This is a genomic window from Jongsikchunia kroppenstedtii DSM 45133 (assembly GCF_000380485.1).
Lineage (GTDB): Bacteria > Actinomycetota > Actinomycetes > Mycobacteriales > Mycobacteriaceae > Jongsikchunia > Jongsikchunia kroppenstedtii.
The window spans coordinates 112,323-165,602 of the sequence record NZ_AQYG01000043.1; the positions used below are offsets into that span (position 1 = coordinate 112,323).

General features: G+C 66.7%; 59 protein-coding genes and 1 tRNA gene (1 of these 60 cut by a window edge). 33 read left to right on the top strand and 27 right to left on the bottom strand.

The window, feature by feature from the left end; genetic code table 11:
• Positions 1-181 carry the 3' portion of a hypothetical protein gene (locus tag G341_RS0107400; protein WP_018178484.1) on the top strand. 11 nt of this gene lie to the left of the window's left edge, so the window shows 181 of its 192 coding nt (coding positions 12-192); its start codon lies off the left edge, out of view; its stop codon occupies positions 179-181.
• 213 nt (positions 182-394) lie between these two features.
• Positions 395-904, top strand: a complete 510-nt coding sequence (locus G341_RS0107405) for a hypothetical protein (RefSeq protein ID WP_043450932.1) — start codon at positions 395-397, stop codon at positions 902-904.
• Positions 905-982: 78 nt separating this feature from the next.
• On the opposite strand, the gene G341_RS0107410 is transcribed toward G341_RS0107405, so the two are convergent.
• The 5 genes from G341_RS0107410 to G341_RS21390 form a co-directional block, all read right to left on the bottom strand.
• A complete protein-coding gene (locus G341_RS0107410; RefSeq protein ID WP_155826836.1) occupies positions 983-1,795 on the bottom strand; it encodes a DUF8020 domain-containing protein in 813 nt (270 codons plus the stop codon).
• A 384-nt stretch (positions 1,796-2,179) separates the two neighbouring features.
• Positions 2,180-3,460 carry a large-conductance mechanosensitive channel protein MscL gene (mscL, locus tag G341_RS22995; RefSeq protein WP_018178487.1) on the bottom strand — a complete coding sequence of 427 codons (1,281 nt, stop codon included), beginning with the start codon at positions 3,458-3,460 and terminating at the stop codon, positions 2,180-2,182.
• Between the two features lie 90 nt (positions 3,461-3,550).
• Positions 3,551-4,219, bottom strand: a complete 669-nt coding sequence (locus G341_RS0107420) for an SAF domain-containing protein (protein WP_018178488.1) — start codon at positions 4,217-4,219, stop codon at positions 3,551-3,553.
• 88 nt (positions 4,220-4,307) lie between these two features.
• The gene (locus tag G341_RS23455) at positions 4,308-4,601 is read right to left on the bottom strand and encodes an FmdB family zinc ribbon protein (RefSeq protein WP_081622462.1); all 294 of its coding nucleotides are present in this window, start codon (positions 4,599-4,601) and stop codon (positions 4,308-4,310) included.
• A gap of 88 nt (positions 4,602-4,689) precedes the next feature.
• Positions 4,690-5,316: a 5-formyltetrahydrofolate cyclo-ligase gene (locus G341_RS21390; protein ID WP_018178490.1), complete on the bottom strand. Its 627-nt coding sequence runs from the start codon at positions 5,314-5,316 to the stop codon at positions 4,690-4,692.
• An 87-nt stretch (positions 5,317-5,403) separates the two neighbouring features.
• Between G341_RS21390 and G341_RS0107435 the strand changes: the two genes are divergently transcribed.
• The 3 genes from G341_RS0107435 (at position 5,404) to G341_RS0107445 (ending at position 8,400) form a co-directional block, all read left to right on the top strand.
• Positions 5,404-6,327, top strand: a complete 924-nt coding sequence (locus G341_RS0107435) for a UTP--glucose-1-phosphate uridylyltransferase (RefSeq protein WP_018178491.1) — start codon at positions 5,404-5,406, stop codon at positions 6,325-6,327.
• Between the two features lie 140 nt (positions 6,328-6,467).
• Positions 6,468-7,736, top strand: coding sequence for a molybdotransferase-like divisome protein Glp (glp, locus tag G341_RS0107440; RefSeq protein WP_026303375.1), 1,269 nt, complete (start codon positions 6,468-6,470; stop codon positions 7,734-7,736).
• A gap of 7 nt (positions 7,737-7,743) precedes the next feature.
• Positions 7,744-8,400 carry a GNAT family N-acetyltransferase gene (locus tag G341_RS0107445; RefSeq protein ID WP_018178493.1) on the top strand — a complete coding sequence of 219 codons (657 nt, stop codon included), beginning with the start codon at positions 7,744-7,746 and terminating at the stop codon, positions 8,398-8,400.
• A gap of 14 nt (positions 8,401-8,414) precedes the next feature.
• Here the strand turns inward: G341_RS0107445 and G341_RS0107450 are convergent, their stop codons facing one another.
• A complete protein-coding gene (locus G341_RS0107450) occupies positions 8,415-9,062 on the bottom strand; it encodes an NAD(P)-dependent oxidoreductase (protein WP_018178494.1) in 648 nt (215 codons plus the stop codon).
• 202 nt (positions 9,063-9,264) lie between these two features.
• On the opposite strand from G341_RS0107450, the gene sepX reads away from it, so the two are divergent.
• Positions 9,265-10,281 carry a divisome protein SepX/GlpR gene (sepX, locus tag G341_RS0107455; protein WP_018178495.1) on the top strand — a complete coding sequence of 339 codons (1,017 nt, stop codon included), beginning with the start codon at positions 9,265-9,267 and terminating at the stop codon, positions 10,279-10,281.
• Between the two features lie 15 nt (positions 10,282-10,296).
• Here the strand turns inward: sepX and G341_RS0107460 are convergent, their stop codons facing one another.
• Positions 10,297-11,034: a hypothetical protein gene (locus G341_RS0107460; protein ID WP_018178496.1), complete on the bottom strand. Its 738-nt coding sequence runs from the start codon at positions 11,032-11,034 to the stop codon at positions 10,297-10,299.
• Between the two features lie 82 nt (positions 11,035-11,116).
• Here G341_RS0107460 and G341_RS0107465 point away from each other — a divergent pair.
• Positions 11,117-11,189: transfer RNA gene (locus G341_RS0107465), tRNA-Ala, on the top strand.
• Positions 11,190-11,252: 63 nt separating this feature from the next.
• On the opposite strand, the gene G341_RS0107470 is transcribed toward G341_RS0107465, so the two are convergent.
• The 3 genes from G341_RS0107470 to G341_RS21400 form a co-directional block, all read right to left on the bottom strand.
• Entirely contained in the window at positions 11,253-12,464 is a 1,212-nt protein-coding gene (locus tag G341_RS0107470; protein ID WP_018178497.1) for a tyrosine-type recombinase/integrase, read from the bottom strand.
• 76 nt (positions 12,465-12,540) lie between these two features.
• The gene (locus G341_RS23960) at positions 12,541-13,173 is read right to left on the bottom strand and encodes a helix-turn-helix domain-containing protein (RefSeq protein WP_018178498.1); all 633 of its coding nucleotides are present in this window, start codon (positions 13,171-13,173) and stop codon (positions 12,541-12,543) included.
• Positions 13,173-13,616 (bottom strand): hypothetical protein, encoded by a 444-nt coding sequence (locus tag G341_RS21400; RefSeq protein WP_018178499.1) that lies wholly within the window; start codon positions 13,614-13,616, stop codon positions 13,173-13,175. Before G341_RS21400 ends, G341_RS23960 begins: the two co-directional genes overlap by 1 nt.
• A gap of 148 nt (positions 13,617-13,764) precedes the next feature.
• On the opposite strand from G341_RS21400, the gene G341_RS0107485 reads away from it, so the two are divergent.
• The 5 genes from G341_RS0107485 to G341_RS0107510 all read left to right on the top strand — a co-directional run bounded on the left by G341_RS0107485 (position 13,765) and on the right by G341_RS0107510 (position 17,827).
• Positions 13,765-13,980: a helix-turn-helix transcriptional regulator gene (locus tag G341_RS0107485; protein ID WP_018178500.1), complete on the top strand. Its 216-nt coding sequence runs from the start codon at positions 13,765-13,767 to the stop codon at positions 13,978-13,980.
• Positions 13,981-14,079: 99 nt separating this feature from the next.
• The gene (locus G341_RS0107495) at positions 14,080-14,646 is read left to right on the top strand and encodes a hypothetical protein (RefSeq protein WP_018178502.1); all 567 of its coding nucleotides are present in this window, start codon (positions 14,080-14,082) and stop codon (positions 14,644-14,646) included.
• Positions 14,647-14,735: 89 nt separating this feature from the next.
• The gene (locus tag G341_RS0107500; RefSeq protein ID WP_081622463.1) at positions 14,736-15,554 is read left to right on the top strand and encodes a bifunctional DNA primase/polymerase; all 819 of its coding nucleotides are present in this window, start codon (positions 14,736-14,738) and stop codon (positions 15,552-15,554) included.
• The gene (locus G341_RS23000; protein ID WP_018178504.1) at positions 15,551-17,065 is read left to right on the top strand and encodes a DNA primase family protein; all 1,515 of its coding nucleotides are present in this window, start codon (positions 15,551-15,553) and stop codon (positions 17,063-17,065) included. Before G341_RS0107500 ends, G341_RS23000 begins: the two co-directional genes overlap by 4 nt.
• Positions 17,066-17,320: 255 nt before the next feature.
• On the top strand, positions 17,321-17,827 hold the full coding sequence (locus G341_RS0107510; RefSeq protein ID WP_018178505.1) for a hypothetical protein: 507 nt from the start codon (positions 17,321-17,323) through the stop codon (positions 17,825-17,827).
• 500 nt (positions 17,828-18,327) lie between these two features.
• Here the strand turns inward: G341_RS0107510 and G341_RS0107515 are convergent, their stop codons facing one another.
• Complete coding sequence (locus tag G341_RS0107515; RefSeq protein WP_018178506.1) at positions 18,328-19,299, bottom strand: hypothetical protein; 972 nt, start codon at positions 19,297-19,299, stop codon at positions 18,328-18,330.
• 310 nt (positions 19,300-19,609) lie between these two features.
• Here G341_RS0107515 and G341_RS0107520 point away from each other — a divergent pair, with 310 nt between their 5' ends.
• Positions 19,610-20,761, top strand: a complete 1,152-nt coding sequence (locus G341_RS0107520) for a phage major capsid protein (protein WP_018178507.1) — start codon at positions 19,610-19,612, stop codon at positions 20,759-20,761.
• Between the two features lie 350 nt (positions 20,762-21,111).
• Here the strand turns inward: G341_RS0107520 and G341_RS0107530 are convergent, their stop codons facing one another.
• The 3 genes from G341_RS0107530 to G341_RS0107540 all read right to left on the bottom strand — a co-directional run bounded on the left by G341_RS0107530 (position 21,112) and on the right by G341_RS0107540 (position 22,414).
• Positions 21,112-21,408 (bottom strand): hypothetical protein, encoded by a 297-nt coding sequence (locus G341_RS0107530; RefSeq protein WP_018178508.1) that lies wholly within the window; start codon positions 21,406-21,408, stop codon positions 21,112-21,114.
• A gap of 34 nt (positions 21,409-21,442) precedes the next feature.
• Entirely contained in the window at positions 21,443-21,829 is a 387-nt protein-coding gene (locus tag G341_RS0107535) for a DUF1304 domain-containing protein (protein ID WP_018178509.1), read from the bottom strand.
• A 132-nt stretch (positions 21,830-21,961) separates the two neighbouring features.
• On the bottom strand, positions 21,962-22,414 hold the full coding sequence (locus G341_RS0107540; RefSeq protein ID WP_026303378.1) for a MarR family winged helix-turn-helix transcriptional regulator: 453 nt from the start codon (positions 22,412-22,414) through the stop codon (positions 21,962-21,964).
• A 72-nt stretch (positions 22,415-22,486) separates the two neighbouring features.
• On the opposite strand from G341_RS0107540, the gene G341_RS0107545 reads away from it, so the two are divergent.
• The gene (locus G341_RS0107545) at positions 22,487-22,891 is read left to right on the top strand and encodes a hypothetical protein (protein WP_018178511.1); all 405 of its coding nucleotides are present in this window, start codon (positions 22,487-22,489) and stop codon (positions 22,889-22,891) included.
• Positions 22,892-22,903: 12 nt separating this feature from the next.
• On the opposite strand, the gene G341_RS0107550 is transcribed toward G341_RS0107545, so the two are convergent.
• Genes G341_RS0107550 through G341_RS0107560 form a run of 3 tightly spaced genes read right to left on the bottom strand, consistent with a single transcriptional unit; the run spans position 22,904 to position 25,248 of the window.
• A complete protein-coding gene (locus G341_RS0107550; protein ID WP_018178512.1) occupies positions 22,904-23,680 on the bottom strand; it encodes a MerR family transcriptional regulator in 777 nt (258 codons plus the stop codon).
• A gap of 27 nt (positions 23,681-23,707) precedes the next feature.
• On the bottom strand, positions 23,708-24,469 hold the full coding sequence (locus tag G341_RS0107555) for an ABC transporter permease (protein ID WP_018178513.1): 762 nt from the start codon (positions 24,467-24,469) through the stop codon (positions 23,708-23,710).
• Positions 24,466-25,248 (bottom strand): ABC transporter ATP-binding protein, encoded by a 783-nt coding sequence (locus tag G341_RS0107560; RefSeq protein WP_018178514.1) that lies wholly within the window; start codon positions 25,246-25,248, stop codon positions 24,466-24,468. The genes G341_RS0107555 and G341_RS0107560 overlap by 4 nt, the downstream gene beginning before the upstream one ends.
• A 95-nt stretch (positions 25,249-25,343) precedes the next feature.
• Here G341_RS0107560 and G341_RS0107565 point away from each other — a divergent pair, with 95 nt between their 5' ends.
• From G341_RS0107565 to G341_RS0107580, 4 genes are all read left to right on the top strand, one after another.
• Entirely contained in the window at positions 25,344-25,673 is a 330-nt protein-coding gene (locus G341_RS0107565; RefSeq protein WP_018178515.1) for an antibiotic biosynthesis monooxygenase family protein, read from the top strand.
• Positions 25,670-26,860 carry a multidrug effflux MFS transporter gene (locus G341_RS0107570; RefSeq protein WP_018178516.1) on the top strand — a complete coding sequence of 397 codons (1,191 nt, stop codon included), beginning with the start codon at positions 25,670-25,672 and terminating at the stop codon, positions 26,858-26,860. The genes G341_RS0107565 and G341_RS0107570 overlap by 4 nt, the downstream gene beginning before the upstream one ends.
• A 125-nt stretch (positions 26,861-26,985) precedes the next feature.
• Complete coding sequence (locus G341_RS0107575; protein ID WP_018178517.1) at positions 26,986-27,327, top strand: ArsR/SmtB family transcription factor; 342 nt, start codon at positions 26,986-26,988, stop codon at positions 27,325-27,327.
• Positions 27,328-27,331: 4 nt separating this feature from the next.
• On the top strand, positions 27,332-27,817 hold the full coding sequence (locus G341_RS0107580; RefSeq protein WP_018178518.1) for an SRPBCC family protein: 486 nt from the start codon (positions 27,332-27,334) through the stop codon (positions 27,815-27,817).
• 25 nt (positions 27,818-27,842) lie between these two features.
• Here G341_RS0107580 and G341_RS0107585 read toward each other — a convergent pair whose 3' ends face one another.
• Genes G341_RS0107585 through G341_RS0107595 form a run of 3 tightly spaced genes read right to left on the bottom strand, consistent with a single transcriptional unit; the run spans position 27,843 to position 30,621 of the window.
• Entirely contained in the window at positions 27,843-28,673 is an 831-nt protein-coding gene (locus G341_RS0107585) for a MerR family transcriptional regulator (protein WP_043450875.1), read from the bottom strand.
• Positions 28,670-30,097 carry an MFS transporter gene (locus G341_RS21410; protein ID WP_018178520.1) on the bottom strand — a complete coding sequence of 476 codons (1,428 nt, stop codon included), beginning with the start codon at positions 30,095-30,097 and terminating at the stop codon, positions 28,670-28,672. Before G341_RS21410 ends, G341_RS0107585 begins: the two co-directional genes overlap by 4 nt.
• 59 nt (positions 30,098-30,156) lie before the next feature.
• Positions 30,157-30,621, bottom strand: coding sequence for an SRPBCC domain-containing protein (locus G341_RS0107595; protein ID WP_026303381.1), 465 nt, complete (start codon positions 30,619-30,621; stop codon positions 30,157-30,159).
• A gap of 221 nt (positions 30,622-30,842) precedes the next feature.
• Here G341_RS0107595 and G341_RS0107600 point away from each other — a divergent pair, with 221 nt between their 5' ends.
• The gene (locus G341_RS0107600; protein WP_026303382.1) at positions 30,843-31,466 is read left to right on the top strand and encodes a L,D-transpeptidase; all 624 of its coding nucleotides are present in this window, start codon (positions 30,843-30,845) and stop codon (positions 31,464-31,466) included.
• 69 nt (positions 31,467-31,535) lie between these two features.
• Here G341_RS0107600 and G341_RS0107605 read toward each other — a convergent pair whose 3' ends face one another.
• The gene (locus G341_RS0107605) at positions 31,536-31,835 is read right to left on the bottom strand and encodes a hypothetical protein (RefSeq protein WP_018178523.1); all 300 of its coding nucleotides are present in this window, start codon (positions 31,833-31,835) and stop codon (positions 31,536-31,538) included.
• A 105-nt stretch (positions 31,836-31,940) separates the two neighbouring features.
• Between G341_RS0107605 and G341_RS0107610 the strand changes: the two genes are divergently transcribed.
• The gene (locus tag G341_RS0107610; RefSeq protein WP_018178524.1) at positions 31,941-32,801 is read left to right on the top strand and encodes a universal stress protein; all 861 of its coding nucleotides are present in this window, start codon (positions 31,941-31,943) and stop codon (positions 32,799-32,801) included.
• Between the two features lie 4 nt (positions 32,802-32,805).
• Here G341_RS0107610 and G341_RS0107615 read toward each other — a convergent pair whose 3' ends face one another.
• Positions 32,806-34,329 carry a dolichyl-phosphate-mannose--protein mannosyltransferase gene (locus G341_RS0107615; RefSeq protein ID WP_018178525.1) on the bottom strand — a complete coding sequence of 508 codons (1,524 nt, stop codon included), beginning with the start codon at positions 34,327-34,329 and terminating at the stop codon, positions 32,806-32,808.
• A gap of 164 nt (positions 34,330-34,493) precedes the next feature.
• Here G341_RS0107615 and rsmI point away from each other — a divergent pair, with 164 nt between their 5' ends.
• On the top strand, positions 34,494-35,324 hold the full coding sequence (gene rsmI, locus G341_RS0107620; protein WP_026303383.1) for a 16S rRNA (cytidine(1402)-2'-O)-methyltransferase: 831 nt from the start codon (positions 34,494-34,496) through the stop codon (positions 35,322-35,324).
• Between the two features lie 22 nt (positions 35,325-35,346).
• Here the strand turns inward: rsmI and G341_RS0107625 are convergent, their stop codons facing one another.
• Together G341_RS0107625 and G341_RS0107630 are read right to left on the bottom strand one after the other, a co-directional pair.
• On the bottom strand, positions 35,347-35,784 hold the full coding sequence (locus G341_RS0107625; RefSeq protein WP_018178527.1) for an acyl-CoA thioesterase: 438 nt from the start codon (positions 35,782-35,784) through the stop codon (positions 35,347-35,349).
• Between the two features lie 35 nt (positions 35,785-35,819).
• Entirely contained in the window at positions 35,820-36,407 is a 588-nt protein-coding gene (locus tag G341_RS0107630; RefSeq protein WP_018178528.1) for a TetR/AcrR family transcriptional regulator, read from the bottom strand.
• 149 nt (positions 36,408-36,556) lie between these two features.
• On the opposite strand from G341_RS0107630, the gene G341_RS0107635 reads away from it, so the two are divergent.
• Positions 36,557-37,717 carry an acyl-CoA dehydrogenase family protein gene (locus tag G341_RS0107635; protein WP_018178529.1) on the top strand — a complete coding sequence of 387 codons (1,161 nt, stop codon included), beginning with the start codon at positions 36,557-36,559 and terminating at the stop codon, positions 37,715-37,717.
• Positions 37,718-37,723: 6 nt separating this feature from the next.
• On the opposite strand, the gene G341_RS0107640 is transcribed toward G341_RS0107635, so the two are convergent.
• Positions 37,724-38,896 (bottom strand): aminodeoxychorismate synthase component I, encoded by a 1,173-nt coding sequence (locus G341_RS0107640; protein ID WP_018178530.1) that lies wholly within the window; start codon positions 38,894-38,896, stop codon positions 37,724-37,726.
• A 6-nt stretch (positions 38,897-38,902) separates the two neighbouring features.
• The gene (metG, locus tag G341_RS0107645) at positions 38,903-40,486 is read right to left on the bottom strand and encodes a methionine--tRNA ligase (protein ID WP_018178531.1); all 1,584 of its coding nucleotides are present in this window, start codon (positions 40,484-40,486) and stop codon (positions 38,903-38,905) included.
• Between the two features lie 57 nt (positions 40,487-40,543).
• On the opposite strand from metG, the gene G341_RS0107650 reads away from it, so the two are divergent.
• From G341_RS0107650 to G341_RS0107675, 6 genes are all read left to right on the top strand, one after another.
• Positions 40,544-41,386 (top strand): PhzF family phenazine biosynthesis protein, encoded by an 843-nt coding sequence (locus tag G341_RS0107650; RefSeq protein WP_018178532.1) that lies wholly within the window; start codon positions 40,544-40,546, stop codon positions 41,384-41,386.
• Positions 41,387-41,408: 22 nt separating this feature from the next.
• The gene (locus G341_RS0107655) at positions 41,409-42,266 is read left to right on the top strand and encodes a TatD family hydrolase (protein WP_018178533.1); all 858 of its coding nucleotides are present in this window, start codon (positions 41,409-41,411) and stop codon (positions 42,264-42,266) included.
• 161 nt (positions 42,267-42,427) lie between these two features.
• The gene (locus tag G341_RS23760; protein WP_018178534.1) at positions 42,428-43,549 is read left to right on the top strand and encodes a resuscitation-promoting factor; all 1,122 of its coding nucleotides are present in this window, start codon (positions 42,428-42,430) and stop codon (positions 43,547-43,549) included.
• Positions 43,513-44,463 carry a 16S rRNA (adenine(1518)-N(6)/adenine(1519)-N(6))-dimethyltransferase RsmA gene (gene rsmA, locus G341_RS0107665; protein ID WP_018178535.1) on the top strand — a complete coding sequence of 317 codons (951 nt, stop codon included), beginning with the start codon at positions 43,513-43,515 and terminating at the stop codon, positions 44,461-44,463. Before G341_RS23760 ends, rsmA begins: the two co-directional genes overlap by 37 nt.
• Before the next feature lie 11 nt (positions 44,464-44,474).
• Entirely contained in the window at positions 44,475-45,389 is a 915-nt protein-coding gene (locus G341_RS0107670) for a 4-(cytidine 5'-diphospho)-2-C-methyl-D-erythritol kinase (RefSeq protein ID WP_018178536.1), read from the top strand.
• A gap of 75 nt (positions 45,390-45,464) precedes the next feature.
• Positions 45,465-47,264, top strand: a complete 1,800-nt coding sequence (locus G341_RS0107675; protein ID WP_018178537.1) for an ABC-F family ATP-binding cassette domain-containing protein — start codon at positions 45,465-45,467, stop codon at positions 47,262-47,264.
• 3 nt (positions 47,265-47,267) lie between these two features.
• Here the strand turns inward: G341_RS0107675 and G341_RS0107680 are convergent, their stop codons facing one another.
• On the bottom strand, positions 47,268-48,269 hold the full coding sequence (locus G341_RS0107680; protein ID WP_026303385.1) for an enoyl-CoA hydratase/isomerase family protein: 1,002 nt from the start codon (positions 48,267-48,269) through the stop codon (positions 47,268-47,270).
• 115 nt (positions 48,270-48,384) lie between these two features.
• Here G341_RS0107680 and G341_RS0107685 point away from each other — a divergent pair, with 115 nt between their 5' ends.
• The 5 genes from G341_RS0107685 to G341_RS23470 form a co-directional block, all read left to right on the top strand.
• Positions 48,385-49,014 (top strand): TetR/AcrR family transcriptional regulator, encoded by a 630-nt coding sequence (locus G341_RS0107685; RefSeq protein ID WP_026303386.1) that lies wholly within the window; start codon positions 48,385-48,387, stop codon positions 49,012-49,014.
• Between the two features lie 13 nt (positions 49,015-49,027).
• The gene (locus G341_RS0107690; protein ID WP_018178540.1) at positions 49,028-50,290 is read left to right on the top strand and encodes an MFS transporter; all 1,263 of its coding nucleotides are present in this window, start codon (positions 49,028-49,030) and stop codon (positions 50,288-50,290) included.
• Between the two features lie 5 nt (positions 50,291-50,295).
• A complete protein-coding gene (locus tag G341_RS0107695; protein ID WP_155826841.1) occupies positions 50,296-51,573 on the top strand; it encodes a type III PLP-dependent enzyme domain-containing protein in 1,278 nt (425 codons plus the stop codon).
• Complete coding sequence (locus G341_RS0107700) at positions 51,570-52,853, top strand: D-arabinono-1,4-lactone oxidase (protein WP_018178542.1); 1,284 nt, start codon at positions 51,570-51,572, stop codon at positions 52,851-52,853. Before G341_RS0107695 ends, G341_RS0107700 begins: the two co-directional genes overlap by 4 nt.
• A 154-nt stretch (positions 52,854-53,007) precedes the next feature.
• Positions 53,008-53,280 (top strand): transposase (locus G341_RS23470; RefSeq protein ID WP_018178543.1); only part of this gene is annotated, 273 nt, incomplete at its 3' end.

Here is a 53,280-nt window from a genome sequence, read left to right on the forward strand (position 1 = left end):
GCCCGAGGGTTCCACCGACGGCAGCCGTCGGCGGCGCAGCCGCGCCGAGATCGATGCGATCTTCGGCGATGACCTGCCGGCGACGACACGGGACGAGCGTGACGAGAGTGGGCGTGATCCACGTGGCCCGACGACCTCTGATCAGTGGCATCTGAATAACGTTCCGCCGCATCACGGGTAGCTGTCGTCCGAATCTTGTTGTGCGGAGCTGAGACTCGTACCGGTGTCCTGCGTATTCGTTTGCGTGACATCGACATCTTCGCTGGCTGATATCGGACAAGCCGAATCTCGTTGTCGTGGCTAATGTTTCGCACTGATCTGCTGGGGGTTCCCACGCCGCAACGTCGGGTATAGCCTGAATTGTGGTCGGCATCACACCCAGTTGGAGGCGATCATGATTCGAGCTGCCGGAAAGGCCCTTGCCGCAATAACTTCAATCGCCGCAGTAGCGACCGGCGTCACCGCTGTCGCATCAGCCAGCCCGCCGCCCCCGCAGCCGGCATGGTTGAAGATCGACGGCATCGCGCAGATGGGCGGGATGAACTTCCTGCACATCGTGGCCAACGGACAACGGAATATGGCGGGAGCCACCACCGGCGACTACGCGGCGACGGTGCTGCTGGCCGGGATGCCGACCGGGATACAGGTGGTCGGGCCGGTGACATGCATCAGCGTGCACAAGGACACGGCGTCGTTGATCTATCCGATCAGCGGTGTCCGGCCGCTCGGTGATTTCCCGGCTGGGCTGAAAGACGCTCAGGCGATACAGGTGTCGGTGCGCAGGGCCATGCCGGGGCATCCGGCGCAGGTCGGCCTCAACGGCCCGATGGCGACGGGCAGCTTCCACGGCTGTGAGCCCGGGCCGACCCCCATGGCGTTCACCGGGACGATAGACGCCGGCTGATCGTCCGCCGATTCGAGAAAGACGAATCCCCTTGTGGCGCCAGGCGCCACAAGGGGATTCGTTTCAGTTATGCCGGACTCAGTGCGCGGGCTTCGGGGCCGGCTTGGGAGCGGGCTTCGGAGCCGGGCTGGCCGACTTCTTCTCCGGAGGCAGCGGGGTGTTGACGGTCGTGAAGTACTGAACCGCCGCACCGATCATCAGCGGGGCGCCGATGAAGATCAGGCCGAACAGGGTGCCGACCGGCGCGAGTGCGACGGCGCCGACGAGGCAGCCGGCGATCGGAGCCGGAAGCAGCACGCCGAGCGTGCCGAGGGCGAGAGCGCTACCTGCGGCGAGACCCAGGGCGCAACCGAGGCCGCCGGCCAGGATCGCACCACCGATGGCGCTGAGCAGCGACGACAGGGTGGCCGCCGAACCGAACTGCGAGAACGCGGTCTGGTTACGGGTGGTGGTCGCGTCCGCGGCGTTGATCTTGCCCGGCAGCGCCAGGCCCGCAGCGGTCTGGCCGTTGGTGAAGTGCTGGACGGCGCTGACCGGCGCGTCCGGGATGGCGACGGCGCGAGCCTGGTCCTTCGAGTAGGTCAGGGTCGCGGTGCGGCCGTTGACCTGGGCGTCGATGGGGAACTGCTGGCCCTTGACCCGGTAGGCGAGCGGGTAGCTGGCTGCTTCCTTGCCGGCGTTGTCGAGGAACTCGATGATGCCGTTGTTCACCTTGAACGAACCGCCGTTGGCGTCGATGACGGCCGAGTTGCCGACCTGCTTGACGTGATAGGTGACCGGGCTGTTGATCGGGGCCGGCGCAGCGTTCGCGGTTCCGGAGGCGATGCCCACAGCTGCGATCGTCAGCGACGATGCGGCGACGAGCGTCCGCATTCTGGTACTTGCCTTCATTGTTCTTGGGGTCCTCTCCCGCATTGTGAAGTGGGCCCGGCCCGTCGCCGTCCCCACCAAGTCTTCGACCGAAGGGGACCTTGCCGGGTCTAAGCGAACAACAGGCAAACGGAAGGGGGGTGATCGGTGTCAACTGTCGGACTGAACGAACAACTCTCGAATCGATTTGGATACGAAACAAATACGTTGGCGCCCAAGGGGATATGCATCGGTGTAAGCGCTTGTATTGTGCGCGGCCGCACGATCTGCTAATCCGTGTGGCATCCACCACCGCGCGAACTCACGTATCGGCTGGTTCGGTGTCCGGATCGCGATGTTTGCCGCAAACGACAACGGTCCGGATCGCGCGTGCGGATCCGGACCGTTGTCTCTGAACTGGTGCGGCTACTGCTGGTGCCGTCCGTGCTGCCCACCGGGGGGCGGCCCCTGCGGCGGACCTTGCTGGCCCTGCGGGGGACCTTGCGGACCCTCGGGGCCGAAGCCCTCGGCGGTCTCGCGGCCGTACTGGTCGCGGGCCGGGCCGCGAGGATCGGGCCGCGGGCCGCCGGCTGCCGGATCGATATTGCCCATCCGGGTGGTACCGAACGGGTCGGCGTTGCCGGGTCCGGGCGGCGGGCCCTGCGGCGGTTGCGGTGGCTGCTGCGGGTTCCACTCGCTCGGCCGCGGCGGAGGGGGTGGCGTTCCGGGTCCACCGGGCCCGCCGGGTCCGGGCGGCGGCACGATCGTCGGACCGCTCGACGGCTGAGCCGGGAACGAGCCGGACGGCGGTTGTGCCTGGAACGATCCCGACGGCGGCCCTGACGGGGGCTGCGACGACGGAGGCTGGGCGGGGAACGAGCCGGACGGAGGTCCACTCGGGCGCGGTGCGTCGAACCGCTCGGGCGGCGGGCCGAACCGGTCGGGCGAACCACCGAAGGGCTGTGGTCCGGTGCCGGTCAGTGGTTCGGACGGGCCGCCGAACGGTTGCGGTCCGGTACCGGTGAGTGAGTCGGATCCGCGGCCGCCGAAGGGCTGTGGTCCGGTGCCGGTCAGTGGTTCGGACGGGCTGCCGAACGGTTCCGCGGAAGCGCGCGGCGGTTCGGCGGTTGCTGTCGGCGCGCCGCCGTACGTCTCCGAGGTGCCGAACGGCTCGGGGGTATTGAAACCGCCGGGGGCGGAGAAATGCTGCGTGACCGGCGGCGCAGCCAGTGGGTCGTCCGACCCGGTCGGCTGATTCAGGTTGCCGTCCGTGTCCGACAGCACGCCAGCGGCTTTCGCCTGATCGAGGGCCTTTGCGGCGCTCGGATCCTTGCCCGACAACAGATCTCGGATCTCGGCGAGGAGTTCCTGCTCGGTCTGGGTCTCTTCGCCCTCCGCCGCGCGAAGGCTCTTCAGCTTCTCGTACGGCATCACGATGATGAAGTAGACGACCGCGGCGATGATCACGAAGTTGATCGCCGCGGTGACCACCGTGCCGATATTGACGAAGGTTTCCGCGTTACCGGAGTCGCCGATCTGGAAGCCCAGGCCGAGTTCGCCTTTGCCTCCGATGCGGGCGATAAGGGGATTGACGATTCCGTCGGTGAAGGCTTTGACGATCGCTGTGAAGGCTGCGCCGATGACGACCGCTACTGCCAGGTCGACGACGTTGCCCTTCATCAGGAATTCCTTGAATCCCTTGAGCATGACTCGGGGGTGCCTTTCTGCTTGGGGGTATTCACCCAGTGAAAGTGGATTCACCAAGTGCAATGATCGTAGACGAGTTCAAACCGCTTTTCAGTGAAAGACAAGCGTTATCGGCGCAGTAAGCGTTGTGCCCGCGACGATATGTGCGTCATGTTCGGGCATTGCTAGCAAGAGCACGCGGCCGCCGTCGCCCCGGTTCTGACCGGCCGCGGTCGAGATCAGGGCGACCACCGCGGACCGGGCCAGCACCGCCGTCGCCCGCGGATCATCGCGGAGATCGGCTGTGTCGCTGCGATTTTCGGATAGAACATCGACGACGTCGCCGACCCTCAGCAGGCCGATGACGGCGGATCCGGCGGGCTCGACCGGTACCAGTCGAGCGTCGTCCCGATGCAGAAGTGATTGCGGCAGACGGCTATTGAGGAGACGTGTCGCCGTTAATATCTCGCCGGCACGAATTGGTCCGGTTACGGTGTGTCCCGATATCTCGTCGATGTGAGACGCCGTCCCGGCCGGTAACGAGTCCGATGCGATTTGTCGGGTTGTGAGGTCGGTGGCTGCGAGCGTGGTACCGGGTGTCAGATCGTGTGCGGCGACGTAGACGAGTTGTTGCGTCGGCTCGCGTCCTGCGACGACCGCGGAGGTGACGCCGATCGCGGCGAGCACGGCCGCCGCGACGCGGCGGATCAGCAGGCTGCGGGCCCAGGCCGGTCGCGATGATCCGCGGAGCCGGTCGAGCAGGGTCGGTTCCAGGCGCATGACGCCAAACTAGGCGCTGGCCGCGCCATCAACGGCTCGTCAGCGGCTGCCTGTGGATGGCCGGCGGAACTGTGGATAAACCAGGCGGTCAGGAGGCCTTGACGGTGTCCGACGACGAACTGCTCGAGCTGGAGGTCGACTCGGACGAGGAGCTCGACGAGCTGTCAGAGCCGCTCGGAGCTGCGGATTCGCTCGCGCTCGACTTCGATCGGCTGTCCGTGCGGTAGAAACCGCTGCCCTTGAAAACGATGCCGACACTGTTGAACAACTTGCGCAGCCGACCGTTGCACTGCGGGCAGACGGTCAGGGCGTCATCACTGAACGACTGGGTGATGTCGAACTTGTTGTCACACTCTGTGCAGGCATATGAGTAGGTGGGCACTGGTTACCTCCGGGTCGCGGTCATCCTACCGGCAAATTGGCACTCAACCAATTGGACTGCTAGACGAACCGTTAGAGACAACCATCGATCAGGCGGCGGAATTCCCCAGGGGGAGCCGCTGCAGGCCCAGCTCAGGGGTGATCGTGGCGTGCACGGGGATGTCGTGGGCGTCCATCGGGAGCGGTCCCGGGACGAATTCGTGGTCGTAGTGCAGCGTGACCAGCAGGCCGGACGCCATCGGCAGGGATCGGTCGTAGTAGCCCGCGCCCCGTCCCAGTCGTATGCCGTGGTGATCGGTGGCCAGGGCCGGAATCAGGATCAGCGACGCGTCGGCGATGGCGTCGGGGGGCAGTCGCGGCCCGGTGGGCTCGCAGATCCCGTAGCGGCCGACCGCGACGTCATCGCGGGTGCGATAGATGGCCCAGCTCAGCGCCGTCGCGTCGCCGGACGCGACCACCGGCAGCAGTACCTGCGCGCCGCCCGCAGCGAGGGTATCCAGCAGCTGCCACGAGCCGGGCTCGTTACCGGCCGGTGCATAGGCGGCGATGGTGGCGGCCGGGTCGCTCGCTACGGCAAGCGCCGCGACGTGGACGGTGAGGCTGCGGTTGGCCGCCTCGCGGGCATCGTCGGTGAGCGTCGCGCGGGCGGCGGTCAGCTGTGCGCGCCAGTTGCGTTTGCTGCGGATCGCATTCGGGTCGACATGCGGCGGCTGCATACCGGCTAGGTTATCGGGGAAGACCGAACCGTGGACGTCGCTGAATTGCCGGTGGGCACGGGTGTAGTGCGTAGTGAAAGGGAACCGATGACGATCGACCAGGAGCTGGTGCCGGCAACGCCGCCGATTCCGCGTACCGCCATCGTCCCCGCGGCCGGTCTGGGGACCCGCTTTCTGCCGGCCACCAAGACCGTTCCGAAGGAACTGCTGCCCGTGGTCGACACCCCGGGCATCGAGCTCGTCGCTGAAGAGGCGAAATCCGCCGGCGCCGAACGACTGTTGATCATCACCTCGCCCGGCAAGGACGGCGTGGTCGCGCATTTCGTGAGTGACCTGGTCCTGGAGAACACGCTGCGCAAGCGCGGCAAGGACGCGATGCTGGCCAAGGTGCGCAAGGCGCCGGCGCTTATGGAAGTCGCGTCGGTGATCCAGGAAAAGCCACTGGGCCTCGGGCACGCCGTTGCCTGCGTCGAGAGCGAGCTGGCGGACGACGAGGACGCCATCGCGGTGCTGCTGCCCGACGACCTGGTGCTCCCCGGCGGCGTCCTGGAGGTCATGGCCCGGACCCGGGCGCGGCGCGGGGGCACGGTGCTCTGCGCCATCGAGGTGCCGACCGAAAAGATCAGCGCCTACGGCGTTTTCGACGTCGAGACGTTGCCCGATGCGGCCAACCCGAATGTCCTGCGGGTCAAGGGGATGGTCGAGAAGCCGGACGCCGACAAGGCGCCGTCGAATCTGGCGGCGGCCGGCCGCTACATCCTCGACCGCGCGATCTTCGATGCGCTGCGGCGGATCGAGCCCGGCGCCGGCGGCGAACTACAGCTCACCGACGCCATTGCATTGTTGATCGACGAAGGTCATCCGGTGCATGTCGTGGTGCACCGGGGCAGCCGGCACGATCTCGGCAATCCGGGTGGATATCTCAAGGCGGCAGTCGATTTCGCCCTGGACCGGGACGACTATGGCCCGGAACTCCGCGAATGGCTGATTGAGCGGCTGGCCGCGGACTAGGCAGGTCGCGGACACACCGCGCGGGGAGCGCCCACCGGGGGCTCTGCACCGACTAACGTTCTACATCAGTTCCGGGTCGAGCGACTCTGGAGCAACGGAGACGTCGGACGAGCGCGTGAGGGAGGTGGGCCGTGGCGAAGATGCGCTCTGTCGAGGAGCAGCTGAGCGTGGTCACCGCCGCTGCCGTGGCGCCGCGACCGGTTCGGGTCGCGATCTCGGAGGCGCAGGGTCTGCTGTGCGCCGAGGAAGTGGTGACGGAGCGTCCACTGCCCGGATTCGATCAGGCCGCCATCGACGGCTACGCGGTCCGCAGTGTCGACGTCGCCGATGCCGGGGAGCTGGTGACGCCAGAGGGTGGCGGCGATCCCGAACACACGATCCTGGTGCTGCCCGTGGTCGGCGAGGTGTCTGCCGGCTCGCGAAACCCGCTGCGGTTGCAGCCGGGCCAGGCGGTCCGCGTCGAAACCGGTGCTCCGCTACCGACTTTGGCCGACGCCGTGCTCCCGCTGCGCTGGACCGACGGTGGCGTGTCGAAGGTGCGCGTCGGGCATGCGGTGCGATCAGGCGATTACGTGCGGCGGGTGGGCGACGATGTCCAGCCTGGCGACGTCGCGGTGCGCACGGGCGCTGTCATCGGGCCCGCGCAGGTCGGCCTGCTGGCGGCGGTCGGTCGCGAACGCGTGATGGTTCATCCCAAGCCGCGGATCTCGATCATCTCGGTCGGCGCCGAGCTGGTCGACATCGACCGCCAGCCCGGAGCCGGTCAGGTGTACGACGTCAACAGCTACGCGCTCGCCGCGGCCGCTCGCGATGCCGGTGCCGACGTGAACCGGGTCGGCATCGTCTCGCCCGAGCCCGCGGTGATCCGGGAAATCGTTGAAGGACAGCTGATTCGGGCCGAGGTGGTGGTCATCACCGGTGCGGTCGGCGGGCACATGTCGGAGACGATCAGCGATGCGCTCAGCGAACTCGGCAGCCTCGACGTGCACCGGATCGCGATGCACCCGGGGTCGGTGCAGGGGTTCGGCCGGCTCGGTCGTGACGAGGTTCCAACCTTCCTGCTGCCGGCCAATCCGGTTGGCGCACTGGTGACTTTCGAGATCATGGTGCGGCCGCTGATCCGGCTGGCGCTGGGCAAGCGGCAGCCGATGCGCCGGGTGATCCGTGCCCGGACGGTGGGACCGATCGCGAGTGTCAAGGGACGCAAGGGTTTTCTGCGGGGGCAGCTGATGCGTGATGAGCAGACCAGCGAGTATCTGGTGCAGGTGCTCGGCTCGTCGGAGAGCGGTTCGTCGCATCTGCTGGCTGGGCTGGCCGAGGCGAACTGCCTGATCATCGTCGATCCCGACGTTGAGGAGCTCAATACCGGCGACGAAGTGGATGTCGCCTTCCTCGCGCAGCGCGGATAATTCGACCGTGCGCGCCTGGAACAGTGGTAACAACTCGTCGCATCCCGGATGGCCGGCGACGCTGGGTCCGCTCCGGACCGCGGCCGGCGCAATCACGTTGCGGCCGATCCGGCTTCGTGATGCCAGGGCGTGGAGCCGGCTGCGCCTGAAGAACCAGAACCTGCTGATGCCGTGGGAGCCGACGGGCGTCGGCACCTGGGCACAGCGCCATCACACCTCGGCGTGGCCGGGCCTGCATTCGGTGCTGAAGGCCGAGGCGCGCGCCGGAACGATGCTGCCGCTGGTCATCGAGGTCGACGGTCAATACCAGGGCCAGTTGACGGTCGGGAACATCCAGCGTGGTGCGTTGCGCAGCGCATGGGTCGGCTACTGGGTCGACGGCGACGTCGCCGGACATGGGGTGGCGACGGCGGCCGTCGCGCTCGGCGTCGACCACTGCTTCACCGCGGTCGGGCTGCACCGTCTCGAGGCGACGGTGCAACCGGCCAACCTGGCGTCGCAATCGGTGCTGCGCAAGGTCGGATTCCGCGAAGAGGGTCTGCTACGGCGCTACATGGATGTCAACGGCGCCTGGCGCGATCATGTGCTGGTGGCGATCACCGCCGACGAACTCGCGGGCGGCGCGGTCGATGCGCTGGTGCGGTCGGGCCGCGCCGCCTTCTGAGTGAGTAGTCGACGTCAGTAGCCGACGGTGAAGCGCTTCTGGTGGTGCGCCGGGCGCTCGATCTCGTCGACGAATGCGATCGCGTAGTCGGCGCCCGAAATCGTCGAGGTGCCATCAGGTCCCGTCAGCAGCACGTCGTCGCCGACGCGGAAGGTGCCGGTGCGCTCACCGGCGAAGTCGCGGCCGAACAGCGCCGACGGGCTGACGTAGAACCAATCGACGTCGGTGTTCGAGTTCTCCAAGACCGCCTGGCCGCGGGCCTGCTCCTCGGCGATCGGCCGGATCTCGTCGGGGAAGCCGGCGTCGAGGACGCGCGGTCCGCCCGGCGCGGTGAGCAGACTCGCGGCGCCGCCGACGATCCCGAGTCGAGCACCGCTGGCCTCCGCCGCCGCCAGCAATGAGGTGACGGCATCGGTGAACTCGACTCCGCCGCCGCCGGCCTTGGTGGAGATGGCGCTGACGATGACGTCGGCGCCCTGGGCGACCTCGGTGACGAATGCAGGATCGTCCACCGAACCCGACCGCGCCTCGACGACGTCGCGCTGGGGGAGCTTCGAGGTATCGCGCGCGACCGCGACGACCTTGTGACCGCGACGGACCAGCTCGTCCGTGATGTGTCCGCCCGCGAATCCGGTGGCGCCGAATACGACAACAGTGCTCATGAGTTCTCCTCCAGTGAAATTGGCAACGAGGGGGTCAACTCCGGACCAGAGTCCGGATATTCCGGGGAGTCTGTGACTGTGACGCGCATATCGCCATCCCCCGGCGCGTCTGCGCAGGATGCGGCGGGTTCGGCCATAACCTGGGTGGGCAACTTTCGTGTTACTGGTGTGACACGAGTCGATATCCCGGGAGGAGCCAGCGATGCCGAACTCCGTGCTATGGATCTGTCTGGTCGCGATTTGGCTATTCGTCTTGGTTCCGATGGTGGTGAAGGCGCGGCCGGAACTGCGGAAGACGACGCAGGCGACGCTCGCGGCCCGGGTCCTGCATCAGGGCGGGCGGCAGGTCGCGGGTCTGCGCACCAAGCTGGCCCAGGGGCGGCATCCGCATGACGCGGAGTGGGAGCCCCCGGCGCGCGAGTACCACAAGGCCATCAACACCTCCGAGACGTTGACCGACGACGAGGACGATCAGGATGTCAAGACGGCCACCGAGAAGGTGACCACCAAGGTTGCGAGCAAGCCGGAGAAGTTCGAGAAGGATTCTCCGGCAATCAATCTCGATGACGACCTGGAAGACGATCTGAATATCGACGCCGACGACTCCGACGACGAGACGGACGTCGACAAGTACTTCGGCAAGGCCAGCGACCTAGATGCAGACACCGACACCGATGACGAGGACGACCTCGACGACGTCGCCGAGGATGATGACGATGTAGAGGTCGAGGACGCGGTCGACGAGGATGTCGCCGAGACGGGCAGTACTCGGCGCGGTCGCGGCGGTTACGACCCCGATGCGGATCTGCGTCGCAGCGAGAGTCGGTACCGCAACCGGCAGCGGACGCTGGTGTCGCTCGCGACCATTACCGCGGTCGCGGTGGTGCTCGGCGTGATGCTCGGCATGATTGGGTGGGCGCTCACTGGAATCGTCGGCGCGATGCTGCTCGGATATATGTTCTTCCTGCGTCGTTCGGTTGCCAACGAGCAGCGGATCCGGGCGCGGCGTGCGGCGCGGTTGGCGCGCAACCGCCGTGACCAGGAGACGCGTCGGGCCCGACCGGCGGACGACCGGCGAATGCAGCCGCAGGCGCAGCGTCGACGGCCTGCCGGCGTCGTCCTCGAGATCGATGACGAGGACCCGGTGTTCGATCACTTGCCGCACTACCAGTTCCGTGCGCGGGGGCAGCGGCCCGAGGATTACCGCCGGGTGGTCTGACGTTTGCGGCTGCCGCTACGAAGGCAGCGCCGCAATCGAATCCGGATGATCGACGATCCAGCGTCGCCCGAGACTCGCTGCTTTGCTCAGTGCCAGTCGCTCGCCCAGGTAAGAGAACGGGGCACCCACGACCGGGATAAGCGAAAGCGTGGCAAAGGGTTTCGACGGGCCGGGGCGACGGTCGAGTTCGCCGGACAGCTCGCGCAGCGTCTGCGCGACGTGCCACACGGTGGCGATCAGAGAGTGACGGCCGGGCGGCAGGACCTTTGCTGGGGCCCTGCCGGCCGAATGCGCATCGACGTCGCGGTTGCACAGCACCGCGGCCAGTAGTTCGACCTGATACTTCGGCTCGACGACTTGGTATTCACGCGCCACGGCCACCAGCACGATCGCCTGGTTCGCGAAGCCGAGCAGTGCCGCCGCCGGCAGGTACCGGGTCCAGATACCGAACACGCTCGGCAAGGCGACCGCGATGGTGTTCACCGCACCGACCCGGCCGATCCACCAGTCCGCGCGGTCCTTCATCGACAGTTCGTTCCACCCGGCCGTGCCCGGCCAGTCGACGACGTTCAACGGCGTGGAGACCAGATGGACGGCCTGATGGCTGCGCGGCCCGTCGCCGGGCCACGGGTGATACGTGTGCTGTTTGACGCCCAGCACATCGCGCTGGGCAAGGACGTCGAGCACCGGATTGATCGCGGCGACGGCTTTGTCGAGGATGGCGATGACCTGGTCATCGGTGAGGTTGGCCACGCCACTAACCGTATGAGACGGGCGTGTGCGACGCCGGCCGGGTCGGCTGATAAAGTTTGCGTCTGTTGGTCGCAAGACCTCCGGGGCTATAGCGCAGTTGGTAGCGCGTCTCGTTCGCATCGAGAAGGTCAGGGGTTCGATTCCCCTTAGCTCCACAGCCCAAGACCCCCCTCTCACCTGCGATGGAGCAGGAGCGAGGGGGTCTTGCCGTTGGTGGGCTAGGAGCCGGAGGGCACACCGAGGGCACGTCCCGCGTGGCCTCCGAGCGCCTGCTCGCGCTGGCGCTGCAGCGCGTCGGCGACGACTTCCAGGTCGTCCGGGAACAGGTCCGCGTAGGTGTCCAGCGTCATCGCGGCCGAGGCGTGCCCCAGCATCGTCTGCACCGCCTTGACGTTCGCGCCCGCCGAGATCGCCAGCGACGCCGCCGTGTGGCGCAGGTCGTGCGGCGACACCTTCGGGAAGCTCGTCGTCGGCACCCCGTCCTCGTCGAACCGGCACAGCTTCGCGATGGCCTTGTTGAACACGCGTGGCCGCCAGTTCGAGACTCGCAGCACCGCCTTGCCGTTGCCGAACACCAGGTCCTCGCGGCCACGGCCTCGCATCAGCTGCGCCAGCGGCTCCGCGAGGAACGCCGGGAACGGCACCGTGCGGCGCTCGTGGGTCTTGGGGCTGCTCCACACCACCTTGCCCTTGACCTCGGCGACGGCTTCGGTGATGTTGACCCGCCGCCGCAACATGTCGAAGTCGCGCACCCGCAGCGCCGCCATCTCACCCCAGCGCAGGCCGGTGTACGCGAGGAACTGGATCACCAGCCGGTCATCGCCGACCTGCTCGGCCAGAAGCTCCACCTGTTGATGCGTGAGGTAGCCGCGCGAATTGTGCTGGCGCTTGGGCAGCTTCACCCCTGCGGCCGGGTTCGATGGGATCAGTCGGTCCTGCACCGCCAGGGTCAGAATCTGGCGCAGGATGCCGAAGGCCCGCTCGATCGTCGGGACACCGACCGCCGTCATCACGATCGTGCCGTGCTCGTCGCGCACCGGCTCGCCCTCGCTCAATTTCGGTACCGGCGTGGACATCTCGGTGATCCAGCCGCGCACCGCCGAGGGCCGGATCTTGCCGATCTCAACGGAGCCCCAGCGCGGCTGCACGTGGCGTGCCCAGTTCAGCTCCAGGTTGTGCAGGGTGGTCGCCTTAGCGTGGCCCTGTCCGGCGCGCCAGGAGTCGTAGAGCATCCCGACCGTGACCTTGCCCGCGTTCGGGTCGATCCACTCGCCGCGCGCCTGCTTCACCTGCAGGTCCGCCAGATACAGAGTCGCCGCCCGCTTGGTCGGTAGTGCCTTCTTCTTGCGTTGGCGGCCGGACTCGTCGCGGTACCGCACCATCCATTTCCGGCCCGCGCTCGTCGCGTAGCTCTCGATACTGCCGCTCATGTTTTCTCCTATCTGCCAAAGAAACCCCCGTCGCCGCAGCGGGCGAGGGGGTTTCTCGGGTGGGGGTGGTCGGGGTTCAGACCTCTTGCATCTCGATTTCGGCGCGCATCGCGCGGGTGGCGTCGCCGAGTGCCGCCGCGTGTGCGCCTTCGCCCGCCCGCCGGTCGCGCTCCTGGGTGAAGTTGCGACCCCATAGCCGGTAGGACTGCACAGTCAGCTCGCGCACCGACATCCCCAATTCGCGGGCTGCTCGTTTGTCCACTAACCCGGTGTCCTCGTACGCCAGCAGCAGCGGCACTACGTGCCCTTCGGGGACGCCGAGTTCGGTTGCGGCCGAGGCTAAGTCCGGCCAGCCGTTGCGGCGGGCGACATCGGTCGGTGTCGCCTCGTCACGCCGGTCTGGCGTCACCCCGTCACGCAACATCTGCACCCAAGGGTGACCGCCGCCTAGTACTTCTTCGACTGTCACCGGCCGGTCGAGCAGGTTTGCCAGCACCTGCGCTACCCGAGCGAGGGTGTCGAGCTTCGCGTCAACTTTGCCCGATTCCAGGTCCGACACCCGGCCGGTCTGCCATTGCAGCCCGCATCGCCGAGCCTCCTTGGCGAAGGCTTCCAAGGTCACCCCGGCGTCGAGGCGCAGCTGCCGCACGTGCTTTCCGGGCAGCTTGCCGGGGTTCTTCTGCGCCCACCGCGCGTCATCGAGTTTCACTACGCCGCTTCTCCATTCGGTTCGGCTTTCAGGTTGACGGCCAGACGGCCAGCGTGCTGTCGCAGGTCTCGGCCGAGATAACGCCGGTAGGCATTCAGTGTCTTATCGGCGGAGCGACCTTCCTGCCAGTCGGCGAAGTCCTCGATCACCGCGATCGCGTGGTCGAGCGCACCGTGGTAGTCCGGTTCGCCGTTCTGGTCCAGGAACTCGCCTCGGGTCCCGTTGCCGCAGCCGTGATCGCGAATCCGGTCCTCCGGGTCCCACCCGCACGGGCACCCGTCCGCTCCGCCGACCTGCGGCAACTTGCGATCCACCGCGCTAACACTGGATTCCAGCGCTTGCCGCGCTTCAGCCATCCGTTCGGCCTTTGCCCGCTGGACTATCGCGTACGCGGCCGCAAACTCTGCCGGGTCGACGGTGCTCTCTGTGGTGTGTTCGGTCATGTTTCCTCCTGTTGTTGGTGCATTCCTGCTGCTCACTGCTAGTACCTTACATTACCATACCTGTTACTTGTAAAACAAGACTAGTGCATGCTCTACTGGTATTGCTGCGGCACCGACAGGGGTGCAGCCAGAAGGAAGGACAAACCAAATGACCGAAACCCACACGGGGGCAACCGGTTCCCTGCCAGTCGTCTACCTCAGCAAGGAGCAGTGCTCCGAGCTGACGAGCCTGAGCCTGAGCACGCTCAAGCGCTACCGGCACCAGGGTGAGGGGCCGAAGTTCTACCGCATCGCCAACAACAAGGTGGTTTACCGGTTCGACGAGGTCGTCGCCTGGATCGAAGGTGGCGGAAACCTTGGCTAGCCCGGCGACCGACCAGCACGACCGAGACCTGCTGGAAGACATGCAAATTCGAGACAACGATGCCGACCACATCGGCGACGACACCGAAGGAAACGAACGATGAGCAACAACAACCTGTTTGAGCAGGAATACGCACGAGTCACCACGCAGGCCGCCGTGCGAGCCCGCCAACTGATCGTGGCGTGGGTCATGGCAGATGAGCCGACCGCCCAGCGCGTGCGTGCCGACCTGGTGGCCATACAGAAGCAACAGACCGAACTCGGCGGCTACCCGCACACCGAGTGGGAAGTGTTGGTCGCAACGATCGGCCTGTTCGCGCTCGGCGACCGGCTCGCGGTGTTCGGCGTCAATATTGACAAGCAAGCACCGGGCGACCCGATCCCGGACGGCGTAGTCGAGATGCTGGACGAGGACATCAGCGAGGAAACCGACCACCCTCGCAAGCTCGCGCTCCGGGTTGTCCGTGCTCTGGCGGACGGCGACGACTACCACGTCGAAGTGAATCGACTGCTCGGCGGCACAGTCGATTTCTGGCCGCTGGTGACGGCGCAGTGCGACCTGATTGTCGCCGAGCGCATGCGGCAGGCCCGCGCCAAGTTGCTGACCGAGTGCCTTGATGGAATCGCCGCTCTACTGGGCCGCAACGACGCCGAGCCCGAGCAGTGACCCGGATACGCCGATGGCCGGAGCCTCGAAAGACCCCGGCCATCCGACCATTTTCCCGTTTTGACACCGTGGTTGAGAGAGCGCCAAACATGACCAATTCTACCGTATTCGCAAGAGTCGCACCACGATTGGCCAACGAGGGCTGGCCGGTCTTCCCGCTGGTGCCACGCTCCAAGATCCCGTTCGCCGGGAGCCACGGGCACCTGGACGCCACGAGCGACCCCGCTCTGGTGTCTCGCTGGGCGTCGGAAACGCCAGAAGCCAACGTCGGCCTCCGACCCCCGGAGGGTGTGCTCGTGTTTGACGTGGACGCGCCGGGGCAGTTTCGGCGCTGGAGGACCGGCCTGGGGCTGGAGCTGCCGACCACTCGCGAGGTCCGGACCCGGCGCGGCAGTCACCTGTACTACCGCCTGCCGGACGGCTGCCCGGCGCTTCGGGCCGAACTCAAGGACGGTGAGACCCGGTTGGTCGATTTGAAGCGGTCGAACGGGTTCGTGCTCGCACCGGGTTCGGTCGCGGCGAGCGGCAAGCTGTACCGGCTCGTCCGTGGGCTTCCGCTGGCCGCGCTGCCGACGTTGCCGGATTCCTGGCTGCCGCACCTTGCCCGCCCGGAACCGAAACGGCGGCAGTCGGTTTCCGGTCAGGCGGAGTCTTCGGGGAGCGGGGACCCGACACGGCTCGCGCGGCTGCTCGGCGTGAAGCGACCGGGGCAGGGCCGCCGGGGGTTCCTGCGCTGGGCGCTGTGCGAGGCGTGGCGCACCTTCGGGGACGACCCGCCCCAGCTGGAGCGCGCACTGGTCGCGCTCGAACAAACCGCTCTGCAGGTCGGGCTGGACCCGGCCGACGTTTCCGGGCTGTCCGAGTGGGCCGCCCGCCAGCACGCCGACGTGAAGGAACCGACAACGTGAAGCTCCCAACCGAACTGCAACACAGCCTGAAAGTGGTTCCGCTGGAACTGCGCGACGAACACAACCGGCTCATGCTGGACGACTCGCCACTGTCCGCGTTCCTCGCGCAACGGCTGCGGCCCGTCTACCGTTTCGTACCGGGTCTCGGCTGGCACCGCTACAACGGCAAGGTCTGGCGCAACGTCGCAGACGACCGTTTGACCGAAGAGGTTCAGAAGCAGCTGACCGACCTGTTCGCGCTGGAGGCAACCCAAGCCGACTCGGACCGCCGAAAGCGTCTGGCCGGGCTGCTGTCCAGCGCTCGGGTTCGCGCGGTCAAGGGGTTGTTGCGCGGGCTGCTGCTGGAGGACGCGGGCAGCTTCGACTCGGTCGAACACGCGCACCTGCTGAACTGCCGCAACGGGGTGCTCGACTTGCGCACGGGGGAGCTGCGGCCACACGACCCAGACCTGTTGTTCACCAAGCTGACTCGCGCGGCCTACGTTCCGGATGCACGCCACCCCGACTGGGACGAGGCGCTGCGGGCGCTTCCCGACGAGCAGGTCCGGCAGTGGTTGCAGACAAAGCTCGGGCAAGCGGCCACCGGCCAGCCGCCGACCGACGACGTGCTGCCGGTGCTGTTCGGCGACGGCAGTAACGGCAAGTCAACGGTGCTGGCGTTCCGGTACGCGCTTGGCGACTACGCCAACACGGTTCCCGAACGGCTGCTGACCGCCCGCCCGTCGGACCACCCGACCGAGCTGACCACGCTTCGCGGGTTGCGTTGCGGCGTGCTGGAAGAACTGCCCGAGGGGGTGTTCTCGGTGAGACGGCTCAAGGCGCTGCTCGGCACGTCGGAGGTCTCGGCCCGAAAGACGGGGCAGGACAACATCACTTGGTCGGCAACCCACAGCTTGGTCATCTCGACCAACTACCGACCACGGGTGCTGGAGACCGACCACGGAACCTGGCGACGGTTGGCGCTGGTCACGTTTCCGCTGCGGTACCTGCCGACCGACAAGCCGCTGGAACGCGAGAACGACCGGCACGGGCAGGCCGGACTGCGCGAGCGTCTCGAACGCGGACGCGAGCAGCAGGAGGCAGTGCTGGCGTGGTTGGTCGAGGGAGCCCGGCGCGTGTACGACGGAACCGACGAGCAACAGGTGGTGCCACTGCCCGCGCGGGTCCAGCTCGACACGACTGACTGGCGCAACAACGTTGACTTGCTGGCCCTGTTCGCCGAGTCCGAGCTGGCGTTCGACGCGGCCTCGTCCGTGCTGTCGCGAGACCTGTTCGACGAGTTCACGAAGTTCCTGGCGAGCCACGGGCACGCCAAGTGGTCCGACCAGACGTTCACCGAGAAGCTGGCGACGCACGACCTGGCGCACCGGCACGGTCTGACCAAGACCCGAACACGGCCGAAACAACTGTCGTGGCCGTCCTGGCAGAAGAACCCGACCCGGCCGAAAGACAAGGTCTCGCAGTGGCACGGAGTCCGGTTCCGCACCGCCGAGGACGACCTTGACGAGTGACAGGCGGGCAGGGGTGGGCAGGGGTCGTCGGGAATTTCCCAGGAAAACCACTGACTTTTCTCTCGCTGAGAACTACTGCCCACCCCTGCCCGGCCGAGCCCGGAGAGTCGCTCTGCCGCAGGTCAGAGGCACTGCGAGGGCTGTTGCGCGCGTGGGGACGCGTGCGCACGCCGCGATCTCGCACACGCGAGGGCCGCGCGGGAAGCTCCTCCTGACCAGGCACCCACACCACCACCACAACCCAAGGAAGGCAACGTGACCGAGACAGAGCAGGCGAGCGACGAGGACGCCGAGCTGGTGCGCGCAACGGCACGAGTGCGCAGGCGACTGAGCAAGACCGGGCAACTGCGGCGGCAGGAAGTGCGGCTGGCGCTGAGCCGGGAGCTGCGGCACCTGGCCGACCAGGTGGCCGACGAGCTGGAGGCCGAAGAGGTCGCGACGAAAGTTCCTGCGCCGCAGGGGTCGTGGGTGCTGCGGCTGGCTGGGGCAGACGAGCCCTCGGCGTCGGCTGGGGTTGCTGCCCCGTCGTCGGGCAGCGAGTACGGCAAGTGTGCCGACTTCACCGGGGTGCTGTACAAACTGACAGACCAGCTGCTGCATCAGTGTGTCCGTCGCGACGACAAGCCGGACTACGACCGCGCGTTCACCGCCACCCGCCGGGCGCTCAGTCAACTCGAACAGCTCGCACAGCATGACCGCGACCGAGTGGTGACCGAGACCGTCCTGCGACTGCGGGCCGCTCGGCGGACTCCCGCGAACTGACGCGGGCCGGGTGGCCACCAGAGGCCGGCTATGGTCTCTCGATTTGAGGACGGCTAAGGGAGCGGGTCGGCCGGGGTATCCGGCGATAGGGGGAGTTCGCGCCACTGCCTGCATATGGCTCAAGAAGCCACGCCAAGGTGCGGCTTCTCTCCCCCTAGTAATCCAATCTATTCTTCGCGCCCAACGTGTTTCGCTGGTCTGGTGAGAAACTGCTCCGAAACCGGTTGCGAGGCAACGGCTCGTGCGCGCGGCCTGTGTCGCAACCACTATCAGCGGCGCTGGGCCGCGAACGTCGCCGAACGATGCACTGTTGACGGTTGCGGCCGTCCGCGCAAGGGTCGCGGACTGTGCCAGCACCACTACGACGCCTGGAAGACCTCGTCTGAGGCGGTCGCCGTCCTCGGCGCGTGCTCCGAACCGAGCTGCGAACTGCCGCGCCACGCTCGCGGTCTCTGCGACCGCCACTATCAGCAGTGGCGCTGGCGCAACGGCCGCAGCAACTAGTCGCGGTTCAGCTTGCGGTACTTCCGGACCGGCGGAAGTGGTTCCCAATCCGATTCGCCGACCGTGGCGACTCCCGCACTATCGACGGCGATCCCGCCCCATCCTGTCGTGCCGAACTCGCAGCGCTTCGCATGTGCGACCGCCCGGTTCCTTCGCAAGGAGCCAGGCACTGGATTTCCGGTCGTGTCGTCCCAGTCCGGCTCCACTAGTTCCTCACTCAACCATCCCCTGAACTCGTTGCTCTTGGAGTGGAATTCGTTGACCTCCTGAAACACCGCTTCCTTGACCTGATCCCAGAACCATCCCGAAAACTCACGTGCCCGCGTCGAATATTTCTCCAACAGAGGCAGAAATGCGACGTTCTTCTCTTGGGTCTCGATGAACCGCAACGCCGGTTTAGTCCATTTTGAGAACTTTTCCAATTCGTCTCGTTTCAATTCAACCGAGTTGATCCACTCGACAGGGGCCGGGGGGACGTGCCGCCATCGGGTGCCGATCGATAGCACTGGCACGGTGTGGTGCAAGGTGCAGTTTCGCAGATCGAACAGGAACTTGATGTCGTCGTCGCCGAACATGTCGGTGACCTTTGGCGTGTAGACCTGCACCTCCCAGATCGTGCGGTGGTCGTCTTTGCCGTTGCGTTCGGCCTCTGGTATTCGCGTCGGCCAGACCTTGCGGTGCGTGGCCCGCTGGATGTCTCGAAGCGTGGCGACCGAGGCAATGTAGTTGTGGAGCAGGCGTATCGCCTCGTCCTCGAAGTCGTCGGGCAGATCCCTTACGTGCTTGGGGGTACCCACAAAGGTGGCGAGGTGGTTGTGTAGCTCTTGGCCGTTCGCAGAGAACAGTTTCGACGTTCGGTTCAGCGTCTCGAAGCGCTCATGATGGTCCTTACCGGGAAGCTCGTCGAGGTATTCGAGTCGTCGTTCCCGTTCCTCTGCCCACCCAAATTTTCGGCTTTGCTCCGCCATTGCCGCCCCTCTCGCCCCTCGCTGGCGTCAAAGCTACTTCAACCGTGCGACAGAATCGCGTAGATACGGGACGAGAGTTGCTAAGACATTGTAGTAACTCCCGAGAGTCACTGCTGCACAGTAAAATCGGGGTGCAGACGTTCGGCCCATGGTCCGTCCCCAGACCCGCAAGGGTGCTGGCCCGACCGGCTTCGCTGACGTCGCACGACCAGCGGTCACAGCCTCCTTGGCCTTCAGCCCGTCCGTCGTCCAATCCGCACATTTCTTTGCGCGACGGATGACCGGCGCGCACCACCAAGGAGCAATTCAGATGGATAAGTGGCTGAAGCAGCGCGCAGAACTCCTGCGCTCGGCCAAGAGCCTGATCGACGCACGCAAGTCGGCCGATCAGGAACTGAGCACCGACGACCGCGCGCACCTGCAGAAGGTCTCGGATCAGGTCGACGAACTCGACCAGAAGATCGACGCCGCCCGGCGCGATGCACCGATCGCCGCGAAGTTCGGCGAGCACCGGCCCGGCCCCAACCTGCCCGGCTCGACGGGTGACGAGGCGCTGGCGCGCAAGTCGGTGACCGATGAGGGCATCCGCGCCATGGCGCGCAAGTTCGCGACGCAGGCGACCGGCGGTGCCAAGTCGTTCGAGATGCTCGGCGATGGTGGCGGCACCTCGGCGATGGTCATCGAGCTGGCGTCCCTGCCGCAGGCACCCAACACCCTGCTTGAGGTCATCCCGCAGAAGCCGCTGGCCTCGCCGCCGCTGTTCAAGTTCCTGCAACAGCGGGTCCGGTCGAACAACGCGGCCCCGGTCGCGACCGGCGGGACCAAGCCGACCACTCCGATGTCACTGGAGACGGTCGAGTCGAGCCTGCGGGTCGTCGCCCACATGTCGGAGCCGATCGACAAGTACATCCTCGGCGACGTCAACGGGCTGTACAACTTCATGCAGGGCGAACTGCGCTACGGGCTATTCCAGACGCTGGAGGCACAGGTCCTCGGCGGCGACGGGGTCGCACCCAACCTGCACGGCATCCTCGGCACCTCGGGTCTGCTGAACCAGGCGTTCAACACCGACATCTCGCGGTCGGTGCGCTCGGCGATCACCAAGCTCGAATCGACCGGCTACACCCCGGCCGCCGTGGCGATGAGCCCGGCCGATTGGGAAGCCGTGGAGACGTCGGTGACCACCGGCTCGGGCGAGCTGGTCCTGCCGAACACCCCGGTCGACCGCGCCAACCAGCGGCTGTGGGGTGTGCGGGTGGTGCTGTCGAACGCGCTCCCGGCCAAGACCGCGCTACTGCTCGGGCAGGACACCTGTTGGATCGCCACCGATGGCGTCGTCGCGTTTGACATCGACCGCTCGATCGGCTTCGCCAAGAACGAGATCCAGTTCCGTCTGGAGGGCCGCTGGGAGACTGCGGTCACCCGGCCGAGCGGCATCGCCAAGGTCGCCACAGCGGCCTGACGCCGCGTCTGGCCTGCTGAAATTTCCGGGTGCTAGCAGCCTTCCGGTAGCGATCGACCCCGCCATTCTCCCTTCGGGTGACGGGGTCGATTCGTGTTCGAACGGGGCACAGAGAGGGCACACCGCGTTAGTACCAGGCAGTACCCGCTAGTTACTAGCTAGGCCATAGCACTGCCGCTCACAGTGGCTCGCAGGGTCGTGACCGGCGATGTATGCTGAGGTGCCGTCTCGTTCGCATCGAGAAGGTCAGGGGTTCGATTCCCCTTAGCTCCACAGCGTTTGGGCAGGTAGAAGACGTTTCCGTATCGGTCAGGAGCGTCTTTTCTCGTTCCTCCGGCGGGTCGTGGCCCTTAACGGAGGCGCACGGGGAATAGCTCGGTTCGCTCGATGACGCGGTCGCGTTCTGCTGCCAACGCAGTCCTCCGAGGGTCGGCCAGGTACGAGTCCAGCATCGCCTGGCCGGCGAAACGAAACAGCTGCACCTCACGCGGATTGCCGTCTTGGCCATCACCGATGGCCCGCTGAACGATCTCACCGCCGTGCTCGGGGATGAGCGCCAACACTCGGTCCTCGTACTCCGTCAGCCCGGACGCTTGTCCGTCCCGGGCCCACAGCATGCAGCAGAGCAGTACCTCGTCTCCGGTCATGGCCCTATTCTTCCGGCGGGACGGACTGGGTTCGTCACAGGCTGAGCCCGATGATCAGCACGGCCAGCGCCAGCAGCGGGAAGGTGCCCTGCCGGATGGCCGCCGGCCGGTGCGCGGCCGAAGCGACGAACAGCACCACGGCGGCAGCGAACATCGAACCGACTCCGGTGAGCGTAAGCGTCGCGCCGATCACCTTCTCGCCGGACGCGGCGAACACGATTCCGATGCCGACCACAATGGCCAGAAACAGGTTGTAGAAGCCTTGGTTGAAGGCCAGAAATTTGGTGGTTTGCGCTTCTTCTGCGGTGGTGCCGAACACCTTTCGGGCCCGCGGGCTCTCCCAGGCGATCGACTCGAGATAGAAGATGAAGACGTGCAGCAGCGCGGCGATACCCGCGAGAACGTATCCGGCAACGGTCATGAGATCCCCAATCGGGTTGGCCGCGAGCGCATTCGGTCAGGGATCGCACCTTCGCGAGTCATCGGCGGGTGAAGCTGTGGATCTGAAGTTTACGAGAACGTCGGGGCGCCGTCCGGAGTTTCGACACCGGCCTTAATCGTCGTGCGTTGCTGCGGGATCGACCGCATCGCCGAGTCGTCTGAGCAAACCGATCAGCGTGCGTTGCTCTGTTGGGCTCAGCGGCGCGAGTACCGCCTTCTGCACGTCGGCCAGCATGTCGTCCAGTCGGACGAGTTCGGTGTGGCCGCTTGCGGTGAGCGTGACGACGTTGCGTCGATTGTCGGCAGGGTCGCGTTCCCGGGCGAGCAGTCCACGATCTTCCAGTTCGGTCACCGCCAGGGTGACGTCCTTGCGGTCGATGCCGGTGTGCCGGCCCAGCTCAGCCTGACTGAGCGGACCGTACTGCTCGGCCGCGGCCATCAATCGATAGTGGTAACCGCGTATACCCGCCTCGGCAAACGCGGCTCCGAGAATTCTTTGTGAGCGCGCGTTGGCTCGGCTGAGCAACCAGGTGGGCTTGTCCGCGACTCGACGTAGTGGCACCACGCAAGCCTAGGGGATTGATGGGTGCACCAACAATTATGTATCGTTGGTGTACCCAACAGTTAGGAGACGCTGATGACCACGACCTTTGGGCCCCAACTCATCGGGGAGACAGAGAAGACGCTCAATGCGGTGCTGCTTCGTGTCCTGGAAGGCACCGGACTGACCGAGCCGCAATGGGTGACGCTCCGCATCGCCTCGCAGAACGAGACAGGCGCGGAGTTGGTCGAACTCGTGGCCGACCGTGCACACTTTCCGGAGGCGGCGCACCTCGTTGCCGATCTGACCACTCGTGACCTTCTCGACGGCCAGGGCCTCTCAGCGGCCGGGCGCGAGCTCATCACCGGGCTGCAGCAACGGATAGGCGAGTCCGCGCTCCCGATCTTCGACGGCCTCGATGCAGGTGATGTCGCGGCAACAGAACGGGTGCTCAACCGTCTGATCGACCGGGGTCGCGAGGCCTTGGCGACGGCGACCTGAGAGTCGGCGCACTCAGCCGGCCGGCTCGATGCGTTTCAGATTCGTCCAACCGGTCCAGCCACGTTCCTCGAGCAGCCGGAGGAATCGCGGCGCCGCCGGGACGAGCTCGAGGAACAGCTCGTCCAGAAGCTTCGCGAGATCCTCAGGCAGCCCGCCCTCAACATCGCTCGACTTCGGGTTCGCCGCGTCGGCGACCTCAAGCGCCGTGACGAGCCGGTCACCGAGCGCCGGCAGCCGCGGATCATTCGGCCCCCAGTCGATCGTTTCGGCCAGATCGCGGTACAGCGCAAGGGTTTCCGGGTCGTCGAGCTGTTGCTGCTTCATCGTCATGTAGAGCGGCATCTGCTCGGGAAGCTGGGCCGCCACCAGGATCCATGCGTCGCGTTCTCCGCCGATGAAGCGGTCGGTGAAGCCCAGTTCGCGGAGTCGTCCGAGGTAGGCCGCCGCCTCATCAGGTAACGCGAGACTGTCGCCGGCGGCCAACTGCGCGATCCGTTCGCGATGACGCTGCCGTTCGCGGATCTCGGCCCGTAGCCGGCGGTCGATGTCCTCGACCGCCGCCGCGAACTCGGTATCGCTCGCGACCAGCAGCTCGCCGACCCGCGACAGCGGAACGCCGGCCTCGGCCAGCGTGCGGATCTTGATGAGGTCGGCAACCGCGTCCGCGTGGTACCGGCGGTAGCCGGAATGATCGCGTTCGGGTTCGGGCAGCAGGCCTTTGGCGTGATAGTGCCGGACCGCCCGCACCGTGACCCCGGCGTAGTCGGCGAGCTGACTGATCGTGAGCATGGCCCTATTCTCCGAGCTCGATGGCCGTCATGCGATCTTGTGGCGATATGTGCGCATCGCGAGGGCGTAGGAGACCAGCAGGATGCCGAAGCACCAGGCCAGGGCGATCCAGCCCTCGTGGCCGAAAGGCCGCTCGGCGTAGAGGTTTCGGATGGTGTTGACGATCGACGTGACCGGCTGGTTCTCGGCGAACCAGCGCACCGGGCCGGGCATGCCGCCCGTCGGGACGAACGCGGAGCTGATGAACGGCAGGAAGATCAGCGGGTACGAGAACCCGCTCACGCCGTCGACCGACTTCGCGGTGAGCCCGGGGATCACGGCCAGCCAGGTGAGCGCCAGCGTGAACAGCACGAGGATCCCGAACACGCCGAGCCACGCGCCGACGCCGGCGCCGGAGCGGAAACCCATTGCGAGAGCGACGAGTACGACCAGCACCAGCGAGATCAGGTTGGCGACGAGCGAGGTCAGCACGTGCCCCCACAGCAACGCGGACCGGGCGATCGGCATCGATTGGAACCGTTCGAAGATCCCGGTCGACACATCGGTGAAGAGTCGGAGCGCCGTGTAGGCGATGCCCGATGCGACGGTGATGAGCAGGATCCCGGGCAGCAGATAGTTGACGTATTTCTCGCCGCCCGTGTGGATCGCGCCGCCGAGGACGTAGACGAAGAGCAGCAGCATGCCAATCGGTGTGATGGCCGTGGTGATGATGGTGTCGGGACTGCGCGCGATGTGACGCAGCGATCGGTTCAGCAGGGTCGCGGTGTTGCTGGGGAAGTCGTTCGTCATGACTGGCTCCTTGCGGCGGTGCGGTCGTCGTCGCCGACGATGGAGAGGAAGATTTCTTCGAGGGTGGGCTGCTTCTCGACGTACTCGACCTTTGCCGGCGGCAGCAGCTGCTTGAGCTCGGCGAGTGTGCCGTTCGCGATGATCCGGCCCTGATGCAGGATGGCGATCCGGTCGGCGAGATGTTCTGCCTCATCGAGGTATTGGGTCGTGAGCAGCACCGTGGTTCCCTGTCCGGCGAGCTGGCGCACGGTCGCCCAGGCCTCCAGCCGAGCCTGCGGGTCGAGCCCGGTGGTGGGCTCGTCGAGGAACAGCACCGGCGGGTCGCCGATCAGACTCATCGCGATATCGAGGCGGCGGCGCATCCCGCCCGAGTAGGTCGATACGCGGCGTCCGGCCGCGCCCGTCAGGTCGAAGCGGGCCAACAGGTTGTCGGCGATCGCGTCGGCGTCGGAGAGCCGGCGCAGCCGGGCGATGAGGACGAGATTCTCCCGCCCGGTCAGGATCTCGTCGACGGCGGCGAATTGGCCTGTGAGGCTGATGGATCGGCGAACCTTTGCCGGCTCGGCGGCGACGTCGAAGCCGTTGACGGAGGCGGTGCCGCCGTCGGCTTTGAGCAGCGTCGACAGGATCCGGATCGTGGTGGTCTTGCCGGCGCCGTTGGAGCCGAGCAGCGCGAAAATAGTGCCCGCGGGAACGCTGAGATCAACGCCCTGCAGCACCGGATTGTCGCCATAGGACTTGGTGAGTCCGGCGATCTCGATGGCTGTTTCTGTGGTCATGAAAAGAGCGTGCAACCCTGACGCTGCGTCAAGGTCAAGCCGTCGTCTGGAAAATCCGACTGCACCGCACTGACCGGGGCTGCAATGATCGGGCGATGGATGACTTCGCCCAGACGCCGCGGCCGCCCTACGTCGCCGTGATCTTCACATCGCTGCGCACCGACGGCGATAACGGATATGCGGTCATGTCGGCCCGGATGGACGAGTTGGTCGCGCGGCAGCCGGGCTTCCTCGGCGTCGAATCGGCGCGTGAGGGCGTGGGCATCACCGTGTCCTACTGGCGCGACGAGGAATCGGCGGCGGCGTGGAAGCAGGTCGCTCAGCACGCGGTCGCGCAGCAGCGTGGTCGCGACGCCTGGTACCGGGACTATCAGGTGCGCGTCGCCACGGTGACCCGTTCGTACGGTCCCGACGGACCTCGATGAACCGGCCCGGATCCCGCATCCGGCTCATCGGGCTGCTGGGTGCGCTGTCGGCGTTCGGGCCGATCACCACCGACGTCTACCTACCCGGATTGCCGCAGGCGGCGAAGGATCTGCACGTATCCAGCTCGTCGATCCAGCTGACTCTCACCACCTGTCTGGTCGGTCTGGCGCTGGGCCAGCTGCTCGTCGGGCCGCTCAGCGATCGGTGGGGACGACGGCGTCCGATGATCGCGGGCATGGCGGTGTTCGCGGTCGCCTCGGCGCTGTGCGCCATCGCGCCGAATGTGTATCTGCTGGACCTGTTTCGGCTGCTCCAGGGTGTTGCCGGGGCGGCCGGAATCGTGGTGGCGATGGCGATCGTCCGCGATCTTTACAGCGGTACCGAGGCGGCGCGCTCCTACTCGATCCTGTTGGCTGTCAACGGGATCGCGCCGATCGCCTCGCCGGTGGTCGGCGCGCAGCTGCTACGGGTGATGGACTGGCGCGGGCTGTTCGTCGTGCTGGCCGGGCTGGGCGTGGTCTTTCTACTGGCGGCGGTCGTGGCGGTGCCGGAGACCCTGCCGGTCGAACGCCGCCGCACCGGCGAGGTGGCCGACATGTTCCGCAACGTACGGCACCTGTTCGTCGACCGCAGCTTCATGGGCTACGCGCTTGCCGGCGGACTATCGTTCGCCGCGATGTTCGCCTATATCTCCGCGTCCGCCTTCGTCTTTCAGGATGTGTACGGCACGTCGGCGCAGCAGTTCAGCGCGTTCTTCGCGGTCAATGCGATCGGCATTCTGCTGGGCAACGCCGCGAACACCCGACTAGTGCGCAGGTGGTCGCCGCAGGTGGGCCTCAACATCGGTCTGGCAGGGGTATTCATCGGCGCCGCAGCCACTTTCGTCGTGACAACTGCGGGCCTGGGAATCTGGTACCTGGAGCCCGCGCTGTTCGTGATGGTGGCGTCGATCGGCCTGACCATGCCCAATGCGACCGCGCTGGCCCTGGAGGATCACGGCGATGCGGCCGGCGCCGCGTCGGCAGGCGTCGGGTTGCTGCAGTTCGGGCTGGGTGCACTGGCGGCTCCGTTGGTCGGTATCGGTGGCAGTCATTCGGCGGTGCCGATGGGCATCGTCACGGTCGTGGCGGCGGTCTTGGCCCTGGTCGCGCGCGTCGCGCTGGGCCGGAGTCGGCGGGCGATCTAGGGGCGGCTGCTCAAACCGTGGGGATAGCGGGATGCCGTTGACATATCGTCCACCGCTCCCCGCTATCCCCACGGTTCGAGCAGAGCCTCTTGCAACATACAACCGATTGGTTGTATGTTTGGGGAGTGATCGAGGACGACGAGGACAAGGCGGACGCCATGTTCCACGCGCTCGCCGACCGCACCCGGCGCGACATCATGCGGCGGGTTCTGGCTGGAGAGCACTCGGTCTCGGCGCTCGCGGCGAAGTACGACATGAGTTTCGCCGCAGTGCAGAAGCACGTCGCTGTGCTGGAAAAGGCTGGACTGCTTGTCAAACGACGCAGTGGACGCGAGCAGCTGGCCAGCGGTGACGTGGAAGCGGTGCGGGCGGTATCGACCATGCTCGCCGAGCTCGAGCAGCTCTGGCGTGGTCGTATCTCGCGCATCGACGAACTCATCGCAACCGAATCCGAACAGAAGGAATGAAGCAATGCCGGTCACCAAAGTCACCCCCGATACCGACGCGCTCACGCTGACGATCAACGCCGAGTTCGACGCGCCGGTGGCGCGGATCTGGCAGATCTATGCCGACCCCCGGCAGCTCGAAAAGATCTGGGGCCCGCCGACTTACCCCGCGACCTTCGTCGACCATTCGCTCACCCCGGGCGGACGCGTCAGCTACTACATGACCAGCCCGGACGGCGAAAAGTACTGCGGCGTATGGCAGGTGACGGCCGTCGACGAGCCGCGCAGCTTCAGTTTCGACGATGCGTTCGCCGACGAGCAGTTCAACGTCATCGAGTCGATGCCGACGTCGAACAATGACTACAGCTTCGTCGAGGTGGATGGTCGCACCCACGCCACCTATGTGAATCGCTATCAGACCGCCGAGGCCCTCCAGAAGGTCCTCGACATGGGCATGATCGAGGGCGCAACCGGAGCGATCAACCAGATCGACGACTTCATCAAGGCCTGACCGGCGCGGGTTGGCGTACCGCGGGTTAGTTGGTGCGGAACACCGGCCAGCAGACCTCGGTGCGCCAAGCGGACTCGTCGTCGGTCTCGTGCGGGCCGACGACGTAGTACTCGCGTATCGGCCCGTCGATCCCGATCGAACGGTTCGCGACCTCGGATCCCAGCCGCCAATAGGTGCGATCGAGCTCATGCAACGATCCCGAATGCACCATGGTGGCCACGTCCAGTCCCGGAAGTTCGATCGGGCTCGGCAGTTCGACGGTCCGGTCCGGCACGCACGGCACGAACGCGGTGACCTCGCCGCCGGTGTCGCGCTCGAAGAAGTCTCCGGTGTAGAGCGATCCCTTCGCGCCGGTCGGTGTGAGGCCGGCGGACTTGATCTCGGCGAGCAACTCGTCGAAGGTGGCGACCCACCAGGGGGCGAATTCGTCCACAGTCACGATTGCGGTGCGCCCCACCGCGATCGCCGGTTCGAGCGTCCGGAATGTCAGCGGCCCTGCAGGGGGCGGCTCCAGCAGATTGCGCAGCCCCGAGACCGTCGCCTGCGTTTCCGCGAGTTGCTTTTCGACGCGACTGAGGTGATGGGCGATCACGGAGTTGCGCACCTGCGGGTCGTCTGCGGCGACGACCTCCCGGATCTCGTCGAGCGGCATGTTCAACTCGCGCAGTCGGCGAATCACCTGTGCGGTCGGCACCTGTCCGGTGTCGTAGGACCGATAGCCCGATGAGGGATCGATCTGCGCGGGCTCGAGCAGGCCCAGCTCGTGGTAGTGGCGCAGCGCCTTGATGCTCAGGTACGTCATGCGAGAGAACGAACCGATCGACACGATTGTCACGGGAGCAGTATGCGCGGTCATCGTGACACCTTGGGCAGCATCCGGGTCAGGACGGCGACGACCGCCAGTGTTCCGGCCATCGTGATCGCGGTCCACTCCATGGCCGACGCGGGCGCTCGGTCGGCGTGGGCATAGAAGACGACGCCGATTCCGGCGACGCCAATCGCGTTGCCCGCCTGCTGAATCGTGGACAGTGCACCGGAGACCGCGCCCGCGGTCTCCGGTCGCGCCTGGCCCAATACCGTGGTCGTCAACGGTGTGATGCACAGTCCCTGGCCTGCGCCGAGCAGGAACAGTCCGGGGAACAGGAGACCCACCGATCCGCCGATTTCGATGTGGCCCACCGTCGCCGCCAGCAGCAGGTCGGCCATCGCGGCGACCGAGGCGCCGATCAGGATGATGGTGCGGCCGTAGCGGATGGTCAGTTCTGGAGCGCGCAACGAGGTCAGCAGATAGCCGGCCGCGAGGACGGCGAACACCGCGCCTGATCCCAGCGGCGTCATGCCGCGTCCCTGCTGCAGGTACAGCGCCAGGAAGGTGTAACCGGCGGCCTGCTGGACCCAGAACATCAGCTGTGTCGCGAGCCCGGCACGCAACGGACCGACGAAGATCCGCGGGTCGAGTAGTGCGTCGCCGCGGCGTTCTGCGGTCCGACGCTGCTGAAACACGAAGGCCGTCAACAGAATCGGTGCAGCGGCGAGGCACATCCACGACCATGCGGGCCAACCGGACTCGCGGCCCTCGATCAGCGGCAGCAGCAATGCGACCAGGGCGGCCGTGATCAACCCGACGCCGCGCACATCGAGACGGCCCGAACCGGATTCGGCACGCGACTCGGGCATCAGCCGCGGCGCCAGCACCAGGGCCACCAGCCCGATCGGGACGTTGATCCAGAAGACGGCGCGCCAGTCGAGTCCGGCGATGTCGGCGCGAATGAGCAGCCCGCCGACGATCTGGCCGGCGACTGCCGCCAGTCCCATCACCATTCCGTAGATGCTGATCGCCCGGGTCTGGGCTGCGCCGGTATAGAGAACGCCCATCAGGGACAGGATGTTCGGCGCCATCGCCGCCGCGCCGGCGCCCTGCGCGAGTCGAGCCGCAACCAGCATTTCCGGGTTGACCGCCAACGCGCACAGCGCGGATGCCGCGACGAAGATGCCGACTCCGATCGTGAAGAGTCGGCGGCGTCCGTAGATGTCGCCGAGGCGTCCGGCGGTGATGAACCCGGCCGCGCTCGTGAGGGCGTATCCGGCGACGATCCATTCGATCGCACCGTCGCCCGCGTCCAGATCGGTCGAAATGGCCGGCAGCGCGACATTGATGATGAAGAAGTCGAGGACGAAGATGAACGTCCCGGCCATGAGCACGGCGAGCGGTGCCCAGTACAGAAACGGCCGCGCGGCAGCGCGTACCTCGGGTGTGGGGTCGAGTGTTGTGGTGTCCATGCATCGACCGTCGGATCTCCCCCAAGGGGAGAGTCAACAGTCGAGTACGGAGAACTCCGTTACTGCTGTTCGCAGTATGTCTTGAGGGCGTCGGCCTCGGCGGCCAGGCCCTCCCGCATCGACTGCCCGAACTGCTTGTCGGCGGTGGATTTCGCGATGCCGTTCAGGCGCAGTTCGACGGTGTAGCGGCAGCCGCCGTCACTCGGTTCCAGCGTCCGATGCCGCTCTCCCTTGGCGAACAGGGTGAACCAGCCCAGGTCGCACCAGACGAAGCGGCGCCCGCGGTCGGCCTCCAGAATCCGGTGCCGGTAGTGCTGTTCCTTGCCGCGCAGCAGCGGCCAGACGTCGACCTTGCTTCCCGCCGCCACCGTCCCGGACGCGCGGACGACCCAGGGATTCCATTGGTCATAGCCGTCCAGATCGGTAAGGACGTCATAGACCTGTTCGGGTGTCGCGGAAATGTCACGGACTTCGCGGTAGACGATCACGCCGGCAACGATGCCTGGCGCGGTGTCGGTGTCCAACAACGGGGTATCGGGGGCCTGAACTTTCGGGGTGTGACGAAACCACCGAAAGAAGTTTGCAAAGGTAAATATGCAGGTCACCAAGGTGATGCTCGGACCTGTTTGAGGTATGGTGTCCGATTCGGTCGGATGACAAACTTTCGATGTACCAACTGCCATGGCACTATGAGCGGCGGTCGGGACGTGATCGTTCCGTTATGGATTACTGAAGGGTGTCTCCAGTGCAAAGACTGACAGCACGGATTGTGGCGTTGATCGCGGGTGTTCTCGCGCTCGGCCTCGCGCTGCCTGCCGTTGCAAGTGCCGATCCGTTGTGGCCTGGTGGCCCCGATGTGCCGTGGTACCACGCTCCGCAGGCGCCTGCGCCGCAGAAGCCGAAGCCGCAGCCGCAGCAGAACCCCGCGGGTCCGCCGGTTCCCACCTCCACTGGCTGGGAGGCCGTCGCTGACGACACCACCCACCAGATGACGGTGTGGCACAACGGCGAGGTCGTCAAGACCATTCCGATTTCGATGGGTTCCAACGCGCACCCGACTCCGAACGGCGTCTACCACACGATGTCCAAGGAGCAGCACGTCGTGATGGACTCGTCGACTTACGGCGTTCCGGTGGATTCGCCCGAGGGCTACAAGACCGACGTCTACTGGGCGCAGCGGATGACCTGGGACGGCATCTACCTGCACGCCGCGCCGTGGTCGGTGGAGCAACAGGGTCACAGCAACGTGAGCCACGGCTGCATCAACGTCAGCAACGAGAACGCCAAGTGGGCGTTCGACAACTTCCCGATGGGTACCCCGATCGTCGTGAAGAACACGGTCGGCGGGCAGCTCAAGCCCGGGCAGTAGGCAAGACAGCCAGAACTGGCGCCGTCCCAATGGGACGGCGCCAGTTCTGTTTTGGTCGGAAGCTTTGTCTCAGTGATTCCGGAAGGCGCCGTAGGTGCTCGAGAGGAACACGACGAACAACGTGAACAGGAACCAGCCCGCGCCCTGCCACACCCGCCAACCGGCGTTGCGCCGCCACTGGCGATAGGTCTCGATCTGGGCGCCGATCGCACCCACGAACACCACCAGCGGGAAAGCGATGAAGACCCCGATCGGAATGTCCGGCCCGGACACGGCGCGTGCGACCCCCAACACACCGAGTGCTACCGCGACGACGGCTAGGCAATAGCCGACGGCCTGTTGATACGGCGAGCGTCCCTGAACATGCATCGTGGTTCTATCGTGGAGCCGAATGGGCCACGGGGTCAATGCCGGAATACTCTGAGCTGAGATCGTGTTGGTCGCTAATGAATTGCAGCGAGATGGGAGTCTCAGATGAATGACCGGATCGTCGTTGGAGTCGATGGTTCTGGACCATCCGATGAAGCCGTTGTCTGGGCCGCGAAGGCTGCCGAGCGCGAACATCGGGAGCTGCACCTCTACAGCATGTATCAGCTGCACAGCGCCGCCTACGCGGTCGCGCCCGTGCCGCAGGACGTGATCGATCGCGTGCGGACGGACGCCGAGGCGCTCGTCCGGGACGCCGCGGACAAGGCCCGCGCCGCCGCGCCGGAGATCGAGATCACCGCCTCTGTCGCCGACAGCCGCCCGGCCGTGGCCCTCATCGACGCGTCGAAGACCGCGAGCATGGTCGTCGTCGGCAGCCGCGGACTCGGCGGTGCCAGCGGGCTGCTGCTGGGCTCGGTGGGCGCAGAGCTGGCGTCGAACTCGTACTCGCCCGTCGCGATCGTCCGCGGCGCGGCCGACGCGGCCGGGGGCCCGGTGGTGGTCGGCGTCGACGGATCCAAGCTCAGCCAGAACGCGGTGGCCGAGGCGTTCCGCCAGGCTTCCTTCCGCAACGCGAAACTCGTTGCGGTGCAGACCTGGTCGGATCTGCCCGATAGCGTGTTCGCGGGCTATGGCCTGGACGAGTCCGTGCTGCAGTCGGAGATCGACGAGGCGCGGGAGTCGCTGGGCGAGCGTCTGGCCGGCTACAGCGAGCAGTACCCGGACGTCGTGGTCGAGCGCGTCGTGTCGCCCGCCGGACCGGTGGAACAGCTCCTGGAGTCGTCGAAGAATGCGCAGCTGCTGGTCGTGGGTTCGCGCGGCCGCGGCGGCTTCACCAGCCTGCTGCTCGGCTCGACGAGCCAGGCGCTGCTGCACAAGGCCACCGTGCCGCTCCTGGTCGTGCGATAGGCGGCTACCGCCAGGAGGGTAGCCATAGCTGCTGATTCCAGATCTCTTGGGAGATCGGGTACCCCGTGAGGATCGGCCACAGCCAGACGAAGTTGACCACACACAGCCCCATGTAGGTGGTCGCGATCAAGATGCCGATAGTTCTTCGTTCTCGTCCGAATGACGCGAAACGTCCATCGGCACCGAGGATGTCGCCGAGTATCAGCGCCAGCCCCATCACCAGGAACGGCGCCATGGACGTCGCGTAGAAGAAGTACATTTGCCGATCGAGGTTCATGAACCACGGCAGGTAGTTGCTCAGATAACCGACCATCACGACGGCGTAGCGCCAATCGCGGCGGATCAGCCAGCGCCACATGCCCCACAGCAGCACCGGTATCGAGAGCCACCACATGATCGGTGAGCCGATCAGATACATGCCGTGCACGCAGTCGCTGCCGTCGCACTTGTCAGGGCCGTAACCGATGGCATAGAGCATGGGGCGCAGGCTCATCGGCCACGTCCACGGCTTCGATTCCCACGGATGGTGGTTGCCGTTGGAGTTGGTCAGGTTCTCATGGAACTTGAGGACCTGGTCGATCTCGTAGTACCAGAGCGACCGGAATGCGCCGGGAATCCATGACCAAGTGTGATCGTCGGGGACCTGCCGGCCGACCTCGAATCGGTAGACCGACGTCTCGCTGTTGAACCAAGGGATGTAGGTGGCCAGGTATACGAGCATCGGCAGGATCGCGAGGCTCGCAAAGGACGGCACCACGTCCCGCAGCAGCGTGCCTTTCCATGGCCGCGCAACGTGATACGCCTTGCGGCCCGCGACATCGAACGCCAGCGACAGCAACAGGAACGCCAGTACCACGTAGATCCCGGACCACTTGACGCCGCAGCCCAGCCCGAGCGCGATGGCGCAGCCGAATCGCCACCAGCGGAACCCGAGCCGTGGCCCGAGCGGCGAATCATGAATGCGCCCTTCGATATACACGCGATACATGCGCTCGCGCTGCTGGTCGCGATCGGCCAGCAGGCACGACAGGGCGACGAGAATCAGGAAGGCCTGGAAGATGTCGAGCAGTCCGACCCGCGACGACACGTAGGTGACGGCGTCGACGGTGAGCAGGATGCCGGCGATCGCGCCGACCATCGTCGAGCGCGACAACCGGCGGACGATGCGAATCGTCAACAGCACCATGATCGTTCCGACGACCGCCGACATGAACCGCCAGCCGAGCGGCGAATAGCCGAACATCCATTCGCCGATGGCGATGAACCACTTGCCGACCGGCGGGTGCACGATCAGCCCGTAGCCGGGGTTGTCCTCGATCCAGTTGCCGCCGGTGAGTACCTGCCAGGCCTGCGGCACGTAATGCTTCTCGTCGAAGACGGGGGTGTGATTGTCGGTCGGGCTGGTCAGGTTCCAGAATCGGGTGACACCCGCGATGGCCGTGATGACCAGCGTGACGATCCAGCCCCGCAGTCGGTCGGGGGCGCCGAAGATCGGCAACGGGATCTCGGGCCCCGGCGCGCCGCCCATCGCTGCGGAGGTGCCAGGTGCCGGCGCCGGTGCAGCCGGATGGGGAGCAGTAGGTGCCGACACCCGGCCAATCGTAGGCTGTTGCACGGTGAAGGCGGTGGACGGTGGCTGACGGCGTAGGAGAAACGGACGCGCTCGCGGGTGCGGGCGGGTCCGGACCGGCGATTCCGCCGGGCACGCTGGTGCTGGCGGCCACGCCGATGGGGCAGTATGGCGATGCGTCGCCGCGGCTGGCGGCGGCGCTGGCGTCCGCCGATGTGGTGGCAGCCGAGGACACCCGCCGGACGAAGGCGCTGGCCGCCGCGTTGGGCGTGACCATCGGCGGCCGGGTGATCAGCTACTACGACCAGGTCGAGGCCAGCCGGACGCCGGATCTGGTGGCCGAGATCGCGGCCGGTTCGTCGGTCCTGGTGGTCACCGACGCCGGCATGCCCTCGGTCAGTGATCCCGGATACAAACTCGTGGCGGCCTGCGTCGAGGCCGGCCTGCCCGTGACCTGTCTGCCCGGGCCGTCGGCGGTGACCACCGCGCTGGCCGTCTCGGGGCTGCCGATGGAGCGGTTCTGCTTCGAGGGTTTCGCGCCGCGCAAGTCGGGCGCGCGGAAGAAGTGGTTTGCACCGCTGGCGACCGAGCCGCGGACGGCGGTGTTCTTCGAGGCCCCGCATCGGCTCGCCGACTGCCTGGCCGATGCCGTGGCGGTGCTTGGGCCGGATCGCCGCGCCGCGGTGTGCCGGGAGCTGACCAAGACCTATGAAGAGGTGCGCCGCGGCACGCTCGGGGAGCTCGCGGAATGGGCCGCGGATGGGGTGCGCGGCGAGATCAGTGTGGTGCTCGCAGGCGCCGAGTCGACTCCACCGTCGGTGGCGGACCTGGTCGGCGAGGTGAACGAACTGGTCGGCGGCGGCACCCGGCTGAAGGATGCCTGCGCCGAGGTGGCCGCCCGGGCCGGGGTATCGCGCCGCGAACTCTATGAGGCGGTGCTGGCCGCGCGCTGACAGCGGAAGGGTTGGCGGTGCGCTAGCGCATCGGGGCCGGGTCGCCCAGATGCGCGTTCAGGACCCGCTTGGCGCCGTCCGGGATGGCCCGGGCCGACTCGGTCTCGAGATCCGCTGCAACGCAGACGGTCTTGGCGAGGGCCACGCGCTTGCCCCAGGCGTCGAGCATCTCGTAGTCGAAGGTGAACGACGATTCGCCGACGCGGCTCACCCAGATGAGCACCTTGGCAGGATCGGGCGAATAGTGCAGCGGCCGCACGTATTCGATGTCCTGGCGGGCGATCAGGATCGGTCCCAGCACGGCGCGACTGTCGCCGTCGAACCACAGATCCATCGCGCGGACGCGAGTCTCCTCCAGGAGGCGGGCGAACTGCACGTTGTTGACGTGGTTCAGCGGATCCATATCGCCCCAGCGCAGCTGCAGCTCGATCGCCGTCGGATTGTTCTCACTGTCGGACACGCACTGCACTGTAGGCGACCGGAAACGGCCCTCGATCAGTCGGTGACGGCGATTGTGACCTGCGGCTTAGAACCGTCGCCGGTGTGGGCGATGCGATCCCACGCGGCATCGACCAGTGGTTGCAGCAGCAGGTCGCCCAGCTGGCGCATCAGCACATCCACCACCTGGGTGGACTCCGGGCGCCGGGTTGACGCCAGGCCGGCGCTGCGCATCGCGGCGACCTCGTGCCGGGTCAACTCGACCAGGGCATCGACGAGATGGATATTGCGTTCGGACGGGTCGAGGATCGCCCGGCGGAGATACTGCACGACCGTGGGATTGTCGGCCAGCATCTCGCGTACCGCGGCGTCACGCGCCGCCGCGACGGTCGCGGCATTTCCGTGCGGATCAACCGAATTGACCGTCTGCGAGAAGTAGTCGACGACGAGCTGATCGACCGAGTCGCGCAGGCCGGCCTTGGTCTTGTAGTGGTGCTGGACGAGCCCGAGGGTGACACCGGCGGCGGTGGCGATCGCGCGCAGCGACACGCGTTCCTCGCCGTGCTCGGCGTAGAGGTCCAGGGCGGCATTGCGGATCCGTGCCTTGGCGGTCAGATCGTCATCGGTCGCTCGGGGATTGACCACCCTGCCTCCTTCTTCGCTGCTCGCCGGATGCCGAAATCCTAGGTCAGGTGGACGTGTGACTCAGACAACTGTACCGGCGCATCTTTTCCGATACACACGTATAGTGCACTGGGTACCTGACCCAGTCCAGAAGATCAATTGGAGATCCGATGTCACAGCTGTTTCCCGACTACCGGCCCACCTGGGAGACCGACGCGCACCGTGACCTGCGCCGGCACGCCGCCGACTTCATCAAGAAGGAAGCGTCGCCGCATCGCGAGCGCTGGTCGCAGCAGCACGCCGTCGACCGCGAGTTCTGGAACAAGGCCGGCGACGCCGGACTCCTCGGGCTCGATCTCGATGAGAAGTGGGGTGGCGCGGGCGGCGACTTCGGCATGCAGGCCGTGGTCCAGGAAGAGCTGATCTACGCGCACGACAACGGATTCGGCTTCTCGGTGCATTCGCCGATCGTCTCGAAGTACCTCGAGAACTACGGCAACGACCAGCAGCGGGCCCGCTGGCTGCCGGGTGTCATCAGTGGCGAACTGGTGGCGGCGATCTCGATGACGGAGCCGGGGACCGGTTCGGATCTGCAGTCCGTGCGCACCACCGCGATTCGCGACGGCGACCATTACGTCATCAACGGCTCGAAGACCTTCATCTCCAACGGAACCCACTGCGACCTGCTGGTGATCGTCGCCAAGACCGATCCGTCGCAGGGCGCCGCGGGTGTCTCGTTGATCGTCGCCGAGACGAAGGATCTGCCCGGATTCGAGCGCGGCCGCGTCCTCGAGAAGATGGGGCAGCATGCCCAGGACACGCGCGAGCTGTTCTTCACCGACATGCGGGTTCCGGTGGCGAATCTCCTTGGCGAGCAGGAGGGCCTGGGCTTCTACCAGCTGATGGGCGAGCTCGCCCGCGAGCGGCTGATCATCGCGTCGGTGTGTTCGGCGCTGGCCGAGGCCGCGATCCTGGAGGCGCTGCAGTACTCGAAGGATCGTGAAGCGTTCGGACGGCCGATCGGCAAGTTCCAGCACAATGCGTTCGTGCTGGCGGAGTGCAAGACCGAGGCGTTCGCGATCAAGTGCACCGTCGACACCGCCATCCAGCAGTACATCGACGGCCACAACGATCCGGCCACAGCGTCGATGGCCAAGCTGTTCGCCGCCGAGACCAGCGACAAGATCGTCGACCGCTGCCTGCAGCTGTTCGGTGGCTACGGCTACATGATGGAGTACCCGATCGCCAACATGTACACCGGATCTCGCGTCAACCGCATCTACGGCGGTACCAGCGAGATCATGAAGGAGATCATCTCCCGCTCGATGTAGTCCGCGTTACGGCACGGTCGGCGACGAGGCCGCGAGCGCCAGGATGCTCGCGGCCTTGTCCCGGCACTCCTGCCATTCGCGTTCGGGGATCGAGTCGATGGTGATTCCGCCGCCGACGCCGAGCGCCGTGGACCCGTCGGGCGCAATCTCGACCGTCCGGATGGCGACATTGAGATCGATGCCGTCGGGCGTCGCGACTCCGATTGCACCGCAATAGAAATCGCGACCACGCTGTTCCCAGCCGCGCAGCAGTTCGAGGGCGCGCCGTTTCGGCGTGCCGGTGACCGAGGCGGGCGGGAAGGTGGCGGCCATCAGCTCGGTGTCGGTGGTGCCGGCCCGCAGCCGGGCCTGCACCATCGACACCAGATGCCAGACGCCGGGTGCCGGATGGATCGCCAGCAGCTCGGGAACCGTCACACTGCCAGGGACGGCGACGCGGCCGAAGTCGTTGCGGACCAGGTCGACGATCATGATGTTCTCGGCGACGTCCTTGACCGAGGCGCGCAGCTCGGCGGGATCGGCCGCGGCCGGCAGCGTGCCCTTGATCGGGCTGGACTCGACCCGGTCGCCGCGGCGGCGCACGAAGGTCTCCGGCGAGAACGACGCGATCGCACCCCAATCACCCTGCAGATAGGCCGATTTCACCGCCGACATGGTGTCGGCGCCGTCGGCGAAGAGGTCTATCGGGTTACCGGTCAGTGATCCGCGATAGGCGGTGCACACGCATGCCTGGTAGACCTCGCCGGCGCGGATGGCGTCCAGGCACTGCTCGATGGCGAATAAATGTGGTTGCTTCGGCGGCGGTGCCCAGTCGGCCGACCAGCCCGATCCGGCCGCACCCGTCAGTGCCGATCCCACCCAGTCGGGAACCGTTGTGGCGTTGACGGATTCGTACCACCAGCGGCCGTCTCGGTCGAGGCGCAGGATCTCGTCGGTGATGCCGCCGACGGCCGCGCCGTCGAATCGGTAGGCGCCGAACCACCACCCGGACAGGGCTTCTGGGATCGGCTCACCCTCGGCGATCGCGATCGACGGGGCGACCACCGCCGACGAACCGAGCCAGTCGCCGATCAGCGCGGCCGGAGGAGCGGCGCCGAGCTGCCGAGCGCGTTGATCGAGTGCGCGCAGGACCGCGGTCGCCGGTGCAGCGGGCCCGAGGTCAGTCGCGAACCGCGCCACGCGGCATCAGCCCTCCTCGGGCGCCACGTACCGGGGGAAGACCGGGCTGGGCTTGGGCAGCACGGCGCCGGCCGACAGGCGGTCGCCGATGGCGCTGAAGTCGCGTCGATCCTGCGGCACCTCAAGCAGATCCAGGATCTTGGCCGACGATTCCGGCATCACCGGCTGGGTCAGCAGCGACACGATGCGGACCACCTCGGCGCAGACATAGAGCACCACGCCGGTGCGGGCCAGGTCGGTTTTCGCGAGCTTCCACGGCTCCTCGGCCGAGATGTACCGGTTGGTCTCCGCGAGCACCTCCCAGATCGCCTCGAGCGCGAGATGCAGTGCCTGCTGGTCGAAATGCGCGCGTACCCGGTCGAGCAGACCGTCCGCGCGGGCCAGCAATGCGGTGTCGGTGTCGGACAGCTGCTCCGGCGCCGGCACCACCGAGTCGAAGTACTTGCCGATCATCGACAGCGTGCGCTGCGCGAGATTGCCGAATTCGTTTGCCAGGTCGGCATTCATCCGCGACACGATCGCCTCATGCGAGTACGAGCCGTCCTGGCCGTAGGGCACCTCGCGCAGGAAGAAATAGCGCACCGGGTCGACGCCGAACTCGTCCATCATCGCGTTCGGGTCGACGACGTTGCCGACCGACTTGCTCATCTTCTGGCCCTTGTTGAACAGGAAGCCATGGGCGAAAACGCGTTTCGGCAGTTCGATGCCCGCGCTCATCAGGAAGGCAGGCCAGTACACGCAGTGGAAGCGGACGATGTCCTTGCCGATGATGTGCAGATTCGCCGGCCAGTAATGCGCCAGTCGATCCTCGTCGTCGGGAAAACCGGCGCCGGTGAGGTAGTTGGTGAGTGCGTCGACCCAGACGTACATGACGTGTCCGTCGGCATCGGGGACCTTGACTCCCCAGTCGAAGGTGGTGCGCGAGATCGACAGGTCACGCAGGCCGCTGCCGACAAAGCTGACGATCTCGTTGCGCCGGGTGTCGGGTCCGATGAACTCCGGATGCTCGGCGTAGTGCGCCAGCAATTTGTCTTGGTAGGCAGAGAGTTTGAAGAAGTAGCTCTCTTCCTCGGTCCACTCGACCGGGGTCCCGGTCTCGGTCGCGATCCGAGTGCCGTCCTCGGCGACGGTGGTGTCGTCCTCGGTATAGAAGGCCTCGTCGCGCACCGAGTACCAGCCGGAATAGCGGTCGAGATAGATGTCGCCGTTGGCCTCCATGCGGCGCCAGATCTCTTGGCTGGCAACGTGATGGTCGGCGTCGGTGGTGCGGATGAACCGGTCGAACGAGCTGCCGAGCCGCTCCTGCAGTTGCTTGAACGCGGCCGTGTTGCGGGCGGCGAGCTCGGCGGTGTCGACGCCCTCGTTGCGCGCCGTCTGCCACACCTTCTGGCCATGTTCGTCGGTCCCGGTCAGGAAGAAGACGTCGAAGCCGTCGAGCCGCTTGAAGCGAGCGATGGCGTCGGCGGACGCGTACTCGTAGGCGTGCCCGATATGCGGGGCGCCGTTGGGGTATGCGATGGCGGTCGTCACGAAATAGCTGGGTTTGTCGGTGACGGTGGAGGCAGGGCCGTTGGACGCGGGCGTGTTCATGATCTGGCCAGCTTATCGGGATGCGCCGCTCGCGGTTCGGTGGGCACAATGTGCCGTATGGCTCCGGTGCAACGGGCATTCGCCCAGGTAGACGTGTTCACTTCCGGTCCGCTCAGCGGCAATCCGGTGGCGGTGGTGCTCGACGGCGACGGCCTGTCGACCGAGCAGATGCAGCGGTTCGCCAATTGGACCAACCTGTCGGAGACCACCTTCTTCTGCGCCCCGACCGAGCCGACCGCCGATTACCGCCTGCGCATCTTCACCCCGGGCACCGAGCTGCCATTCGCCGGACACCCCACGCTGGGCAGCGCTGCGGCCTGGCTCGCGATGGGCAAGGAGCCCAAGGGCGCCGACATCGTTCAGGAATGCGGGGCCGGTCTGGTGACGATCCGCCGCGACGGCGAGGACCTCACGTTCGCAGCGCCGCCGCTGGTGCGATCCGGTCCTCTGGATGCGGACACGCTGGGTCGGGCCGCGGCCGGTCTGGGGCTGTCGCCCTCCGACATCACCGCGTCGGCGTGGGTCGACAACGGCCCGGGCTGGCTCGGGCTGATGCTGACATCGGGGGAGCGGGTGCTGCAGTTGCAGCCGGACTTCGCCGCGATCGGCGATCTCATGATCGGCGTGATCGGGCCGTACCGGGACGGCTCGGATGCCCCGGACTATGAGGTGCGGGCGTTCGCCCCGGGGGTCGGCGTGCCGGAGGATCCGGTGACCGGCAGCCTGAACGCGGGCCTGGCGGTGTGGCTGCGCGGCGAAGAGCAGGTGCCCGATCGGTACGTCGCCGCGCAGGGTGCGGCGCTCGGCCGCGCCGGCCGGCTCCGGATCTGCGACGACGGCACCGATGTGTGGGTCGGCGGGGTCAGCGACATCACCATCACCGGCACCGTTCGTATATAGATAGCCACCTATAGTTCGGCACATGCCGCGTAAGCCCCTGCCGCCGGATCCGGAACCGCTCGCCCCGTTGATCGATGCGCATACGCATCTGGCCGCGTGCGGCGGCCGGGACGCGCAGTCGGTGGCCGAGATCCTCGATCACGCGGAACGGGTGGGCGTGCGGGCCGTGGTCACGGTGGCCGACGACATGGTCGACGCCCGCTGGGCGATCAAGGCGGCCGAATGGGACCCGCGCGCTTACGCCGCGGTCGCGCTGCATCCGACGCACGCCCACGAGCTGACTGATGACGCGAAGGCGGAGCTCGAGGCGATGGCCGCGCATCCGCGGGTCGTCGCGGTCGGCGAGACCGGGCTCGACTACTACTGGCCGGCCAGGTCGGACGACGCCGCGCCGATCGAGCAGCAGCACGAGGCCTTCGCCTGGCATATCGATCTGGCAAAGCAGGTCGGCAAGCCGCTGATGATCCACAACCGCGAGGCGGACAAGCCGGAGAGCGCGTCGTCTACCGCCGATCTGTTGGACATCCTGGAGCGCGAGGGTGCGCCGGAGACCGTGATCATGCATTGCTTCTCCGGCGATGTGGCGGCGGCCGAGGAATGCGTCCGGCGCGGCTATCTGCTGAGCTTCTCGGGCACCGTCAGCTTCACGAACGCCACGGTCCTGCAGGACGCTGCCCGGGTGGTCCCCGATGAGTTGCTGCTCGTCGAGACCGATGCGCCCTATCTGACACCGCATCCGTATCGGGGCCATCCGAATCAGTCGTATTGCGTGCCGTACACGGTCCGGGCATTGGCCGAAATCCGTGGCCAGACCGCCGAGCAGGTGGCCGAGATGGTGACCGCGAACGCCGAACGCGCCTATCGGATATCGACGGATTGAGGAAAATTAGCTGATAGCTAGCACTTGACCTGGGTTTTTACCGTTTCGTTTGGCAACCTTGCCTTTTCTCGTTATCGTACTGTGACCGTTCTCGATGGTCGCAGGCTGGGGCGCAGCTCCCCTCGACGAAGCAATGCCGTTAGACCAACAGGAATACACCCGTGTCTATATTCGCTCGACTCAACCATTCGACCTCCAACCTCACCCGCATCGCGATCGCGGCTCTGCTCGCCACCGTCCTGGTCGGCGGCATTCTCGCCGTGGTGATGTACAAGAAGGTGAGCATCGACGTCGACGGCAAGACGGTCACCCTCACCACGATGCGCAGCTCGGTGAAGGGGATCCTCGAAGAGGAGGGCTACAAGGTCCGCCACGGCGACATCGTCGAGCCGTCGGCGTCGGCATCGGTGAGCGACGGGCAGCACATCGTGCTGCGTCGGCAGAAGACCTTGACGGTGGATGTGGACGGCCAGAGCCGCACCATCACCACCAACGCCTCGACCGTGGATCAGGCCCTCGATGAGCTGGGTCTCGCGGCCCCGGCCAACGACGTCGAGCAGCCGCGGGCGGAGACCCTGCCGGTAGCCGGCGGTCAGCTGACCGTTCAGCTGCCCAAGGCGGTCAAGCTGGTCGACGCAACCGTTACGTCGTCGCCCGACCTCGGCGCGAGCAACGTCGGCGACCTGCTGGCTCGCCTGGGCGTGCCGCTGGCCCCGACCGACCAGGTCGAGCCGGACGCCAGCACCCCGATCACCGCCGGCATGACCATCGACGTCACCCGGATCCGGACCAGCACCGTGCAGCTCAACGAGCCGGTCGCGCCGCCGCAGATCAAGACCAACGACCCGAACATGATCAACGGTCGGACGAAGGTCACCGACCCCGGCAAGCCGGGCGAGCAGAACGCGACCTACGAGATCACCACGATCAACGGCAAGCAGACGGAGAAGAAGCTCGTCAACGCCGTCGTGCTCAGCCCGGCCGTGCCCGCCCATGTCACCGTCGGCACCAAGCCCGGCGCGCCGTTCGTGCCGGCCGGCAGCGTATGGGACCAGCTGGCGTCGTGCGAATCGACCGGCAACTGGGCCATCAACAGCGGTAACGGCTTCTACGGCGGCATCCAGTTCGACCAGAACACCTGGGATCGCTGGGGCGGCCAGGAGTACGCGCCCCGCCCGGACCTGGCGACGCGCGAGGAGCAGATCGCGATCGCGACGAAGACGCTTGCCGCCCAGGGCTGGGGCGCTTGGCCGTCCTGCTCGTCGAGGCTGGGTCTGCGCTGAACGACGACACAGACAACAAACCCAGGCTGCTCGGCCCCGCGGAGATCCGCGATCTGGCCGAGCAGCTTGGCGTCCGGCCCACGAAGACGCTGGGCCAGAACTTCGTTCATGACGCGAACACCGTCCGCAAGATCGTCGCGGCCGCCCGCGTCGGCGCCGACGACGTGGTGCTGGAGGTCGGTCCCGGACTCGGCTCGCTGACACTGCCGCTGCTGGGCGCCGCGCGCGAGGTGATCGCCGTGGAGATCGATCCGCCGCTCGCGCGACAGCTGCCGAAGACGGTCGCCGTCCAGGCGCCCGCACAGGCCTCGGCTTTGACGGTGCTCAACAAGGACGCGCTCGCGGTCTCGGCCGACGAGATACCCACGCCGCCCACGGCGTTGGTGGCCAATCTGCCCTACAACGTGGCCGTCCCGGTGCTGCTGCATCTGCTGGCCGAACTCCCGACCATCACGACCACGCTGGTGATGGTGCAGAAGGAGGTCGCCGATCGGCTGGCCGCCGGCCCGGGCTCGAAGATCTACGGCGTGCCGAGCGTGAAGGCGCGCTACTTCGGCACGGTCGCCACCGCCGGCACGGTCGGCCGCAATGTCTTCTGGCCGGAACCGAAGGTCGAGTCGGCCCTGGTGCGCATCGATCGTCATGCGCAGCCGCCGTGGTCCATGGACGAGCAGACCCGGCGTGCGGTGTTCGCCGTGGTCGACGCCGCATTCGCGCAGCGGCGCAAGACGCTGCGGGCTGCGCTGGCGGGGTGGGCGGGTTCAGCCGATCGGGCCGGGCGGCTGCTGGCCGAGGTCGGCATCGATCCGCAGCTGCGGGGCGAGCGGTTGGACGTCGACGGCTACGTGCGACTGGCGGCGGCTCATGCCGCGTCCGCGGAGCCGACCAGAGATAACAGCGGCCGCGGCCGTTAGGCTGTTACCTCGTGTTGTCAGCCAGCGGCGAGGTCACCGTCCGGGTCCCCGCGAAGATCAATCTGCATCTCGGTGTCGGTGATGCCCGCGATGACGGCTACCACGAACTGACCACCGTCTTCTCCGCCGTTTCGCTGTACGACGAGATCCGGGTGCAGGCCGCGGACTCCTTGACCGTGCGCACCACCGGCGATGGCGCCGTCGCCGAGCTGCCCACCGGAACCGACAACCTCGCCGGGCGGGCCGCGGAGATGCTCGCCGCGCATGTCGGGCGAGACCCGGACGTGGCGATCGACATCACCAAGCACATTCCCATCGCCGGCGGCATGGCCGGCGGCAGCGCCGATGCCGCCGGAACGCTGGTGGCGCTGGATCGACTGTGGCGCACCCGGGTTGAGTCTCGCGATCTACACGACATCGCCGCCCGGCTGGGCAGCGACGTGCCGTTCCTTCTGCACGGTGGTACGGCGCTGGGCACCGGCCGCGGGGAGAACCTGATGCCGGTGCTCTCGCGCGGCGAACTGCATTGGGTGATCGCGGTCGCCGGATTCGGGCTGTCGACCCCGGAGGTCTACCGCGAGCTGGACCGGCTGCGCGAGAACAACGATCAGCGCATCGGCAAGCCGGACGAGTTGCTGCAGGCGCTGGCCTCTGCGGATCCGCATCGGGTTGCGCCGTTGCTGGCCAACGATCTTCAGGCAGCCGCGGTGTCGCTGCAGCCGTCGCTGCGCCGGACCCTGCGCGCGGGTGTCGAGGCCGGGGCGTTGGCCGGTATCGTGTCGGGATCCGGTCCGACCTGCGTCTTCCTGTGCTCGGGGGCGCAGGCCGCGGTGAGCGTCGCCGCGGAGTTGGCGGGCGCCGGGGTGTGCAAGTCGGTGCGGACGGCCGCGGGCCCGATGCACGGAGCGCTGGCGGTGCATTCGTGAGCGAGCGCAGCGCGCGAACCATTCGGCACAGTGCCGTGGTGCCTCATGTGCGCCCGGAGCGAAGCGAGTACGTGCATGAGTAACCTGATCAGTGCCGAGAAGATCTCGAAAAGCTTTGGTATCAAACACCTTCTCGACGGCGTCAGCCTCGGCGTGCAGCGCGGCGACCGGATCGGCGTCGTCGGCCTGAACGGCGGCGGCAAGACGACGCTGCTGGAGATCCTGGCCGGCATCGAACCCCCGGACAGCGGTCGGGTCGCCCGGCTGACGGACCTGCGGATGGCCGTCGTCACGCAGCGCGGTGAGCTGCCGGACGGCGCCAGTGTCGGCGACGTGGTGCTGGGGGATCTCGGGGTCGACGAGCATGAGTGGGCCGGCGATGCCCGCATCCGAAATGTGCTCGCGGGCATCGGTATCGACGTGCTGGGTCTGGATACGTCGGTGAGCGATCTGTCCGGCGGCGAGCGGCGCCGGGTGGCGCTCGCCGCCGCGCTGGTGCGCGAGCTGGATCTGCTCATCCTCGATGAGCCGACCAACCATCTCGACATCGAGGGCGTGCAGTGGCTGGCCGACCATCTGGTCTCCCGTGGCAGCGCGCTGATCGTCGTCACCCACGACCGCTGGTTCCTGGACGCCGTCGCCACCCAGACCTGGGAGGTGCGCAGCGGCACCGTGGACGCGTATGAGGGCGGCTACAACGACTGGATCTTCGCCCGCGCCGAACGGGCCCGCCTCGCCGACGCCGCCGAGGAGCGCCGTCGCAACCTGGCGCGTAAAGAATTGGCGTGGTTGCGTCGCGGTCCGCCCGCGCGGACCTCGAAGCCGCGGTACCGGGTCGAGGCCGCCGAGAAACTGATCGCCGACGTGCCCGAGCCGCGAGACTCGGTGGCACTCACCGCGTTCGCCAAGCGCCGGTTGGGCCGGATCGTCATCGAACTCGAGGACGCTCGGCTGACCACGCCCGACGGCCGGGAGCTGGCCGCCGACCTCACCTGGCGGCTCACCCCCGGGGAGCGCGTCGGCCTGGTCGGTATCAACGGTTCCGGCAAGACGACGCTGTTGCGTGCCCTCGGCGGCGAGATCGATGTCGCCCCGGGACGGCGGGTGCAGGGGCAGACTGTCTCGATCGGCTGGCTGCGCCAGGAACTCGACGATCTGCCGACCGACCTGCGGGTGCTGGCCGCAGTCCAGGAGATCGCCGACCGGATCACGGTGGGCGACAAGGAGATCTCCGCCGGCCAGCTCGCCGAGCGATTGGGATTCTCGCCGGCCAAGCAACGCACGCCGGTGGGTGACCTGTCGGGCGGCGAGCGCCGTCGGCTGCAGCTGACGCGCATCCTGATGTCGCAGCCCAACGTCTTGCTGCTCGACGAGCCGACGAACGACCTCGATATCGACACCCTGCAGCAGTTGGAGGATCTGCTCGACGGCTGGGCCGGCACGCTGGTGGTGATCAGCCACGACCGGTACCTGATCGAGCGGATCTGCGACAGCACCTGGGCGTTGTTCGGTGACGGCAAGTTGACCAACCTGCCCGGCGGAATCGAGCAGTACCTGAAGCGGCGCAAGGAGATCACCGCATCCGGCGGTGCCGGCAAGATCGTCGCGTCGCCGACCGCCTCGTCGGCCAAACCTGAACCCGCCACGAAGCCACGCGATGCGGCCGCCGAGCGTGACGCGCACAAGGCGATGAAGCGTCTGGAGCGGCAGATCGACAAGCTCGATGAGCGCGAGGCGTCGCTGCACGATCAGCTTGCCGCGGCCGCCACGGACCCCGACAAGCTGATTGACCTCGGTGCCGAGCTCAAAACCGTTGTCGCCGACAAGGAGTCGGCGGAGGAGCAGTGGATGGACCTCGCCGAGGAGTGGAGCTGACCGCTATTCGCCGACGATCTTGGCGACCAGCGCGGCATCCACGTCGTCCAGGCTCGCGGGGTCGAAGCCCGGATTGCGATCCTTGTCGACCAGCACCGCCCGCACGCCCTCGGCGAAATCCGTTGTTGCCGTGATGTGTTCGGCTGCGTAGAGCTCGCGATCGAAGCACTGGTCCAGGCTGGACTGCCCACCGAGCTCGAGCATCCGGGCGGTGACCGCGAGGCTGGTCGGCGATGCGCCGGCCAGCAGCGCGAGCTGCTCCTGCGCCCACTCGTCGTTCGCACCCTGCAGCCCGCCGATGATCGCGGGAACCGAGACATCGTCGAAGTATGCGGCGATCTTGGACAGCGGGATGTCGGTGGGCGGTGGCACCTCGGCGTGTTCGCGCAGCACATCGCCGAGCGGCGCGCCGGAGCGAATGGCGTCGGCGACGGCCGGCAGTCGGTCGCTCGGTACGAAATGCGTTGCCAATCCTACGGTCACCGCGTCCGCGCCCCTGATACGCGCGCCCGTCAGTCCGAGCCACATGCCGATTCCCGCGGGCAGGCGCGGGAGGAAGTAGGTGGCGCCGATGTCGGGGAAGAATCCGATCGCGGTCTCCGGCATCGCGATCAGCGCCTTCTCGGTGACGACGCGGATCTCGCCGTGCACGCTGATCCCGAGCCCGCCGCCCATCGCGGCGCCGTCGATCAACGCGACGTAGGGCTTCGGATAGTTGGCGATCAGCTGATCGAGCCGGTATTCCGAGCTGAAGTAGCGGGTGATCGCCGCGGTGTCGCCGCTCATCGCGTTGTCGCGGATCGCGCGGATGTCGCCCCCGGCGCAAAAAGCGCGGTCGCTGGCCGAGGTCACGAGCACCAGCTCTACTGGGGGATCGTCGGCCCAATTAGTGAGGATGGGTAACATTTCATCAACCATTGTTTGGTCGAGGGCGTTGAGCGCCTGAGGTCGGTCCAGGATGATCTCACCGACACCGTGTGCAATTAGGGTCCGTATGAACGACATGCAGACACGGTATCGGCCTACTGTTCGTGTGGGCGAGGCAACACTATTCTGCTAATGTGAACAACTGTCTGGGTCAGATGACCTAGTCGGTTGCTTCGGAGAGGGGGGATTGTCAATGTCAAGAATTGCTGTGGAGGATCGGCGATCGCTGCTGCTTGATGCCGCTTTCCGGGTGATCGCGCGGAGCGGCGTAGAGGGTGCGACGACTCGCGCCATCTGCGGTGAAGCAAATATGGCGCAGGCCAGCTTCCACTACGCGTTCGAATCCCGCGACGAACTGCTCGCCGAGCTGGTCCAACGGGGGACGACGGCGGAGATGAGTGCCGTGAGCGCGCCACTGGTGTCGGAAGAGCTCGCCGAGGCGTTCGAATCGGGTGATATCCGGCTTGCGCTGAAGGCCGGGCTCAACGCCTATGTCGATCATCTGGTGGAAGATCCGGAGCGCGAACAGGCACTGCTCGTTCTCGCGCAGTACGCGCGACGTACCCCCGGTCTCGAGCCGATGGCGGCGCAGATGTACCAGCGCTATTACGAGATGGCCGAGATGCTGCTGATCGCCGGCGCCCAGACATGCAACGTCGACTGGGATACGCCGCCGGCCGAGCTGGCGCCGATCGCGATCGCCGCCACGGATGGCATCACGCTGGCCTATCTGGCCCATGGCGATCGCGCGATCGCCGACCGGATCGTCGACGAGACCGTGGAGACACTGCTGCGCCACATCCGCGAGACGCCGCGGGAGTGACGGTGCAGGCAGGATGAGCACGACGGTGCAGGGCCCGCCGCGGGCCGAGGTGTCATCGCGGTGGGTCGGTCTCTTCGCCGTTGCTTGGTTGGGGATTTGGCTCGCTCAGCTGACACCGTTTCAGCTGCTGCTGCCGCAGCAGATCAATCACTACCTGGGGATCGGCGACACGCTTCGCCAGGACAACTGGCATCACAGCCTGACTCAATTCGGTTTGGTCTCCGGGGTTTCGGCGATCTGCGCCCTGATCGCGTTCCCGCTCGCCGGCTCGCTGAGCGACCGCACCACAAGCCGTCTCGGTCGACGACGCCCCTGGATCATCGGCGGCCTGGTGGTGTTCGCCGTTGCCCTGGTCGTGCTCGGAGTGCAGAACACGTTGTGGGGCATCACGATCGGTTGGGCCGTCGCGATCACCGGCTTCTCCGTGTGCTCGGCCGCGCTGACGGCATTGATCAGCGATCAGGTGCCGGTGGAGCAGCGCGGCGTGGTGTCGAGCTGGGTGTCGGCGCCGCAGGCGGTGGGCGTCATCATCGGTATCGCCCTGGTCTCCGCACTCGGTGCCGGTCCGGTCCTGGGTTATACGCTGGCCGCGATCCTGTTGCTGGCGTGCGTCATTCCGTTCGTCATGTGGGTCAATGATCCGCCGGTGGACAACCATCTGCCGTCGTTGACGGTGCGCCGCCTGCTCGGCGAGCTCTGGATCTCGCCGCGCGAACAGCCCGACTTCGGCTGGACGCTGCTGGGCCGGATCCTGGTCAACATCGGCAACGCACTGGGCACGTCGCTGCTGCTGTTCTTCCTGCAGTTCGGTCTGCATATCCACGACCCCAACGGCCCGTTGCTGATCGTCACCGCGGTCTACATGATCTTCGTCATCGGAGCCGCCCTGGGTGGCGGCGTGCTGAGCGACCGGATCGGCCGCCGGAAGCCGTTCGTTCTGGCGGCCGGAGTCTGTCAGGGCGGCGCGGCGATCGTGATCGCCTGCGTGCAGAACCTGCCGGCGACAATGGTGGCCGCGGCGCTGCTGGGCGCGGGCTTCGGCTGCTTTCTCGCGGTCGATCAGGCGCTGGCGACGCAGGTGCTGCCGGATGCCGCGCATAGTGGAAAAGACCTGGGAATCATGAACATCGCGATGGCCGTGCCGCAGGCGATCGGTCCGCTGCTGGGTGCGTGGGTGATCGACGCGTTCGGGGGCTTCGCGGCCCTGTTCGTCGCATCGGCCGTGCTCGGAATAGCGGGCGGTGCCGCAGTGCTGCCGGTGAAGGGAGTCCGATGATGGAGATGACATCTGCGGCGGATCTGGACGCGCTGCTGGCCATCGATCCGCCGCGCGCCCGGCTCTGGGACAACGACCCGGGCCTGTACTGGGCGACGTTGGACGGCGCCACCTGGGGCCTGGACAATCCCGTTGCGGCCCTGAGTCTTCCGGCGCTGCGGCACAACATCGCCGACATCGCCGCCCGGGCCGGCGGTGTGCCCATCCGCGTGGCATCGAAATCGCTGCGGGTGCGGCCGATCATCGACGCGCTGGTGCGACTCGACAATGTCGTCGGCGTACTGGCCTATGACCTTGCTGAGGCGATCTGGCTGGCGACCGATACCGGCGATCGGGCGGGCATCGACGACGTGCTGCTCGGTTATCCCACCGCGAATCGCGGCGCGATCGGCGATCTGTGCGCCAATCCGCAGGCGCTGCAACGCGTCACGCTGCTCGTCGACAGCATCGAGGAGCTCGACCTTATCGACTCGGTCTGCCCGCCGGGCTCCCGCGACGAGATCCGAATCGCGATCGATCTGGACGCGTCGCTGCGTCTGCCGGGCGTGGGCGATCTCGGCGTGCTGCGCTCGCCGATTCACACGCAGGGCGAGGCGGTGTCGCTCGCCAGCGCGATCGTCGCGCGCGCCGGCTTCCGGCTGGTCGGCGTCATGTCCTACGAGGCGCAGGTCGCTGGAGTCGGCAACGATGTCCCTGGAAAGACGTTGGAGAATCACGCGATTCGGGCGATGCAGGGCTATTCGATGCGGGAGCTGCGGCATCGACGCAGCCGGATCATCGACGAGATCGGGCAGCTGGCCGACCTGGAGATGGTGAACGCCGGCGGCACTGGGTCGATCGAGGCGACCGCCAAGGATCGGTCCGTCACCGACATCGCCGTCGGCAGCGGCTATTTCGGCGGCCATCTGTTCGACAACTATCAGCATTTCCAGCCCGCGCCGGCGGTCGGTTTCGGACTCGCCGTGGTGCGCAAGCCGCGTCGAGACGTGGTCACCTGTCACGGCGGCGGCTGGATCGCGTCCGGCCCGCCCGGCGTCGACCGGCTGCCGCGGGTCGTCTGGCCAGCCGGCCTGGAGTACCAAGATCGCGAGGCGGCGGGCGAGGTGCAGACACCGCTGCGCGGCGAGGCGGCCATCGGAATGCGGGTGGGCGATCGGGTCTGGTTGCGGCACACAAAGTCCGGTGAGCTCAGTGAGCGAATCAATTCAATGACTCTGGTCGATGACGACGCGGCGGTCGGCGAGGCGCCGACCTACCGCGGCGAGGGAAAGGCGTTTGTATGAAGTGGCAGAACTGGGGCCGCACGGAGTCGGCGGCGCCGGCTCACGAGCCGACGCCGAGCAGCGTCGAGGAGATCGCCCAGATCGTCACCACCGCCGCCAAATCGGGCAGGACGGTCAAGACCGCCGGTGCCGGGCATAGCTTTTCTGGTATCGCCGTTCCCGGTGACACGCTGCTGCGCCTGTCGAACCTTCGCGGACTGATCGGTGTCGAGGGCAATCGCGCGACGTTCCGGGCCGGCACACACCTGTACGAGATCCCGGCCCTGCTGGCGCCGTATCAGCTGGCGATGGCCAATCTCGGCGATATCGACAAGCAGACCATCGCCGGCGCGACGTCGACCGGCACCCATGGCACCGGCCTGAACTTCGGCGGCATCAGCACCCAGATCGCGGGTATCGAGCTGGTCGATGGCGTCGGCGAGGTCCGGACCATCACCGAGGGGCCCGAACTGCAGGCGGCCGCGCTGGGTCTGGGTTCGCTCGGCGTCATCACCGCGATCACGCTGGAATGCGTGCCCGCCTTCTCCATCGAGGCGGTCGAGGGGCCGGCCAAGATCGGCGACGTGCTGGCCGACCTGGACCGCTCGATCAACGAGACCGATCATTTCGAGTTCTACTGGTTCCCACATACCGAGGCGGCACTGACCAAACACAATCGGCGGCTGCCCGCGGATGTGCCGGCATCCGGGCCGAGCAAGCTGCGTCGCTACATCGATGACGAGCTGCTGAGCAACCACATGCTCGCAGGCGTCTGCCGCGCGGCGGCACTGGCACCGGTGATCGTCCCGGCGGTGAACGAGGTCTCCGGAAATGCGTTGTCGCACCGGACGATCGTCGCGCCGTCGACCGAGGTCTTCGTGAGCGACCGCAATGTGCGTTTCCGTGAGATGGAGTACGCGATTCCGCTCAACAGTCTCGCCGAGGCGTTCGATGGAGTGCGTAAGGTCATCGACGACAAGGGCTATCGCGTCAGCTTCCCGATCGAGGTGCGGGTGGCCGCGGCCGATGATCTGATGCTGTCGACGGCGTCCGGTCGCAAGAGCGCCTACATCGCCGTGCATCGCTACTACCGCGACAAGCCGGACAACTACTTCCGCGACGTCGAGGCCGTGATGACGAAGCTCGGGGGCCGGCCGCACTGGGGCAAGATGCATACCCGCGACGCCGACTACTTCCGCTCGGTGTATCCGCGCTTCGACGAATTCCTGGCGGTCCGTGATCGTTTCGACCCGAACCGGGTATTCGCGAACGACTACTTGCGCACCGTACTGGGCGACTAGCTGGTGCCACCTGAACGACCGGCTGTGTTATGACGAAGGCACGCAAGGGAAGGCGCCTTAGCGTGCCGTCGTCAACCTCGCCGGATCGTCCAGCTGATCACCAGCTAGGGCGTGTCTCCTAATGATTGGGTGATCGGTCGCTGATGATCGGTGGATGAGTTCTAGGTGTGAGTCGCTCAGTGATGCGCAGTGGGAGCGGATCGAGCCGTTGTTGCCGTCAAACGTTGGGCGGCAAGGGCGTCCGTTCTGCAACAACCGGCAGGTTGTCGAAGCGATCATCTATCGATACCGGACCGGGATTCCGTGGCGTGACCTGCCGTCGGAGGTGTTCGGGCCATGGCAGACGGTGTGGAAACGGCACCGCCGTTACGCCGAGGACGGCACCTGGGACATCGTTCTTGCCGAGGTACTGGCCGATGCTGACGCG

Bases quoted from the DNA above. Each gene is read 5' to 3' on its own strand.
- G341_RS0107530 (WP_018178508.1), bottom strand. From the start codon at position 21,408: ATGACCGGAGACGAGGTACTGCTCTGCTGCATGCTGTGGGCCCGGGAC.
- G341_RS21410 (WP_018178520.1), bottom strand. From the start codon at position 30,097: ATGGACACCACAACACTCGACCCCACACCCGAGGTACGCGCTGCCGCG.
- G341_RS0107550 (WP_018178512.1), bottom strand. From the start codon at position 23,680: ATGCTCACGATCAGTCAGCTCGCCGACTACGCCGGGGTCACGGTGCGG.
- G341_RS0107680 (WP_026303385.1), bottom strand. From the start codon at position 48,269: ATGTCGTTCATACGGACCCTAATTGCACACGGTGTCGGTGAGATCATC.
- mscL (WP_018178487.1), bottom strand. From the start codon at position 3,460: ATGCTCAAGGGATTCAAGGAATTCCTGATGAAGGGCAACGTCGTCGAC.
- G341_RS21400 (WP_018178499.1), bottom strand. From the start codon at position 13,616: ATGACCGAACACACCACAGAGAGCACCGTCGACCCGGCAGAGTTTGCG.
- G341_RS0107535 (WP_018178509.1), bottom strand. From the start codon at position 21,829: ATGACCGTTGCCGGATACGTTCTCGCGGGTATCGCCGCGCTGCTGCAC.
- G341_RS0107515 (WP_018178506.1), bottom strand. From the start codon at position 19,299: ATGGCGGAGCAAAGCCGAAAATTTGGGTGGGCAGAGGAACGGGAACGA.
- G341_RS0107615 (WP_018178525.1), bottom strand. From the start codon at position 34,329: ATGGGCGGCGCGCCGGGGCCCGAGATCCCGTTGCCGATCTTCGGCGCC.
- G341_RS0107605 (WP_018178523.1), bottom strand. From the start codon at position 31,835: ATGCATGTTCAGGGACGCTCGCCGTATCAACAGGCCGTCGGCTATTGC.
- G341_RS0107675 (WP_018178537.1), top strand. From the start codon at position 45,465: ATGAGTAACCTGATCAGTGCCGAGAAGATCTCGAAAAGCTTTGGTATC.
- G341_RS0107650 (WP_018178532.1), top strand. From the start codon at position 40,544: ATGGCTCCGGTGCAACGGGCATTCGCCCAGGTAGACGTGTTCACTTCC.
- G341_RS0107500 (WP_081622463.1), top strand. From the start codon at position 14,736: ATGACCAATTCTACCGTATTCGCAAGAGTCGCACCACGATTGGCCAAC.
- G341_RS0107545 (WP_018178511.1), top strand. From the start codon at position 22,487: ATGACCACGACCTTTGGGCCCCAACTCATCGGGGAGACAGAGAAGACG.
- G341_RS0107580 (WP_018178518.1), top strand. From the start codon at position 27,332: ATGCCGGTCACCAAAGTCACCCCCGATACCGACGCGCTCACGCTGACG.
- G341_RS0107635 (WP_018178529.1), top strand. From the start codon at position 36,557: ATGTCACAGCTGTTTCCCGACTACCGGCCCACCTGGGAGACCGACGCG.
- G341_RS0107420 (WP_018178488.1), bottom strand. From the start codon at position 4,219: ATGCGCCTGGAACCGACCCTGCTCGACCGGCTCCGCGGATCATCGCGA.
- G341_RS21390 (WP_018178490.1), bottom strand. From the start codon at position 5,316: ATGCAGCCGCCGCATGTCGACCCGAATGCGATCCGCAGCAAACGCAAC.
- metG (WP_018178531.1), bottom strand. From the start codon at position 40,486: ATGAACACGCCCGCGTCCAACGGCCCTGCCTCCACCGTCACCGACAAA.
- G341_RS0107520 (WP_018178507.1), top strand. From the start codon at position 19,610: ATGGATAAGTGGCTGAAGCAGCGCGCAGAACTCCTGCGCTCGGCCAAG.
- glp (WP_026303375.1), top strand. From the start codon at position 6,468: ATGCGCTCTGTCGAGGAGCAGCTGAGCGTGGTCACCGCCGCTGCCGTG.
- G341_RS0107450 (WP_018178494.1), bottom strand. From the start codon at position 9,062: ATGAGCACTGTTGTCGTATTCGGCGCCACCGGATTCGCGGGCGGACAC.
- G341_RS0107685 (WP_026303386.1), top strand. From the start codon at position 48,385: ATGTCAAGAATTGCTGTGGAGGATCGGCGATCGCTGCTGCTTGATGCC.
- G341_RS0107435 (WP_018178491.1), top strand. From the start codon at position 5,404: ATGACGATCGACCAGGAGCTGGTGCCGGCAACGCCGCCGATTCCGCGT.
- G341_RS0107560 (WP_018178514.1), bottom strand. From the start codon at position 25,248: ATGACCACAGAAACAGCCATCGAGATCGCCGGACTCACCAAGTCCTAT.
- G341_RS0107470 (WP_018178497.1), bottom strand. From the start codon at position 12,464: ATGAGCGGCAGTATCGAGAGCTACGCGACGAGCGCGGGCCGGAAATGG.
- G341_RS0107495 (WP_018178502.1), top strand. From the start codon at position 14,080: ATGAGCAACAACAACCTGTTTGAGCAGGAATACGCACGAGTCACCACG.
- G341_RS0107700 (WP_018178542.1), top strand. From the start codon at position 51,570: ATGAAGTGGCAGAACTGGGGCCGCACGGAGTCGGCGGCGCCGGCTCAC.
- G341_RS0107485 (WP_018178500.1), top strand. From the start codon at position 13,765: ATGACCGAAACCCACACGGGGGCAACCGGTTCCCTGCCAGTCGTCTAC.
- G341_RS0107405 (WP_043450932.1), top strand. From the start codon at position 395: ATGATTCGAGCTGCCGGAAAGGCCCTTGCCGCAATAACTTCAATCGCC.
- G341_RS0107690 (WP_018178540.1), top strand. From the start codon at position 49,028: ATGAGCACGACGGTGCAGGGCCCGCCGCGGGCCGAGGTGTCATCGCGG.
- sepX (WP_018178495.1), top strand. From the start codon at position 9,265: ATGCCGAACTCCGTGCTATGGATCTGTCTGGTCGCGATTTGGCTATTC.
- G341_RS0107410 (WP_155826836.1), bottom strand. From the start codon at position 1,795: ATGAAGGCAAGTACCAGAATGCGGACGCTCGTCGCCGCATCGTCGCTG.
- G341_RS0107655 (WP_018178533.1), top strand. From the start codon at position 41,409: ATGCCGCGTAAGCCCCTGCCGCCGGATCCGGAACCGCTCGCCCCGTTG.
- G341_RS0107695 (WP_155826841.1), top strand. From the start codon at position 50,296: ATGACATCTGCGGCGGATCTGGACGCGCTGCTGGCCATCGATCCGCCG.
- G341_RS0107610 (WP_018178524.1), top strand. From the start codon at position 31,941: ATGAATGACCGGATCGTCGTTGGAGTCGATGGTTCTGGACCATCCGAT.
- G341_RS0107585 (WP_043450875.1), bottom strand. From the start codon at position 28,673: ATGACCGCGCATACTGCTCCCGTGACAATCGTGTCGATCGGTTCGTTC.
- G341_RS0107565 (WP_018178515.1), top strand. From the start codon at position 25,344: ATGGATGACTTCGCCCAGACGCCGCGGCCGCCCTACGTCGCCGTGATC.
- G341_RS0107570 (WP_018178516.1), top strand. From the start codon at position 25,670: ATGAACCGGCCCGGATCCCGCATCCGGCTCATCGGGCTGCTGGGTGCG.
- G341_RS0107555 (WP_018178513.1), bottom strand. From the start codon at position 24,469: ATGACGAACGACTTCCCCAGCAACACCGCGACCCTGCTGAACCGATCG.